This is a genomic window from Brevibacillus dissolubilis (assembly GCF_006170445.1).
Lineage (GTDB): Bacteria > Bacillota > Bacilli > Brevibacillales > Brevibacillaceae > Brevibacillus_B > Brevibacillus_B dissolubilis.
In genome coordinates this window covers 230,685-288,355 of record NZ_VCNA01000007.1, presented here as the reverse complement: position 1 = coordinate 288,355, position 57,671 = coordinate 230,685, and the positions used below count along the sequence as shown (strand labels likewise).

General features: G+C 50.1%; 47 protein-coding genes (2 of these 47 cut by a window edge). 11 read left to right on the top strand and 36 right to left on the bottom strand.

The window, feature by feature from the left end; all coding sequences use genetic code 11:
• Nucleotides 1-879, bottom strand: the beginning of a protein-coding gene (gene uvrB, locus FGI41_RS15315) for an excinuclease ABC subunit UvrB (RefSeq protein WP_139491225.1). Its footprint begins 1,101 nt before the window's first position; 879 of the gene's 1,980 nt are visible here — the first part of the coding sequence; the start codon lies at nt 877-879; the stop codon falls past the left edge of the window.
• A 166-nt stretch (nt 880-1,045) separates the two neighbouring features.
• Between uvrB and FGI41_RS15310 the strand changes: the two genes are divergently transcribed.
• A complete protein-coding gene (locus tag FGI41_RS15310) occupies nt 1,046-1,990 on the top strand; it encodes a flagellar hook assembly protein FlgD (protein WP_139491224.1) in 945 nt (314 codons plus the stop codon).
• 378 nt (nt 1,991-2,368) lie between these two features.
• Here FGI41_RS15310 and FGI41_RS15305 read toward each other — a convergent pair whose 3' ends face one another.
• The 9 genes from FGI41_RS15305 to ftsE all read right to left on the bottom strand — a co-directional run bounded on the left by FGI41_RS15305 (nt 2,369) and on the right by ftsE (nt 12,029).
• Nucleotides 2,369-3,505, bottom strand: coding sequence for a zinc-dependent alcohol dehydrogenase (locus tag FGI41_RS15305; RefSeq protein WP_139491223.1), 1,137 nt, complete (start codon nt 3,503-3,505; stop codon nt 2,369-2,371).
• Between the two features lie 123 nt (nt 3,506-3,628).
• Entirely contained in the window at nt 3,629-4,300 is a 672-nt protein-coding gene (locus FGI41_RS15300) for a GNAT family N-acetyltransferase (protein ID WP_139491222.1), read from the bottom strand.
• A 17-nt stretch (nt 4,301-4,317) separates the two neighbouring features.
• On the bottom strand, nt 4,318-5,001 hold the full coding sequence (locus FGI41_RS15295; protein WP_438358025.1) for a GNAT family N-acetyltransferase: 684 nt from the start codon (nt 4,999-5,001) through the stop codon (nt 4,318-4,320).
• 28 nt (nt 5,002-5,029) lie between these two features.
• Nucleotides 5,030-5,887, bottom strand: a complete 858-nt coding sequence (locus FGI41_RS15290) for a carbon-nitrogen hydrolase family protein (protein WP_139491220.1) — start codon at nt 5,885-5,887, stop codon at nt 5,030-5,032.
• A 368-nt stretch (nt 5,888-6,255) separates the two neighbouring features.
• The gene (locus FGI41_RS15285; RefSeq protein ID WP_139491219.1) at nt 6,256-7,536 is read right to left on the bottom strand and encodes a PDZ domain-containing protein; all 1,281 of its coding nucleotides are present in this window, start codon (nt 7,534-7,536) and stop codon (nt 6,256-6,258) included.
• Between the two features lie 118 nt (nt 7,537-7,654).
• Nucleotides 7,655-9,124 (bottom strand): S41 family peptidase, encoded by a 1,470-nt coding sequence (locus FGI41_RS15280; protein WP_139491218.1) that lies wholly within the window; start codon nt 9,122-9,124, stop codon nt 7,655-7,657.
• A gap of 93 nt (nt 9,125-9,217) precedes the next feature.
• Entirely contained in the window at nt 9,218-10,408 is a 1,191-nt protein-coding gene (locus tag FGI41_RS15275) for a murein hydrolase activator EnvC family protein (protein WP_139491217.1), read from the bottom strand.
• A gap of 51 nt (nt 10,409-10,459) precedes the next feature.
• A complete protein-coding gene (gene ftsX, locus FGI41_RS15270; protein ID WP_139491216.1) occupies nt 10,460-11,353 on the bottom strand; it encodes a permease-like cell division protein FtsX in 894 nt (297 codons plus the stop codon).
• Complete coding sequence (gene ftsE / locus FGI41_RS15265; RefSeq protein WP_139491215.1) at nt 11,343-12,029, bottom strand: cell division ATP-binding protein FtsE; 687 nt, start codon at nt 12,027-12,029, stop codon at nt 11,343-11,345. The genes ftsX and ftsE overlap by 11 nt, the downstream gene beginning before the upstream one ends.
• A gap of 243 nt (nt 12,030-12,272) precedes the next feature.
• Here ftsE and FGI41_RS15260 point away from each other — a divergent pair, with 243 nt between their 5' ends.
• Nucleotides 12,273-12,773: a PepSY-associated TM helix domain-containing protein gene (locus FGI41_RS15260; protein ID WP_139491214.1), complete on the top strand. Its 501-nt coding sequence runs from the start codon at nt 12,273-12,275 to the stop codon at nt 12,771-12,773.
• Between the two features lie 157 nt (nt 12,774-12,930).
• Nucleotides 12,931-14,088 (top strand): iron-containing alcohol dehydrogenase, encoded by a 1,158-nt coding sequence (locus tag FGI41_RS15255; RefSeq protein ID WP_139491213.1) that lies wholly within the window; start codon nt 12,931-12,933, stop codon nt 14,086-14,088.
• A gap of 95 nt (nt 14,089-14,183) precedes the next feature.
• Here FGI41_RS15255 and FGI41_RS15250 read toward each other — a convergent pair whose 3' ends face one another.
• Entirely contained in the window at nt 14,184-14,825 is a 642-nt protein-coding gene (locus FGI41_RS15250) for a DUF5701 family protein (RefSeq protein WP_139491212.1), read from the bottom strand.
• 155 nt (nt 14,826-14,980) lie between these two features.
• Between FGI41_RS15250 and FGI41_RS15245 the strand changes: the two genes are divergently transcribed.
• Entirely contained in the window at nt 14,981-15,694 is a 714-nt protein-coding gene (locus FGI41_RS15245) for a MerR family DNA-binding transcriptional regulator (RefSeq protein WP_139491211.1), read from the top strand.
• Nucleotides 15,695-15,778: 84 nt separating this feature from the next.
• Here FGI41_RS15245 and argH read toward each other — a convergent pair whose 3' ends face one another.
• Nucleotides 15,779-17,239 carry an argininosuccinate lyase gene (gene argH, locus FGI41_RS15240; RefSeq protein ID WP_139491210.1) on the bottom strand — a complete coding sequence of 487 codons (1,461 nt, stop codon included), beginning with the start codon at nt 17,237-17,239 and terminating at the stop codon, nt 15,779-15,781.
• Nucleotides 17,236-18,495, bottom strand: coding sequence for an argininosuccinate synthase (locus FGI41_RS15235; RefSeq protein ID WP_139491209.1), 1,260 nt, complete (start codon nt 18,493-18,495; stop codon nt 17,236-17,238). Before FGI41_RS15235 ends, argH begins: the two co-directional genes overlap by 4 nt.
• A 613-nt stretch (nt 18,496-19,108) precedes the next feature.
• Between FGI41_RS15235 and FGI41_RS15230 the strand changes: the two genes are divergently transcribed.
• Nucleotides 19,109-19,660, top strand: a complete 552-nt coding sequence (locus FGI41_RS15230; RefSeq protein ID WP_139491208.1) for a histidine phosphatase family protein — start codon at nt 19,109-19,111, stop codon at nt 19,658-19,660.
• 56 nt (nt 19,661-19,716) lie between these two features.
• Here the strand turns inward: FGI41_RS15230 and FGI41_RS15225 are convergent, their stop codons facing one another.
• The 10 genes from FGI41_RS15225 to FGI41_RS15180 all read right to left on the bottom strand — a co-directional run bounded on the left by FGI41_RS15225 (nt 19,717) and on the right by FGI41_RS15180 (nt 31,295).
• Nucleotides 19,717-21,042 carry an HD-GYP domain-containing protein gene (locus tag FGI41_RS15225; protein WP_139491207.1) on the bottom strand — a complete coding sequence of 442 codons (1,326 nt, stop codon included), beginning with the start codon at nt 21,040-21,042 and terminating at the stop codon, nt 19,717-19,719.
• Nucleotides 21,026-21,490: a DUF5317 domain-containing protein gene (locus FGI41_RS15220; protein WP_255298483.1), complete on the bottom strand. Its 465-nt coding sequence runs from the start codon at nt 21,488-21,490 to the stop codon at nt 21,026-21,028. Before FGI41_RS15220 ends, FGI41_RS15225 begins: the two co-directional genes overlap by 17 nt.
• 428 nt (nt 21,491-21,918) lie before the next feature.
• A complete protein-coding gene (argF, locus tag FGI41_RS15215; protein WP_139491205.1) occupies nt 21,919-22,890 on the bottom strand; it encodes an ornithine carbamoyltransferase in 972 nt (323 codons plus the stop codon).
• A complete protein-coding gene (gene carB, locus FGI41_RS15210; RefSeq protein WP_139491204.1) occupies nt 22,835-26,074 on the bottom strand; it encodes a carbamoyl-phosphate synthase (glutamine-hydrolyzing) large subunit in 3,240 nt (1,079 codons plus the stop codon). The genes argF and carB overlap by 56 nt, the downstream gene beginning before the upstream one ends.
• Nucleotides 26,067-27,173: a carbamoyl phosphate synthase small subunit gene (locus FGI41_RS15205; protein WP_139491203.1), complete on the bottom strand. Its 1,107-nt coding sequence runs from the start codon at nt 27,171-27,173 to the stop codon at nt 26,067-26,069. Before FGI41_RS15205 ends, carB begins: the two co-directional genes overlap by 8 nt.
• Before the next feature lie 165 nt (nt 27,174-27,338).
• Nucleotides 27,339-28,526: an acetylornithine transaminase gene (gene argD / locus FGI41_RS15200; RefSeq protein WP_139491202.1), complete on the bottom strand. Its 1,188-nt coding sequence runs from the start codon at nt 28,524-28,526 to the stop codon at nt 27,339-27,341.
• Entirely contained in the window at nt 28,523-29,326 is an 804-nt protein-coding gene (gene argB / locus FGI41_RS15195; RefSeq protein WP_139491201.1) for an acetylglutamate kinase, read from the bottom strand. The genes argD and argB overlap by 4 nt, the downstream gene beginning before the upstream one ends.
• Before the next feature lie 24 nt (nt 29,327-29,350).
• On the bottom strand, nt 29,351-30,391 hold the full coding sequence (argC, locus tag FGI41_RS15190; protein WP_139491200.1) for an N-acetyl-gamma-glutamyl-phosphate reductase: 1,041 nt from the start codon (nt 30,389-30,391) through the stop codon (nt 29,351-29,353).
• Nucleotides 30,392-30,527: 136 nt separating this feature from the next.
• Complete coding sequence (locus FGI41_RS15185) at nt 30,528-30,953, bottom strand: c-type cytochrome (protein WP_139491199.1); 426 nt, start codon at nt 30,951-30,953, stop codon at nt 30,528-30,530.
• Between the two features lie 72 nt (nt 30,954-31,025).
• The gene (locus tag FGI41_RS15180) at nt 31,026-31,295 is read right to left on the bottom strand and encodes a YciI family protein (protein WP_139491198.1); all 270 of its coding nucleotides are present in this window, start codon (nt 31,293-31,295) and stop codon (nt 31,026-31,028) included.
• A gap of 144 nt (nt 31,296-31,439) precedes the next feature.
• Between FGI41_RS15180 and FGI41_RS15175 the strand changes: the two genes are divergently transcribed.
• The 4 genes from FGI41_RS15175 to FGI41_RS15160 all read left to right on the top strand — a co-directional run bounded on the left by FGI41_RS15175 (nt 31,440) and on the right by FGI41_RS15160 (nt 37,319).
• On the top strand, nt 31,440-31,949 hold the full coding sequence (locus FGI41_RS15175) for a CBO0543 family protein (RefSeq protein WP_139491197.1): 510 nt from the start codon (nt 31,440-31,442) through the stop codon (nt 31,947-31,949).
• A 1,462-nt stretch (nt 31,950-33,411) separates the two neighbouring features.
• Nucleotides 33,412-34,521 (top strand): HesA/MoeB/ThiF family protein, encoded by a 1,110-nt coding sequence (locus tag FGI41_RS15170; RefSeq protein ID WP_255298477.1) that lies wholly within the window; start codon nt 33,412-33,414, stop codon nt 34,519-34,521.
• 330 nt (nt 34,522-34,851) lie between these two features.
• Nucleotides 34,852-36,027, top strand: coding sequence for a HesA/MoeB/ThiF family protein (locus FGI41_RS15165; RefSeq protein ID WP_139491195.1), 1,176 nt, complete (start codon nt 34,852-34,854; stop codon nt 36,025-36,027).
• Between the two features lie 41 nt (nt 36,028-36,068).
• Nucleotides 36,069-37,319 carry a PqqD family protein gene (locus FGI41_RS15160; RefSeq protein ID WP_139491194.1) on the top strand — a complete coding sequence of 417 codons (1,251 nt, stop codon included), beginning with the start codon at nt 36,069-36,071 and terminating at the stop codon, nt 37,317-37,319.
• A 76-nt stretch (nt 37,320-37,395) separates the two neighbouring features.
• On the opposite strand, the gene prfB is transcribed toward FGI41_RS15160, so the two are convergent.
• A protein-coding gene (gene prfB / locus FGI41_RS15155) for a peptide chain release factor 2 (protein WP_139491193.1) occupies nt 37,396-38,518 on the bottom strand; the annotation gives its coding sequence in 2 pieces (ribosomal slippage) (nt 37,396-38,436 and nt 38,438-38,518; 1,122 coding nt in all).
• 177 nt (nt 38,519-38,695) lie between these two features.
• On the opposite strand from prfB, the gene FGI41_RS15150 reads away from it, so the two are divergent.
• Both FGI41_RS15150 and FGI41_RS15145 read left to right on the top strand, forming a co-directional pair.
• Nucleotides 38,696-39,415 carry a response regulator transcription factor gene (locus FGI41_RS15150; protein WP_139491192.1) on the top strand — a complete coding sequence of 240 codons (720 nt, stop codon included), beginning with the start codon at nt 38,696-38,698 and terminating at the stop codon, nt 39,413-39,415.
• Nucleotides 39,405-40,835 (top strand): sensor histidine kinase, encoded by a 1,431-nt coding sequence (locus FGI41_RS15145; protein ID WP_139491191.1) that lies wholly within the window; start codon nt 39,405-39,407, stop codon nt 40,833-40,835. Before FGI41_RS15150 ends, FGI41_RS15145 begins: the two co-directional genes overlap by 11 nt.
• Nucleotides 40,836-41,510: 675 nt before the next feature.
• Here the strand turns inward: FGI41_RS15145 and FGI41_RS15140 are convergent.
• The 12 genes from FGI41_RS15140 to secA all read right to left on the bottom strand — a co-directional run.
• On the bottom strand, nt 41,511-42,713 hold the full coding sequence (locus FGI41_RS15140; protein WP_139491190.1) for a hypothetical protein: 1,203 nt from the start codon (nt 42,711-42,713) through the stop codon (nt 41,511-41,513).
• A gap of 12 nt (nt 42,714-42,725) precedes the next feature.
• A complete protein-coding gene (locus FGI41_RS15135) occupies nt 42,726-43,157 on the bottom strand; it encodes a site-specific integrase (RefSeq protein WP_139491189.1) in 432 nt (143 codons plus the stop codon).
• A 390-nt stretch (nt 43,158-43,547) separates the two neighbouring features.
• Nucleotides 43,548-44,153, bottom strand: coding sequence for a HEPN domain-containing protein (locus FGI41_RS15130; RefSeq protein ID WP_255298481.1), 606 nt, complete (start codon nt 44,151-44,153; stop codon nt 43,548-43,550).
• A 752-nt stretch (nt 44,154-44,905) separates the two neighbouring features.
• A complete protein-coding gene (locus FGI41_RS15125) occupies nt 44,906-46,183 on the bottom strand; it encodes an SH3 domain-containing protein (RefSeq protein WP_139491187.1) in 1,278 nt (425 codons plus the stop codon).
• Between the two features lie 55 nt (nt 46,184-46,238).
• Nucleotides 46,239-46,976: a tyrosine-type recombinase/integrase gene (locus FGI41_RS15120; RefSeq protein WP_255298476.1), complete on the bottom strand. Its 738-nt coding sequence runs from the start codon at nt 46,974-46,976 to the stop codon at nt 46,239-46,241.
• 704 nt (nt 46,977-47,680) lie between these two features.
• Nucleotides 47,681-48,850: a sugar ABC transporter permease gene (locus FGI41_RS15115; RefSeq protein ID WP_139491185.1), complete on the bottom strand. Its 1,170-nt coding sequence runs from the start codon at nt 48,848-48,850 to the stop codon at nt 47,681-47,683.
• A 3-nt stretch (nt 48,851-48,853) separates the two neighbouring features.
• Nucleotides 48,854-50,371 (bottom strand): xylose ABC transporter ATP-binding protein, encoded by a 1,518-nt coding sequence (locus tag FGI41_RS15110; RefSeq protein WP_139491184.1) that lies wholly within the window; start codon nt 50,369-50,371, stop codon nt 48,854-48,856.
• A gap of 141 nt (nt 50,372-50,512) precedes the next feature.
• Entirely contained in the window at nt 50,513-51,613 is a 1,101-nt protein-coding gene (gene xylF, locus FGI41_RS15105; RefSeq protein ID WP_139491183.1) for a D-xylose ABC transporter substrate-binding protein, read from the bottom strand.
• A gap of 165 nt (nt 51,614-51,778) precedes the next feature.
• Nucleotides 51,779-53,359, bottom strand: a complete 1,581-nt coding sequence (locus FGI41_RS15100; protein WP_139491182.1) for a helix-turn-helix domain-containing protein — start codon at nt 53,357-53,359, stop codon at nt 51,779-51,781.
• Nucleotides 53,331-55,013: a sensor histidine kinase gene (locus tag FGI41_RS15095; RefSeq protein ID WP_139491181.1), complete on the bottom strand. Its 1,683-nt coding sequence runs from the start codon at nt 55,011-55,013 to the stop codon at nt 53,331-53,333. Before FGI41_RS15095 ends, FGI41_RS15100 begins: the two co-directional genes overlap by 29 nt.
• Nucleotides 55,014-55,019: 6 nt before the next feature.
• Entirely contained in the window at nt 55,020-56,006 is a 987-nt protein-coding gene (locus tag FGI41_RS15090; RefSeq protein ID WP_176560284.1) for a sugar-binding protein, read from the bottom strand.
• Between the two features lie 80 nt (nt 56,007-56,086).
• A protein-coding gene (gene secA / locus FGI41_RS15085) for a preprotein translocase subunit SecA (RefSeq protein ID WP_139491179.1) crosses the window boundary here: on the bottom strand, nt 56,087-57,671 show its 3' portion. It continues 908 nt past the right edge of the window; only the last 1,585 of its 2,493 coding nucleotides appear in the window; its start codon lies off the right edge, out of view; it ends in the stop codon at nt 56,087-56,089.

The following is a 57,671-nucleotide window of genomic DNA, read 5'->3' as shown; positions in this document are numbered from 1 at the left end:
ATCATAGCGGGTGCGCTGTTCCAAGCGCTGTGCCTCGAGCAGCTTGCCTTGGGCTTTCAGTTCTTCTAAGCGCACCTCCAGCTCGGCTTGGATGCTTTCGATGGCCAGCTTTAATTTTTCATCGCGGGTAACGAAGTGAGAGGCTGGAAAAATGGCGACGTGGTCGCGCACACCCAAGATTTCTCCGGTCAGGGTGTCGATCTCGACAATCCGTTCGATCTCATCACCGAAAAATTCCACCCGAATCGCCTGTTCACTGCGCGACGCCGGGAAAATCTCCACCACGTCTCCCCGCACACGGAAGGTCCCGCGTGTGAAGTTGATGTCATTGCGGTTGTATTGGATATCGACGAGTCGGTGCAGTACCTCATCGCGGCTGCGCTCTTGGCCGGTACGCAGGGAGAGCACCAGCTCACGGTACTCGATTGGCGAACCCAAACCATAGATGCAAGACACCGAAGCCACGATAATCACATCACGGCGCTCAAACAGAGAACTGGTCGCAGAGTGTCGCAGCTTGTCAATCTCGTCGTTGACGCTTGAATCTTTTTCGATATAGGTGTCCGATTGAGGGATATAGGCTTCTGGTTGGTAGTAATCGTAATAACTGACGAAGTATTCGACCGCATTATGCGGGAAAAACTCACGGAACTCAGCGGCAAGCTGGGCCGCCAGCGTCTTGTTATGTGCCATCACCAAGGTAGGCTTGTTCACCTGAGCGATCACCTGCGCGGCGGTAAACGTCTTCCCCGTCCCCGTCGCCCCGAGCAGGGTCTGATGACGCTTGCCAGCGAGAACGCCCTCTACCAGCTCGGCAATCGCGGTCGGCTGGTCACCGGACGGTTGGAATTCCGAAACCAATTGGAACTTCTGCTCCATGCGCCTCTCCTCCTCCATTTCTATAAACATGCTATATTCCATTATAGCACAAACCCTCCAGAAATAAGCCTATGATTCGAACGTTTGTTTGTCTAACAATTTGCCCGCAATTCTCCGATAATAAATAGAGAGATAGGCCCGAACCGAACTTTATGGGAGGTACCCAATGGCGACCAATGTAAACACAAGCACAACCAATCCAACAACCCAAGCGGTCTATACCGCACCTGAATATAGCTATAAAAACAAAAAAGAATTCACCGGTGAGCTTGATTCCAATGCTTTCATGAAACTCATGCTCGAACAGCTCAAGTATCAAGACCCGCTCTCCCCGATGGATAACCAGCAGTTCATCCAGCAAACCTCGATGATGACGATGGTGGAGCGCCTGACCAGCATGGAACAGATCATGAAAGAGCAGAACTCCAGCCTGCTCAATATCCGTGAATACGAAAGCCTGATCGGCAAGACAGCCACCTACGATAAGACCACAGAAAACGAGATCACCGGCGAGCGAACTACCGTAACCAAAACCGGCGAGATCAGTTCCGTCAAGTTGGTGGATGGAAAGATTGTCTTCACCATTGGCGATGATGTCGTGTTGAAGGATGACGTCCATGGCATCGAATCCAAAGGCTTGACCAACGGCAGCATCTTGGAAACTACGCTGAAATATTCCCAAATGATCGGCAATGTCGTGAGATACATGGAAGAGACCGTGATCGACGCCGACGGCAAGCCTGAGACGAAGGATGACCAAATCACCAAAGAAGTCGAAAAAAGCGGTGCCATCAAAACCTTCAGCATGAAAAACGGCTCCGTCGAGTTCGTCCTCGACAACGGCAAAAAGCTGAATGCCGACGAAATCATCGGTATGGACAGCAAAGAAACCAACGCACCGGTTGACAACACACTCAAATATGCGCAAATGATCGGCTACAAAGCCACCTACACTGAGTCCACAACCAACACCGACGGTACCACCACCAAGGTGGAAAAGAACGCCATCATCACGGCGCTCAGCATGAAAAACGGTCTGATGGAGTTCGTACTCGATAACGGCAAAAAGCTGAAAACCACTGAGATTATTGGATTAGAAATAAACAAATAGGCGGAAATGAAAAAGGAGAACCGGATATGATCTGGCTCTCTTTTTTTCTGGGTGCTTACCGTAGCTTTCTGATGAAGCCGCTGAAGTACCCGCGATACGAACTACGGTTTTTGACCTTTACAATCTGGTCGTTTCGAAGCTGACCATACCATCCTCTTTTCCCATACCAAATGCTTTTGGGGACTCTGCTTTTTTTCAGATATCCCCGGTCAATCCGGATCCACTTTTTTCTCTTGAACACATGTATCTCTCCTTTACAGGTTTGATACAAGATATTCGGATGGGACGTACTTTGTATAGGTGCTTGTATGCATGAAAAAATGTAAAAAAGCCAGAAGTATTTGCTTCTGGCTCTTTGGCATACACGTATGGATGTTATTATGGCTTCAAAACAACCTTGATGCATCCATCCGTCTTTTCATCAAAGATATCGTACGCATGCTGAGCCTGTGCCAATGGCAGGCGGTGGGTGATGATATCGGTCGGGTCAAACTTCTCTTCCTTGATCATCTGGTACAGCTCAGGGATATAGTGAATGACCGGAGCTTGGCCCATCTTCACCGTAATATTGCGGGCGAACAGGTCTCCAAGCGGGAAGGCATTGTAGCGCGCACCGTAGACTCCGACCAGCTGGATGGTACCGCCTTTGCGGACGGCTTGGCTGGCGATCACGATCGCTCCCATCGCTCCACCCTGCAGCTTGAGTGCGGATTCCATCATCTCGACCACGGTCATTTTTCCGTCCATACCTACGCAATCGATCACGACGTCTGCACCGCCGCCTGTGATTTCTTTGAGGTAGCGCCCCACATTGTCTATCTTGGTGAAATCGATGATCTCGACGTTATTCATCTTTTTCGCATGGTCGAGGCGGTATTGGATGTAGTCGACGGCGATGACGCGTTTGGCCCCTTTGAGCCAGGCGAATTTTTGCGCGAGCAGGCCGACGGGACCGCATCCGAGGACGATGACGGTATCTCCAGGCTTCACACCGGCGTTATCCACACCCCAATAGGCGGTAGGGAGAATGTCGGAGAGAAACAGGATTTTTTCATCCTCCATCTCACAGTCTTCCGGAACCTTGAACGGAGTAAAATTGCCGAACGGAACACGCAGGAACTCGGCTTGACCTCCTGCATGGTTGCCATACGTGCCACTATAGCCGAAGTACCCGCCTGCCTCGCCATGTGGATTGGAGTTGTCACATTGGCTCTCTAAGTGGTGCTCGCAATAATAGCAACGGCCACAGGCTACCGTGAACGGAACGATGACCCGATCACCCTTTTTCAGCTTGGTGACGTCTGGGCCTACTTCTTCCACAATGCCCATCGGTTCATGGCCGATGACATAGCCTTCGTACATATTCGGGATAAATCCGTGGACGAGATGCAGGTCAGACCCACAGATGCCGGTGCTGGTGATCCGGACGATGACATCTTCGCGGTCTTGTATCGTGGGATCGGGTACTTCTTTCACCTGTACGTCTTTGATTCCTTGATAGGTGACTGCTTTCATAAGAAAACCCTCCTTATTTTCGGCTCAACTATCTTACTAGTTTGCCTCAAACAAGGAGGGCTAAGACCCCAAACGTCTATTATTTTAGCGCAGAAGCTTCCTGCATACAGCGGTAACAGACGATTACAGCGGCAATAATTCTACCTTTTTCCGCTGTTCGAGCCCTGCCACCATGGATTCCCATGCGCCTGGTTTGTTCGGCAGGACAGCATAATAACGTCTCAAGAAATTGACCACCAGCTCGGCTGGCAATTCGTCTACATTGTCGTCCATTGGCATGAAGCAGAGGTCGAGACCCTCTACAGCCTCACCGTCGTTGTTCCAGGACGGGTGGACATATGGGAAATTGATTTTTTTATAGCCCATGTGAGCCAGAACCTCACGGCGGACATAAGGGTTCATCGGCTTCACGCCACCAAACTCAAGGTCCTGCACCCGATACGGATCATAGATCTCAGCGAACATCCCGAATAGTTCCTTTTGATTGGCAGCAGCGAGAGCAAGCAGATCTTTTTCGCGGTTTTTCATCAGAAAGCGGCCAATGCCAAGACCTGGCTTTCCGATAATGGTGAAATCAGTCATCGCTACATTGAAGTCTTCGTAATAACGGTACTCGGTGGCCCCTACGGCATCACCCTCGTGCACAGCGACAAACACACGGATGCCTGGGTCCTCCAGCGGTTCTTTCCACAGAGAGTATTCGAGCACTTCCTCGGCAGGGAATACCTCCTGCATCAGATTGTGCATGCTCAGAAACAACGGGTCTTCAATACTTGTTATACGGTGATATTCCACGTCCATTCCTCATCCTTTCACATATCATGCGATGGCAAAAACGGATTTCTCCACTCCATCAGTGTTCCATAATTCCGCGATTGTTCATCCTCCAGATAGTCTGCCACTACCTTCACCGGTGTACGACCACATCGCAATAAAAAAGTGATGACAGGATCCTTCAAGTCCCCCTGTACCACTGCATCAATGTATTGTTCGGCTGTCATCTCGTCTGCTTTGGCATCATACCCCGGCATTCTTCCTCCGCCTAACAACCGCTCCAAACCCTTTTGCACGACTACCTCATACATGGAGAACATCAACCATTTGCCCAGTCCCAATTTTCGTGAGGTGGGACGTACCCCAATATCGACGACATACAGGGTGTTTCCGTTCGGGTTATGATTGCGGATATAGCCATTGTCCGTGATCTCTTCCCAAGTATGGACCGGGTGCTCGGGATCGAAGTTCACGATGAGACCTGTCATGGAACCGACCACTTCTCCGTCGACCTCGGCACACAGAGCACCGTCTGGGAACAGCGTGATATGATTGCGTAATTGTCGCGTGTTCCACCATAGCTCAGGTGGGAAGGGAGGAGGAAAACTCTCTTGTTGAATCCGGATTAAGTCATCAATATCCCGTTCCTGATAATTTCGGATCACGACAGGCACAGGGCGATCCTGATCAAAAACAAAGAACTTCTTGTGATACACCGACATTCCCCCTATACAGACCAACCTATCTTCGTTATTTCCAATCCGTATACAAGTCGGTTCGACGGTCGCGCCATGTCGTGACAGAACCGCGCTCACGAACCTGGTAAAGCAGTTCTAGGTCAAGGTCAGCGGTGACGATCATATCATCGTTAATCTCGCCTTCCACCATGATGCCACGTGGCGGGAATGGAATATCGTTCGGTGTGATCACTGCTGCCTGACCAAAGTTGGCTCGCATAAAATCAACGGTCGGTAATGAGCCTACTGTCCCTGTGGTTACCACATAGACCTGATTCTCCACCGCACGGGCATGGCTGGTATAGCGCACCCGGTGGAAGCCATGACGGTCATCGGTACAGGATGGACAGAAGATGACGTCCGCGCCTTTTGCCTTAGCCATCCGCACAATCTCAGGGAATTCGATATCGTAGCAGGTCAGCATCGCAATCGTACCCTTTTCGGTCTCAAAAACCTGCAGCCCGTCGCCTGGCTTCATGCTCCACTCATGCACCTCTGTCGGCGTGATGTGCAGCTTAGGCTGTTCGGCAATTCTGCCGTCTGGATAGAATAGATGGGCCACATTGTATAAAGAATCGCCCTTGCGAATGACATGGGTTCCCCCAATAATATGCATCTTGGTCTGCTTCGCCAAAGACGAGAGTAACTCACGGTATTGTTCGGTGAAATCAGGCAGGTCGTTGATGGTTAAGGCTTCGCCTTGTGCGTTCCCGATCGACATCAGTTGTGTGGTAAAAAATTCGGGGAACAGCAAAAATTCTGTACCGAACTCTTCGGCCGTTTTGACATAGTGCTCGACTTGTTTGGCGAACTCGTCAAAAGTACGGATCGTGTGAAGGTGATATTGGACAGCTGAGACTCTTAGTTTCATAAGCCCCTCCTTTTTCATTTCATCATCTGGCAACGCAGACAATTGACGTACTGTCATTATGAGATCAACTGATTATCATTCGCAAGTACAGACTTTTTCGTTACCTAGTTACGTAAAAGTTACTTATAGATGCAGCAAGGGTTTTCCCGTGATAGATACTTGCCCAAATTTTTACATAATGGTATCCGTGTCCTGTTCAAGAATATTCTACTCGTATATTTCCTTGCTCATACGCTTTTCCTTTCCTTGAAACTGCTGGTGTGCCTATGCGTTGCCCACTCCAGCGGGAATTTCCCCGGAAATGGTTTTTCCATAAAAAAACAGCAGGGCATCATGTAATCCCCCACTGTCTGTTCTATACGTTCGGTCTACGCTCCCATATTCATCTTTTGCATGCGCTGCTTCAATAGCTTCAGAATGCTGTTGTTGCGGATGTCGACGTATTCAACCGTATCGGCATCCGGTACGACGATGATCCCCAGCTGATGATGGCGGCCCGCGTAGACAGCCGTCTGGGTGAACTTGATCTCATTGTCGTAGGTGAGCACTTCCATTTTGCAAAAAGCGGAGTTAGCTTGCAAGGCGGGATAAAGCTGGGACTTTTCCCGGATCGGATGTCCGTTCACCTTCACAATGATCTCTCCAGGGAGGATGCCCATCTCCTCAGCCGGTGAATGCGGGATGACGGCCATCACCTTGAGTCCGCGTGAGGATGGGACAAAATACGGCTGGGACTGATCCTCCCGATATTGGCTGAGATATGCCAAGCCCTCATGGCCCAGTATGCCAAACAGAGCGGTCAGCCAGAGAAGCTGTGGAACCCATACAGTCGCATAGGCCAAAGCAAACAGAATCACGGAATACCAGACCAGTTGAGCAGAAAGGTGCTCCGCCTTGCGCTCCGGTGTCATCGACTGTGTCATCGCAGAGAAGCCTGTAATCGCAGGGATGAGCAAAAATCCGAAGTTCAACGGCAGATCTCCAGATGCGAACACCGGCCAGCCTTGGAACAATGCCCCAAGCCCGAATTCACCTGTCTGAGATGGCACTAGGATGATCAGTGGTGTCAGCCAAAACGAGTGCAGCTGATACGCTCCAACGATACGCCCCCGTCTGCCTGAGATAAACATCGGGGATGCATCCTGCCCAGCGTTCCAGCGGACGAATGCCGCCTCAACCACGTGCAGCAATGCGACCAACGCCAAAAGCGGCAGAGGCTTGGCTGCAAGCAGCAGACTCCATAGACTGCCGATTCCAGGTGCTTCAGCAAGCGCAGGTATTAACAGCGCGACCCCGTGTAAGAACGTAAGCAGCCCTGACGCATACGCCAGACAAAGATAACGCAGGCGGAAAAAGGCCAGAACCAATGCCAGTACCCAGACCAGCCAGACGTCAGCCACCTGCACATACAGACCCAATAAGCCTGACGCGATGGAGACGAACAGACCGCCCATCAAGCCCGCTACCACCGAGCGAAGCGTCTGCGGCAACGGTGATTGAATCCGCACGGCAAACAACTGACGCTCCAGCGCCATCTGCTTACGATAGTGCAGGTAGATGAACAGAATAAAGACATATAGCAACGGATTGATCAAAAATTGTCCGAGCGCGTACATATATTGCTGCAAAAAACTGATTCCAGCTGTCATTCGTTTCCCTCCAAGCTGTGTCAAAAAAACGAAAGAACCACGGAAGAATTCTCCGTGGTTCTTAATTTCTACAGCTGGTAATGGATTCCCTGCTTATGGGAACAGGGACTATTGTCCCTTACTTTTGCGTAGAGATGACTTCCAATGCTTTTTGCAGCTGGGCATCATTTGCCGGTTCGCGCAGCACGGTAATCAGTTGATCCTGCAATGCTTTGGCTGTTGCAGCATCTACTTTACCTGTAACAGGCAGCTTCTTAGCGGTCTGGAAGCGTTTGACCGCATCCACTGTCTTCGCATCGAAGTAGCCGTCAGTACGGACTGGTGTGTATTTGAGACCAGTCAGAATCAGCTGCAGGTTTTTCACGTCGGTGCTGTTCATGTCGAAGCTCAGCACTTTGTCAGCCGGCAGTTGTGCGGCTTTGAAGTACTCTGGCTGTTCGACCTTGATATCAGGCTGGATGCCCTTTTCGTGAATCCATTCGCCTTTTGGAGTGAGCCATTTGGCGATGGTCAGCTTGATCTGGCTCTTGTCGTCCATCTCAACAGTGTCTTGAACGGTGCCTTTCCCGAAGGTTTTTTCACCGATGATCTTATAGCCTGCACTGTCGCGGAGTGCGCCTGCGAGGATCTCAGAGGCACTTGCACTGCCGTTGTCAGCAAGCAGGATGATTGGGTATGGTTTTTTCTTAACGGCAGTGGAGCGGATTTCGTCTTGCTTATCTGCTTTGTCACCGTAGGCGATCTTGACGATGACGCCTTTGTTTGGAACAAGCATCTCACCGATATGCTTGACGGCAGTGAGATAGCCGCCCGGGTTGCCGCGCACGTCGATAATCAAGCCTTGGATGCCTTCCTTCTCCAGCTTGGCAAGCTCGGTTCCGAAGTCCTTGGCTGTTTCGCTGGCGAATTGAGAGATTTCGATTCGGCCGATTTTCTTGTTGTTCTTGGTGAAGCTGGTTACATGTACGGTCTCAATCGGAATATCGTCACGGGTCACGACGAGCGTAAGCGGCTCGGAGACACCAGGACGGGCGATTTTGAGGGTAGCTTTGGAGCCTTTAGGGCCACGGATTTTGAGGACGGCCTTCTGCAGGTCAAGACCATCGAGTGATTCACCGTTGACACTGATGATCACGTCATTAGGACGAATCCCTGCCAGTTCAGCCGGTGAGCCTTTGATCGGGCTGACGACGGTGACTCGGCCATTCTGCATGGAGACTTCCGCACCGATCCCTTGGAAAGAAGAGTGCAGAGAAGAGTTAAACTCCTCGGCTGCCTTCGCGTCCATATAATCTGAGTACGGATCATCAAGCGAACTGATCATGCCTTGGATGGCTCCTTGAACAAGCTGATCACTCTCTACATTGTGGACATATCGTCCTTTAATGATCTCGTAAGCGTCTTTTAGCTTGGCAAATTCTTTCGGGTATTCTTGTCCATTCCCTATAGCGAACAGGCCGTTGCTGCTTGCCATGGCGGTTTGGCCGACCGCTGCGGCATTGGAATTGACCACGGCGAGGGTCAGCAGGCTGCTGGCCATCATGCTGACAAGTACGAGTGCAAACAGCGTACGTCCATTCCATCTCATTCGTCTTCACACCTTCCTTACGTCACTTTGGCGGAACAGGTATAAAACTAGTATATGCAAGACCTGGCAACAATATTTGTATTTGGTATGAGATTAACGGATATAAGGAGCCGGGTCAACTGCCCGATTGTTTTTGTACACGGTAAAGTGCAGGTGATTGCCTGTCGAGCGACCGGTCGAGCCTACCTCAGCGATCTTCTGGCCGCGCTTGACCGCCTGACCGACACTTACCTTGATCCCGCCCTCACGGATATGACCATACAGGGTGCGGATCTCTTGGTTATGCTGGATGACGACGGTGTTGCCGAAGCCGCGCATGTAGGAGGCGAACACCACGATACCGTCTTCTGCGGCATAGATCGTCGTACCTCGTGGCGCAGCCATGTCAAGACCATTATGCCCCGCACTTCTGCCGGTAAACGGGTCAGAACGCATACCGAAGCCTGAGGTGAAGCGGAAGCTGCCGGAAGCAATCGGCAGGCCGAGACGGCCGCCTTTATACTTGGAGACGCTTTCGAGGCGTTTTCGCTCTGCTACTTTGGATGCCTCCATCTGGACAAGCTCAATCAGTCGTTGTTCTTCCTCTTCTTCGATCTCATGCAGATGCTCCTCTTGCTTCTCCAGCTCTGCTTTGATCACTTTGCTCTTTTCGAACTGGTGGTCAAGCTCTGCCTTGAGATCTTCACTCTCCGCGAACATCTGCTTGTAGTTAGCCAGGAGTCCTTCTACCTCTTGCTGGTGCTTCTCCACTGCCTGCTTGTCTTGGATGTTGTCTTCGAGGATACGCGTATCGTTCTCGACAATCATCCGCAGACCTTGCATGCGGGTGAGGAAGTCACCGAAGTCAGACGAGCCGAGCAGGACTTCCAGATAGGAGACGTTCCCACGTTTGTACATCGTTTTGATGCGGGTCTTGAGCAGGATTTCACGTTGGGCAACGCGCTCAATCGATTCATCCAGCTTTTCTTGCGCTTCTATCGCTTTTTTCGTGGTTGCTTCGATATCTTGGTCTAATTTGTCGATTTTGCGTTGGATATCGTTACGCTTGGTGTCGATGACGACCAGCTCTTGTTCCAGCACACCGCGTTCTTTTTTGATGGTGGCGATTTGGCTTTCGATCGCCTTTACGTTGTTTTGCTGTGCTTTCTTTTGGGCGCGGATTTCAGCGATTTCTTTGTTGATTTTGGACAGGGATGTCTTGCTCGCGTATCCGGCTGGTGCTGGGATCACTCCCCATGCCAGCATGCTGGCCATGACGACAGCTAGTGTGACTTTGTTCCTCATACGGCTCCTCCCCAACAAGAAATACTGCGCCTTCCTTACTGTATGTCGGCATTAGACGCGTAAGAATCTTCGGACGGATATCATACTTCCCCATATTCCGATAAACGCCCCGATAGAAATCAGGATGAGTGCCACCTGATAGGAGAGCGGGTTCATCGGCAACAGGCTGAAGAAGACAACGGTCATACTTGTATTCACCTTATCCACCAGATAATAATAGCCGCCTGTCAAAATGACAATCGGGATTAATGCCCCAATCGAGCCCATCAACAGACCCTCGACAAAAAACGGCCAGCGGATAAACCAGTTCGTCGCGCCGACCAGCTTCATGATCTCAATCTCACGACGGCGGGCCATGATGGTCAGGCGAATCGTATTGGCAATCAAAAACATCGCCGTAAAAGCAAGACCGACGATAAAAATAATCCCGACATTGCGGATGGCGGCAGTGGCGGTGAAGAGCTTTTCAACCGTGCCTTCGCCGTATGAGACATCCTCTACATGCTCCAGCCCCTTCACCTCTTTGGCGATCGATGCGGTCTCACTTGGCACCTTCGCCTTGACGACAAGGGTATCTGGGAGCGGATTGTCATCCTCTAAGCCTTCGAGCAGCTTCGCATTTTGGCCGAAGCGTTTTTTCAGCTGTTCGAGGCCCTCCTCTTTGGAGATGAAGGTGACGGTGTCCACCTTGGGATTCGCTTCGATCTGATCCTGCACCTGTGTGGCGATAGTCTTATCAGCCAGCACGTCGAGGAAGACGCGGATTTCTACCTGCTTTTCAACGGTCTGGGCAATATGGTTGACATTGAGTGCGAGAATCAAAAAAACACCCAAAATCAGCAGGGTAATCGATACGGCAGAGACCGAAGCAAAGGTCATCCAGCCGTTGCGCCCGAGATTCTTGGCGCCTTCGCGGACATGACGGCCCAATGTTCTAATCTTCATAGCCGTATTCCCCCCTCAGCTCATCACGAACGATCTCGCCGCCTTCAATCGCGATGACGCGACGGCGCATCGAGTTGACGATTTCGCGGTTGTGGGTAGCCATCACGACGGTTGTCCCATTGTTGTTAATCTCATCGAACAGCTTCATGATCTCCCACGAGGTGTCCGGGTCGAGGTTCCCTGTCGGCTCATCGGCAATGATGATGCCCGGATTATTGACCAGCGCCCGTGCCAGTGCGACACGCTGCTGTTCACCGCCGGACAGTTCATTCGGCAGCATCTTGGCTTTGTGCTTGAGCTTGACTAAGCCGAGTACATCCATCACGCGCGGCTTGATCAGCTTCGTCGGAGTCTCAATGACCTCCATAGCAAATGCGACATTTTCATACACGGTCAATGTCGGCAACAATTTAAAATCTTGAAACACCACACCGATGCTTCGACGCACAATCGGAATTTGTCGTTCTTTGATTTTGCTGATATTAAATCCACCAAGGAAAATCTGTCCTTTGGTTGGTTTTTCTTCCCTGTACATCAGTTTGATAAACGTCGATTTACCTGCACCGCTCGGGCCGACCACATAGACGAATTCGCCTTTGTCGATCTTGACGCTGACTCCTTTGAGAGCGTTGGTCCCGTTGGCGTAGGTCTTCCAGACATCAAACATCTCTATCAAAACGATCACATCCTACTCTACGTCTCTGATTCTCGTAATCTCGAAAAACGAGACTTTTTCTATTATAACATCGAAAAACGTCAATGTTATCCTCTAAATGGCGCAATTATTGTCGATCAGCCGATTTTTGCTGGAAAGGGAGGGGAATGCAGGTTCATGAAAATAGCCCTTTTGAGTCTTTTTCTAGCAATGGGGGTTCATGGTAGAGTGTTAGAGATTGTTGCTATCGAGAGGAGACCCTGTATGTTTAGACAAAACCGAACCTTTCACCGTTATGCCGGACTGATCGTCAGCCTTTTTTTGCTGATGTGGGCGGTCACGGGCTTTTTGCTGTTGAATGTCCCGTGGTATCAGGAGGAAGCGACCGACCTCAAGGTGACGTCCATTCCGCTTCCTGACAAGGCTGAGGCATATACGATTTCCTATATAGGCGAGCAGTTGACCGCGACCGGCGAGTACAGCTGGGATGAAATCCGTTCGATCGCAAAGTCGGGCGAAGCGTTTAAGGTATACATCGCACGCGACCCGATCCTGCGCCTGACCATCGATGAAAAGGGGCATATCCACGCACTCAAGCAGGATCCGATTCTCGATCTGTTCTATGGCTTGCACGTAGGTGAATGGGAGGATTTGAATTACGTAACCGTGCTGGAGGTTGTCTCGATCCTCACCATTCTGCTGGTCATCTCAGGTCTGATTTATTTTCTGCCCAGACGCAAAAAACCTAGCAAGCTGCAACCCTGATTACACATACTCACACACAAGAACCGATCTTTTCCGATGAAAAAGGTCGGTTTCTATTTTCTCTAAGTGCAGCACAAGCATACTACTTACTAGAAGTAAGCAGACTACTGAGGTAAAATAGGATGGATTGCTACTAAGGAAGGGAGTTTTTTGTAAGATGAACAATTTCGTCTTTCACAATCCGACGCAATTAATCTTTGGGAAGGGACAGCTGTCCCACCTCTCAGCAAAAGTAGAGCAATACGGTAAAAACATCTTGTTGGTGTACGGCGGTGGCAGCATCAAGAAGTTTGGCTTATATGATAACGTAATGAATATCTTGGGCGAACAAGGCTGTAACGTAACCGAGCTGGCCGGTGTCGAGCCGAACCCGCACCTCAGCACGGTGCGCAAAGGGATCGACCTCTGCCGTAGCGAAGGCATCGACTGGGTACTTGCGGTAGGCGGCGGCAGCGTGATCGACGCAGCTAAGGCTGTTGCAGTCGGTGCTGTCTACGAAGGCGATGTGTGGGACTTCTATTCCCGCAAAGCACGCCCGACCAAAGCGCTCCCACTCGGTACCGTCCTGACCTTGGCAGCGACTGGCTCTGAGATGAACTCCGGGAGCGTCGTGACCAACTGGGAAACCAAAGAAAAACACGGCGGGCCAACCACCTTCCCTGCCTTCTCCATCTTAGACCCTGAGAATACCTTCAGCGTACCGCGCGACCAGACGATCTATGGGATCGCCGATATGATGTCGCACGTCTTTGAACAATATTTCAGCCACACTCCTGAGATTCTGCTTCAGTCCCGCTGGATGGAATCCGTCCTGCAGACCGTGATCGAAAATGCAGAACGCGCGATCGAAAATCCACATGATTACGATGCCCGTGCCAACCTGCTCTTTGCAGGCACCATGGCGCTCAACGGCTTCCTCCCAATGGGTGTAGTGACCGACTGGGCGAGTCACTCCATCGAGCATGCGGTCAGTGCGATCTACGATATCCCGCATGGCGGCGGTCTGGCGATCATCTTCCCGCAATGGATGCGCTATGTGTATAAAGAAAACGTCGGGCGCTTCGTCCAGTTCGCTACCCGCGTCTGGAACGTCGATCCAACCGGCAAAACCGATGAAGAAGTGGCGCTTGAGGGGATTGCTCAAGTCGAAGCATTCTTCAAGAAGATCGGTGCTCCTACCCGTCTCGCGGATTACAAGATCGGCGATGAGAACCTCGATGTGATGGCCGAGAAAGCTACGCCATTCGGTCCAATCGGCAACTTCAAGAAGCTCGAAGCGGCTGATGTAAAAGAAATTCTGCGTATGAGCTTGTAAGTCGAGCGCTGCGCTGTGACGCTGTGAAAAAAGACTCCTGGTATGGCTAAAAGCTGCTTAACGCTTTATTGCCATACCAGGAGTCTATTGCTTTTCTAAGAGGATATGAATTCAATACCCTGCCTGCTGCCGCAAGAGGCTGAACCCAACCATGTATGTGGATTTCCTGCCCAACACCAGCCAAGCTTAGGCTTTCCACCACTGATCCACAAAGCGGTAACCCTGCGGTCGCCACATCTGGAACCGAGTAAAGAAAACCCGTTATTTTTCTTCAATACTTCCGGGTAATGGGTGATAACAGCAATACCTTCTTCAATCGTAAGCGGAAATCTGTTTTCGTGCATAATCGTCTTGATTGCTTCATTCGGCGTGACGTTGAGAGTTTCATGGCCTGTATCGACATCCATCAGCAGATAGGCCATACGATCGGGAAGTTCTACACCTTCAATCGGCTTGAAACGTTGGATATCCTCTGATTCCATGACGGTAAATCCGGTTTTGCCATTACGCTCAACGAGCTGCATTGCTTTATCTCCTGTTACCCATTCGCTTTTGATTACGATTACAAACGGGATTCGTCCTTGCTCGGGTTCACGCTCAAGCGGAGCAACTGATGTGATTATTTCTCTCAGAGGTTCGAGGTGTTTCCTGAATTCATCTTTCGTCATCCCAGCAATGCTATGGTATTCTTTTTCGATTAAATTCTCGACTTGGCGAGCAAATTCATTTACTAACATGCCCATCCCCTCCTCCATAACCTATAAGGTAATCCTACAACATTCATGCAAATGATAAGGTTTTTCTCATTTCACCTTTATTTCATAGGCTTTAGTTGAAAAAACATTGTAAAGCATTTAATCTTTTGGATATGATCTCTTCTGAGGTGATCCCGATGACACGAAAACCGATTGATATCGCAAGAATACTTCAGATAAGCACAAGTGCCCTACGACATTACGAAGCCAAGGGTATTGTCCCGCCCAGTGAGCGCTCCACGAACGGATATCGAGTATACACCGAGGAACACATGGCTTATTTTGCATGCATCAAAGCGATGTCCCCCGGATTTGGCATGGACATCACCTCAGAAGTTCTCCGCAACATTCAAAAGAACCAGATAGATGCTGCACTCTGGCTGGTGAATGAAGCCCAAGCCTCCCTTCAACGCGATAAAATGATGGCAGAAAAAACCGTGCAAATCCTAGAGACTCAGGAGTATGACACTCTACCTTCAATTGAAGTAAAGGAGTGGATGACAATCGGGGAGGTCTCCGCCAAAACCGATATTCCAAGCTCGGCCATCCGCCACTGGGAAAAGGTTGGTCTTATTACGCCTTCACGCGATGCAAGCAATGGATATCGAAGGTTTAGTCATTCTGATTTCATTAAAATATTGCTGATTCGTACCTTGCAAACAGCCGTATACTCTCAAGAAATCGTTACCCTCAAGCAAGCCATCAAAGAATTGGATCATCATAATGCAGAACAGACGAAAAAGATTGCCCATGATATACGCAATTATTTGAACAAAGTAAATCGCGAACAACTACGCGGCTTACACTACTTGTACCGTTTATGCAGTGTGTTAGGTGTACTAAAGGCATGATAAACAGCAAAAAAGACGATTTCCCCATCGTTAAGGGAAAATCGTCTTTTTTTCTATGAAAATGAATTTGTTCGGTGGTTACAACTAGAGGCTGGCACGCTTCACACCGGAACCGATATCGACCAGTGATTCCACCATGACCTTCTGGCTGTTTTGTTTAATCCACTCTTGGCTTGGCACCTGACGCTCACGGTACGCCGCGATTTGTTTTTCCACTTGCACGCGTGCTGTACCGCCGAGGACGTTACGGGCATTGACCACGGTGTCGATGTCGAGCGCGTGGTAGACATCTTCCTCGATCAGCGGGGAGAATTCTTTGAACTCTTCCATGGAGAGGTCGAGCAGATACTTCTGCTGTTCGATGCAGTAGAGTACCGCTTTACCGACGATCTCATGCGCCTGACGGAACGGGATGTTCTTGGTGACCAGATAGTCGGCCAGGTCTGTCGCATTGGAGAAGTCCTTGGTGACCGCTTCACGCATACGATCGGACTTCACCTGCATCGTCTGGATCATCGGAGTGAGCAGGGCAAGCGCACCATGCAGGGTTGCTACGGTGTCAAACATGCCTTCCTTGTCTTCTTGCATGTCTTTGTTGTAGGCGAGCGGAAGACCTTTCAATACGGTCAAAAGTCCAACCAGATTGCCGTACACACGGCCGGTTTTCCCGCGCACCAGTTCGGCTACGTCCGGATTTTTCTTTTGCGGCATGATGCTGGAGCCGGTGCAGAACGCATCGTCAAGTTCAATAAAGCTGAATTCTTGGCTACTCCAGATCACCATTTCTTCACAAATACGGGACAAGTGGGTCATCAAGAGAGAGGCGTCAGCGAGGAACTCTACGATAAAGTCACGGTCGCTTACTGCGTCCATGCTGTTGAGGTAGATATCGTCAAACTGAAGCATCGACGCCACGAACTCACGGTCAATCGGGAAAGTCGTACCAGCCAACGCACCTGCTCCGAGCGGCAGGATGTTGACACGGTGCCAGCATTGCTGCAGGCGCTCGATATCACGGCCAAGCATCGACACATACGCCATCAGGTGATAGCCGAACAGTACAGGCTGCGCCCGTTGCAGATGGGTATAGCCAGGCATGACGGTATCGAGATGCTTTTCTGCCTGTTCGAGCAGAGCGTCTTGGAGGTAGTACGCCAGTTGGATGATCTCCATCAGTTTTTCACGCAGATAGAGGTGCATATCCAAGGCGACTTGGTCATTCCGGCTGCGGCCTGTGTGCAGCTTACCGCCGACAGGGCCGATCTCCTCGATGAGCATCTTTTCGATGTTCATGTGGATATCTTCATGAGATACCAGGAATGTCACTTGACCGTGCTCGATTTTATCCTTCACCTTTTTCAGCCCGTTGAGGATCAGGCTTACCTCATCCATCGGGAGGATACCGCATTTGCCCAGCATCGCCACGTGGGCAGAACTGCCCACGATATCCTGACGCCACAGCTTCTGGTCAAACGAGATGGAAGCCGTGTATTCTTCTACGAGTTGATTGGTTGGCTTGGTGAAACGCCCGCCCCACAATTTCATGATGTGATGCCTTCCTTTCCTGCCGCGCTGATGTTGATGTCGAGCTTGCCTTCTGTTGTCTGGCTGCCGTTGACTTGGCTGTAGACTTTGGTTGGGAGGCCCCACAGCTTGATGAAGCCAAGCGCTGCTTTGTGATCGAACTGATCCCCTGCGTTATACGTAGCCAATTCGTGGCTGTAGAGGGATACATCGGATTTACGGCCTACGACAATCGCATGGCCTTTATGCAATTTCACACGGACAACGCCGGTTACGTTTTGTTGAGTTTCTTCGATAAATGCTTGAACCGCTTTGCGGATCGGGGAATACCACAGACCCTCGTAGATCACCTGAGCCATTTTTTGCTCCATGATCGGTTTGAACTGAGCTACCTCACGCGGCTGGGTCAAGAACTCCAGCTCACGGTGTGCCAGGATCAGAGTGGTCGCAGCAGGTGTTTCATATACTTCACGGGATTTGATACCCACGAGACGGTTCTCTACGTGGTCGATACGGCCTACACCGTGCTCACCCGCGATTTTGTTGAGCTTGAGGATGAGTTCGGACAGTGGAAGCTGTTCACCGTTGAGTGCGGTTGGTACACCTTTCACAAAAGTGATTTCGATCTCTTCCGGTTGATCTGGAGCATCCGCGATGGATTTGGTCAGATCATAAGCGCCTTCTGGTGGAGCAGCCCAAGGATCTTCGAGCACACCGCATTCGCAGCTGCGGCCCCAGAGGTTTTGGTCGATGCTGTATGGGTTGTCGAGGTTGATCGGAATCGGGATGTTATTCTTTTTCGCGTATTCGATCTCCTCATCACGGGTCCAGCCCCATTCACGTACAGGCGCCACGATTTGGATATCTGGGTTAAGAGCAGTGAACGATACGTCAAAACGTACTTGGTCGTTCCCTTTCCCTGTGCAACCGTGTGCTACTGCAACCGCGCCTTCTTGCTCCGCGATCTCGATCAGAATACGAGAGATGAGGTAACGGGAAAGTGCAGAAACCAATGGGTATTTGCCTTCATACATGGCATTAGCTTGCAGAGCAGGTAATACATATTCATTGGCGAACGCTTCTTTTGCATCCACAACCAGTGATTTATAAGCACCTACTTGCAGGGCTTTTTTCTGTACGAAATCGAGGTCCTTGCCTTCGCCTACATCGAGTGCGACTGCAATTACATCGTAGTTATAAGTTTCTTGAAGCCATTTAATAGCAACGGAGGTGTCCAGACCGCCGGAATAAGCCAAAACGATTTTTTCTTTACTCATTTGTGTGTTTCTCCCCAATCGTTCGAGTTGTTATGTGAGTAATTATACATACACATTTATAAAAATACAACAGGTGATTTATAAAAAATACATGTCTATGGGGTGGTTTTTTGTTGGTATATTCTGGGGCGTGGAGAGGAGGAGCCGTTCGAGCTGCTTGCCTTTCTTGAAAACCCGCAAGGGGATGAGACTGTCCGCTGCGGGAAAAGAAATGGCTGGTCGGGGAAAAAGGTTCGCTGAAGCTTAATCAAGCGATGGGGTTTCCCCTGGGGGAACTCACAGAAGTAACTACGCCATTTCTTTTCCCTTCGCTAAGCTGGTTTTCAAAGAGGCTCTCATCTCGAACGGCTCCCCCTCTCCTACCGGGTTATGAGCATATACAAAACAAAAAGCCGTCTAAATCCGACGACTTTTCAATACCTATCGTTATGAACCCAGATCAGTTCTATCCTTTTCTCTCAACGAGCAAACATCACATACAATTTTATATAGAAAGGATACAAAATGAATACGCATACACTTTTCCCATCGATTGACAGATCATTCTCTATCGTCTAAAATGTTGAATCACAAAATTTTCTAATACATCACAGAAAAACGAGGTGAAGTGTAGATGAAACAAGTATATATCATCCGCCATTGTAAGGCTGCGGGGCAGCTGGCTCATGAGCCTTTGACGGAGTTGGGGGTAGAGCAGGCGCAGTTGCTGGCGGATTTTTTGGAGGAGCGTGGGATTGAGCGGATCGTGAGCAGTCCGTTTGTACGGGCGTGCGATTCGGTCAGACCTTTGGCGGAGCGGCTTGGTCTGCCGATTGAGACAGATGAGCGGCTGGCTGAGCGGATTTTGAGCACGGATGGTGATTTGCCGGATTGGATGGAGCAGCTTCGCCTTACGTTCGAGGATCTCGATCTGTCGCTGCAAGGCGGAGAGACAAGTCGGGCTGTGATGCAACGGGCGGCAACCTTATTGGCTGAGATCATCGCATACGAGGGGGCCGGCAGGACAGCGATTGCTTCACACGGGAACCTGATCACACTGCTCTTGAAGCATTTTGACGATCGCTTCGGGTTTGAAGAATGGAAACAGCTCTCGAATCCCGATGTCTTCCTACTGACATTTGAGACAGAACAGCCGACGATTGAGCGGATCTGGGTCTCTTCCTAACCTACATAAAAAAAGACAAAAGCCCCTACCTTCCGAGTGAGTGATAGGGGCTCTTGCTATTCTTCTTTCATAATCGATTCATGTCCGGTTGTATGAATAATCCGCTGTAATTCATCTTCAGGGATTTCTCTTACCAGCTTGATGAACTGACTGGCCAGCTCTGTGTCAAACTGGGTGCCCAGTGCTTTTTCGATACGTTCCAAGGCGACTTCGACCGGCATCCCTTTGCGGTACGGACGGTCTGATACCATCGCGTCGAACGCATCTGAGATCGCCAGAATGCGCGCCATCAGTGGAATTTGTTCGCCGGTCAGCCCGTCTGGATAGCCGAGTCCGTCCATCCGTTCGTGATGCCAGCGGATCGCAGGCAGCAATTCAGGGAATACACCCGCCTGCAGCAGGATTTGATAACCGATGACTGGGTGTTGCTTGATTTTGGCGTACTCTTCTTCTGTCAGCTTGCCGTTTTTGTTGAGGATGCCGTCCTCAATCCCGATCTTACCGATGTCATGCAGAATCCCGCCAAAATAGACCTCGTCGACCTGTTGCTTCGGCAGACCGATGGCTTTGGCGATCTCACGGCCAAAATAGGCAACGCGGTACGAGTGACCGTGTGTGTAAGGGTCACGTGCGTCGATTGATGCGGCCATCGCGATCAGGAAGGAGTTGTTGAGCTGCTTGACCTCTTCTACCTTGCCTTCGATCTCACCAAGACTCTGATGATACTGACGGAAGACGGTACGGATCAAGAAGAAGGTAACGACCAGCGGAATGATCGCCCAGAATCCAGCGTACTGGATCAGACGCGCCCCGATATCCCCAATCGCCATCAGAAGCAGATAGAGGAAGGCGCTGCTCTTGAGCATCCCGACCAGAACCTCTAAGAATGGATACTTCATAAAATGATGAATCCCAACCGCAGCCAAGGTCGGATTGGCCAGCAGATAAATACCGATCAGCAGCATGTCTGAAACCATCCATGGCACACCTAGCGTCATGAACAGCTGATTGACCCCAGACACCAGCCAGACCGTCAGCAGAATCTGTCCCACATTGAACAGGACCCGCTCCAGAGCCGAGCGGAACAGCACAGCCAAAATCATCGTCTCAATAAAGGCTGACCAGACCCCCAACCATGTCCCATACAACAGGATACCGGAGAGGATCACGGCATTGTTGAGCGTCAGCTTGGTATTGAACGTGATCACCGGAGCAAACGAGCAGACAACCGTCAGACCCGCATAGATAAACAGAATAATCCAGTGTTCACGGACTTCCCACTGCGGCAGAACCGAAAACAGGATCGCCAGACCCGCGAGCGGGAAAATGAATTGAACGAGTATACGAACGAAAATGTCCTTTACATCAATTTTTGGTCGCATAGTTTTTTCCTTCGCGCAAATGTACTAGTGATATAGGCTTGTTCATAATGCGTTGGATCAACAGAAACGCTCCTATCATAATAAATACGTCACCCAGGCTAATCACCCGTGGAATGGGATAGGGCATATAAATGATATCGGCGAAAAAAGGCACTCTTGTTACTTCTGTTAAGACACTATGTTTAAAGTCTGTCCCATTTATCACCGCATCCAACGAATACGGCAATTTTTTTGCCTGTTCCAGGTCGATCGGCATTTTTCCCCCGTTCAACCAGATCGCAAGCGCATTCATAAACCAGCCTACCATAAAAATACGGATGTCCTCATGTTCCCGATTAAACATGAAAAACAGCAACGTCCCCACATACGCCAAGGATACCAACACCCCTGACCAACCGGGTAAGAACGCAGAACAAAGCTGTAAGACGATACTGCTCCCCAAGAACACCACCTTATGGAAAACGGGTATCTCGCGTAATCTTCCACCTCGCAGTAAAGCTACTATAAACGAGAATATTATAACATCTAACAACATAAAAAAACCCCCAGAATTGCGGAAAAACACCACTTCAATCAGCGGTGTTTTTCCATTGGTTTAGGTTTAGAGTACGTTAAAATTTGCAGAAGTCGCTGCTACGATCCCTGCTACCAGAAGAATGGTTACAAATGCCTTTTTCATATTGCATTCCTCCTAGAATAAAAAGTACGGAGAGTAACTAGTTATGGTAAACCTCAGCCTTACTTACATGATACACACAGAAGTAAATTTTGTGCAATAGTAGTTTATTAGTGTAATTATGTTTTTAGAACTAGTTCGACATTCCTAACATTTATTCATCGTAGCAGAATTTTTTGTTTTTGTCACCCATTTCTTCCTTAAAGTACCGTGGTTAGAATAGCCTTCTGGGCATGTAAACGGTTCTCAGCCTGATCGAAAACGATAGAATGTTTGCTATCAATCACGTCAGCCGCCACTTCTTCCCCACGGTGGGCAGGTAAACAGTGCATAAACAGGTAGTTCGGATCAGCATTTTTCATGAGGTCTTGGTTCACCTGATAAGCGGCAAAATCCTTCAAACGCTTCTCATTCTCCGCTTCAAAGCCCATACTCGTCCAGACGTCTGTATAGATCACCTCGGTCTGATGTACTGCTTCCAACGGATCATGAGTGGTCAACAGCTTCGCTCCCGATTGGTTCGCGTATGCTTGTGCCTGTTGCAAGATTTGCGGGTCCATTTCATAGCCTTCCGGAGTAGCGACACGGATGTCGAGTCCGAGGAGAGCCGCTCCGAGCACGAGAGAGTTGGCTACGTTATTTCCGTCACCGATATAGGTGAGCTTAACGCCTTCCAAGCTGCCTTTGTGCTCAAGAATGGTCAGCAGGTCAGCCAGCGCTTGGCATGGGTGGAACTGATCGGTCAGACCGTTGATGATCGGGATATCTGCGTAGCGGGCCAGCTCTTCCACATCTTCGTGTGCATGGGTGCGGATCATGATGCAGTCCAGATAGCGGGACATGACCTGGGCGGTATCTGAGATCGGCTCACCACGACCGATCTGCAGGTCACGGTCACTTAAAAACAGGCTCATCCCGCCGAGCTGATACATGCCCACTTCAAAAGAAACACGTGTCCGCGTCGACGATTTGGTGAAGATCATCCCCAAGGTTTTGCCTTTCAGCGGTTGATAGGGAGTCCCTGCTTTTTGCATCTTTTTGATATCCAGAGCAAGCTGGACGAGCTGGTGTAATTCCTGCTGGTTGAACTCATCGATCCGCAGGACATCACGTCCCTTAAAGTGCTGAAGATTGAGGTTGGGATAAAGATTGAAGGTCTTCGCAGACAACATGTGTGCCACTCTCCTTTTGTTGGTTGGCTTGCAGATAAAGCCCGAATGTTTCCACGGCGGTGATCAACGGGATGCCCTTCTGTAAGGCAAGGGAACGAAGCGCAAATCCGGTACGGTCGGAACGGTTTCCTTTGGTCGGTGTGATCAGTGCCAGATGGATTTTTTGTTTATGGATAAACGATTGTAGCTCGGTTTCGTTGGAAATTACGCTCGGAACAGTAAGTCCCTGGGATACTAGATATTGTGTTGTACCTGGTGTAGCGGCTAACTGAATTCCCTGTTGCTGTAAAAGGGACAGCTGCGCCACCAAGGTGGATTTATCGCCATCCTGCAAGGAGACGAACAGCCAGTCACCCTGTTTTAAGGCAGGAAGTGCTCCTTCTTTGTAGCCGAATGCTTTGGACGCGGCTTCGGTCAGGCTGCGGCCGAGGCCGAGGACTTCGCCTGTTGATTTCATGTCAGGGCCAAGTGCCGGGTCTACACCGTTGAGCTTGATGGTGGAGAATACAGGTGCTTTGACGACGATATACGGGATCTCTGGCAGCAGACCGGTTCCGAATCCAAGCTTGCCGAGGGACTCCCCGAGGCTAGCGCGCACAGCCAGCTCAACAAGTGGGACGCCTGTTACTTTGCTGGTGATCGGCACGGTACGGGAAGCACGCGGATTCACTTCAAGCACGTAGATGGTGTCTTGATCGATGACGAACTGAATATTGATCAAGCCGACCGCACCCATCGCTACAGCGATCTGCTTGGTGTAGGTCAGGATGGTGTTTTTGTGTTGCTCACTCAGATCAGGAGCCGGGAAAATCGCAGTACTGTCACCGGAGTGGATCCCCGCTTTTTCCACGTGCTGATAAATCCCTGGGATCAATACATCGGTTCCGTCGCATACGGCATCGATCTCGACTTCGAGACCCGGGATGAACTTGTCAACGAGCAGCGGGAAGAAGCTCTGTGCCCCCTCCGCTGTGAGCCAGCCACTGACCGCTTGAATCACTTCGGACTCGTCATAGGCGATGGTCATGCCTTGACCGCCGATTACGTAAGACGGACGGAGCAAGACCGGATAGCCGATGGTTGTAGCAGCAGCGACAGCCTCCTCCATAGAGGTGACACCCTGACCTGGGATATGCGGGATGGACAGTCCGCGCAGCAGCTCATAAAACTGTTCACGGTCTTCCACACTGTCAATCGCTGCAAGCGTCGTGCCCATGATGTTTAGACCTGCCTGTGCAAGCGGTGCCGCGAGATTGATCGCGGTCTGCCCGCCGAATTGAACCAGTACGTCTGTGACCTGCTCACGCTGTGCGATATGCAGCACGTCTTCTACGGTCAATGGTTCAAAATACAGATGGTCCGCTGTCTGATAATCGGTACTGACCGTCTCAGGGTTGTTGTTGACTACGACCGCTTTGATCTCTTGTCCTTGCAATGCTTTGGCTGCATGGACGGAGCAATAGTCGAACTCGACACCCTGACCGATGCGGATTGGGCCGGAACCGAGAACCAGCACTTTTTTACCGGAGAGTGGAGCTACTTCATCTTGGCCTTGCCAGGTGGAGTAGTAGTATGGGGTCTTCGCCTCGAATTCACCTGCGCAGGTATCTACCATGTTGAAGCTAGGATACAGGTTCAGGCTTGCGCGTAGCTCGCGGACGGCTGTCTCCTCTGTGCCGGTCAGCCAAGCAATCGTGCTGTCTGCGAAGCCGCGTTGTTTGGCCTCTTTGAGCAGGTCTTGCGGGAGCTGATCCAGCGTATGTTGTGCCAATTCCTGTTCGAGTGCGATGATTTGCCCGATTTTGTCGAGGAAAAATGGATCGATACCAGTCGCCTCATGCAGTTCTTCGAGAGTGAAGCCTTCACGTACTGCCTGTGCCAAGGCAAACAGACGGATATCGGTCGCTTCGGTAGCCGCTTGCCACAGCTCTTCGCGTGAGAGGGCAGCCATGTCGGCACGGTAGAGGTGATGATAACCAAGCTCCAGAGAACGAACCGCTTTTAACAGACCGGACTCCAGGTTGCGGGCAATCGCCATCACTTCACCCGTCGCTTTCATCTGTGTGCCGAGAGTGCGGTCGGCATGTGAGAATTTATCAAAAGGCCAGCGTGGGATCTTGACCACGACATAGTCAAGCGTCGGCTCAAAGCTTGCGTAGGTATAGCCTGTGATTGGGTTGATCAGCTCATCGAGGTTGTAGCCGAGTGCCAGCTTGGCGGCCATGCGTGCGATTGGATAGCCGGTCGCTTTGGAGGCAAGTGCACTGGAGCGGCTGACGCGCGGGTTGACCTCGATTAGATAATATTGGTCAGACACAGGGTCGAGGGCGAACTGGATATTACATCCGCCGACCACGCCGAGTGCGCGGATTACCTTGGTAGAGACGCTTCTGAGCATCTGGTATTGCTGGTCGGTCAGCGTCTGGGACGGGGCTACAACGATACTGTCCCCTGTATGCACACCAACCGGATCGAAGTTTTCCATGTTACATACGATGATGCAAGTATCGTTGGCATCGCGCATGACCTCGTATTCGATCTCTTTCCAGCCTTTTACGCTGCGCTCTACGAGGATTTGTTGGATCGGGCTGGCAGCAAGACCACGGGTGGCCACAGCCTGGAGTGATTCCACATCATTGGCGATACCGCCGCCTGCACCACCGAGTGTATAGGCTGGGCGGACGATCACTGGATAGCCGATTTTATCAGCAAAAGCAAGAGCCGCTTCCACCGTTTCCACTGTCTCACTCTCTGGCACAGGCTCACCGATGCGCTTCATCATTTGCTTGAAAAGCTCACGGTCTTCCCCGTTCTGGATCGCATCAAGTGGAGTACCGAGCAGGGCGACACCATACTTCTGGAGCACCCCTGCCTCAGAGAGGGAGACGGCCATGTTCAGACCCGTCTGACCTCCCAAGGTAGGTAACAACCCGTCCGGGCGTTCTTTTTCGATGATGCGGGTGATCGATTCCACAGTCAGCGGTTCCATATAGACTTTGTCTGCAATATGCTCATCTGTCATGATGGTAGCTGGGTTATTGTTGACGAGGATGACCTCTACGCCTTCCTCTTTGAGTGCCAGGCAAGCCTGCGTGCCGGAGTAGTCAAACTCCGCTGCCTGCCCAATCACGATCGGTCCAGAACCGACCACCAGTACCTTGTGTATGTGTTGTGCCTTAGGCATAATGCTTCGCTCCCATCGACTGTAAAGACTGAATAAATGATGTGAAAATATGTGAAGTGTCACTTGGACCCGGATGTGCTTCTGGATGGAACTGTACGCTCATCATCGGCAGGTAGTGGTGGCGGATGCCTTCCACGGTGCCGTCATTGACATTGCGGTAGGTGATTGCAAGGTTGTTTTTATCAAGAGAATCCTCTTTGACCACATACCCGTGGTTTTGCGAGGTCAGATAGACTTTTCCGGTGGCAAGCTCCTTGACCGGGTGGTTACTGCCGCGGTGACCGTATGGCAGACGCTCTGTTTTGGCCCCGTACATGAGAGCCAGCACCTGATGTCCGAGGCAGATCCCCAGTGTCGGGTATTGCTCCACTGCCTTTTTCCACTCAGCGAGGTATGGCAGCATCTCCATCGGGTCTCCAGGGCCGTTAGAGAGTACTAGACCATCAGGCTGCAGGGCTTTGATCTCTGCATAGGTGGTGTTGTACGGCACAGCGGTCACTCGGCAACCCATCGCAAGCAGTTCGGTGATGATCGACTGCTTCGCGCCCAGATCGATTAGTACGATATGCTCCCGTTTGCCCGGGAAATGCACAGGCTGCTCGCAGGAGACGGATGCAACCACAGGCTCTGCCTTGCGCTTCGCACGGAACGCCTGCACTTCCTCTACGCTCAAGGGGCGGTCAGAGATGACACCGTAGATATTGCCCAGATCGCGCACCAGCTTGGTGATCGTCCGTGTATCAATCCCCGCGAGGATCGGGAAGCTATGCTTTTCTGCCACCTCTGCAAGTGAATAGCGTGAGCGGAAGTGACTCGGCTTCTCGCACAAATCCCCCACGATCATCCCGGCCAATGCAGGTTTATGCGCCTCATTGTCCAGTTCATTCACTCCGTAGTTGCCGATCAGCGGATAGGTGAAGGTAACGATCTGCCCTGCAAACGATGGGTCTGTCATCACTTCCTGGTATCCTGTCATCCCTGTATGAAACACCACTTCCCCACTCGTCAAAAGCGGTGCGCCGTAAATCGTCCCTTCGAACACATCCCCGGTCGTCAGCGTAACGTATCCCGTTCCATGCGAATGTGCATTCTTATTCATCTAACGTTTCATCTCCCGTCCAAACCAGTCTGTTATCTATTTGGCTGTTTTGATTTTATGTTTATTCGTAATAATGCATTATTATACAAATGAAGTTATAAAGATGCAATCCTTTTTCACGTAAAAAAAAGAACCAGAGAAAAATCCCTAGTTCTTCGCTTGTATTTAGCCTTGTAAAAGGGCTTCTGTCAGTACGTTGATCACGGTATCGATCTCTTGCTCTGTCGTCACAAAGGATGGCAGCAGGCGGATTACATTGGGCCCTGCGCTGTGGAGAAGCACACCTTTTTCCCGTGCATAGGTGATGATATCTGCGGCAGGCTGGGTCAGCTCGACACCGATCAGCAGGCCGCGTCCGCGGATATGGGTGACTTTATCCCCGCTGGTCTGTTGCAGTTTCTGAAGCTGGGCTACGAGGTATTCGTTCAGCTGATTGACGCGTGCCAGCAGGTTCTCTTGCTCAATCGTGGCCAATGTTGCCACACCCGCTGTAGTTGCGAGTGGGTTGCCCCCGAAGGTAGTCCCATGGGTGCCCGGCGAAAACGCTTCTGCTACCTTGTCGACAGCCAACACAGCGCCGATCGGGAAGCCGCTGCCCAGTCCTTTGGCCACGGAGACGACATCTGGTGTAATCCCGTATTGCTGGAACGCAAACCATGTACCGGTACGTCCGATCCCTGTCTGTACCTCGTCAACCATAAATAGGATGCCTTGCTCGTCGCACAGCTCCCGCACGGCCTTGACCCATGCTGGATCGGCTGCATGGACGCCGCCTTCGCCTTGTACCAGCTCCATCAGGATGCCGCAGGTACGCTCGGTGATCACTGCCTTGAGTGCCTCCAGATCATTGTAGGGTACGCTGATGAAGCCCTCCGGCAGAGGCAGGAAGCCGTCTTTTACCTTGTCTTGTCCTGTCGCCGTCAGTGTCGCCAGTGTGCGTCCGTGGAACGACTGATGGAACGTGATGACTTCGTAGCGCTCTTCCCCTTTGATTTTTTGCGCATAGCGGCGGGCGATCTTGATCGCACCTTCGTTGGCCTCAGCTCCGCTGTTGCAGAAGAATACTTTGTCGAGACCAGACACTTCAGCCAGCTTGGCCGCAAGCTCTTCCTGCACAGGGATGCGGAACAGATTGGAGCAGTGCCAGAGCGTCTCCAGCTGCTCCTGCAGCGCCTTGGTTACCTGTGGCGGGCAATGGCCCAGGGATGTGACCGCGATGCCTGAGGTGAAGTCCAGATAGGCTTTTCCTGTGTCGTCCCAGACGGTGTTGGCTTGCCCCTTGACCAAGGCGATCGGCCACCTTGCGTAATTATTCATTAGATTGCATGAAGTTGAAACTGCTGACTGACTCATTGTGCCACTCCCCCATATTCCGCTTGAATAGATGTACCTACAGGCTCTCCTGTACAGGCCGCCCGTACTGCTTCCGCTGTTCCCTGACAAATCACGACTTCGCGCACACCTTGGTGTAAGGCATCCAGTGCGGATTGCACCTTGGGAATCATACCACCGTAGATGATACCCGCCTCTGTCCATTCAGCGATGTCGGACGGGCTTACCTGAGACTCCACGGCCAGCTCTCCGTTCGCTTGGGGGCGCATGATCCCCGCAACATCGGTAATCATCAATAATTTTTCGGCAGAAAGCACGGCTGCTACTGCCCCTGCTGCTACATCGGCATTGATGTTGTACGCCTGTGTGCCATCTGCTGACACACCGAGCGGAGCGATGACCGGGATGCACCCCTGATCCAACACCGCATGGATTGCAGCCGGGTCGACACGCTCAATCTCCCCTACTAATCCGAGCGGCAGACTGGTCTGTTGCGCCGTGATCAGACCGCCGTCTACTCCACTCAGCCCCCATGCCCGACCACCTGCAGTCTGGATTCGTCTGACCAGCTGCTTATTGATCGAGCCACACAGCACCATCTCCACGACCTGTAGTGTCTGTTCATCCGTCACCCGCATACCATCGACGAACTGAGGCTGAATCTGCATCTGGGCCAGTGCCTGATTGATCGCCGGACCGCCTCCGTGGACGATGACGATCTGCTTTCCTGCCTGCTGCATCTGTGCCAGCGCCGTGAAAAAAGCAACGGGAAGCTGCTCCATCGTGCTTCCCCCGCATTTGATCACCAATATCGGTTCCATCTCTCTATCCACTCCTGTCTCTTTTTACGGAAATACTGGTCGATTCAAAAGGCCCATCGTCTCAGGCATTCCAAGCATCGTATTCATATTCTGAATCGCCTGCCCAGCCGCTCCCTTGACCACATTGTCAATGACGGACAGCAGGATCACCCGTCCGGTACGTTCGTCGAGGTGCACCGCGATGTCACAATAGTTGGAGCCATACACTTCTTTTGTCCGTGGATAGCTGCCCGGCTGGCGTACCCGCACGAACGGCTTGCCTGCATACGTCTCTTCATACAACGCCTGAATCTGATCAAGCTTTACATCTTGATTCAACTGCGCGTAGGCCGTGACAAAAATCCCTCTCGTCATCGGTACCAAATGCGGTGTAAACTGCACCAGCATCTCCGCCCCAATCTGTGCGGCCAATTCCTGCTCAATCTCTGGTGTATGCTGATGCTGCCCCACCTTATACGCGGCGAAGTTCTCATTCACTTCACTGTAATGGACCCCAAGTGATGCACCACGGCCCGCTCCTGATACACCCGACTTGGCATCCACAATCCAGCTGTTCGGTTGCACCCAGCCCGACAGACCAAGCGGCAAAAGCGCCAACAGTGTCGCGGTCGGATAACAGCCCGGATTCGCCACCAGCTTAGCTGCGGCTACCTCTTCTTGTCTCCATTCATGCAGTCCATATACAGCCTGTGCCAGATGCTTTGGCTCAGCGGGTTCTTTGCGGTACCACTGACGGTAAGCGTCCCCCGAACGAAGACGGAAATCCCCGGACAGGTCAATGACTCTCGCGCCCGCACCGGTCAATGCAGGCGACAGCTTGGTACTCACCCCAGCCGGAGTTGCAAGAAAAATCACGTCGTTGGCTTCCGCCATCTTTTCCGCGTCAATCGATTCCAATGCAGGCAAAGGAAAGCTTTGCAGATGGGGAAAGCCCGCGGCCAATTCTGTTCCTTCCGACGAGCTTGAATACAATCGATGAATATGCACTTCTGGATGTCCCGAAAGCAGCCGAATCAGCTCTACACCGCTGTATCCGGTCGCTCCCACAATCCCTACACGAACCATTTCCGTCCCACCCTTACGAATATTTATACAGAAATAATAATTAAAATTCATCAAAAATACAACCAGCAGGCATAAAAAAAGTAGTTGCCGCTTGTCCTTGAATGAGACAATCGCAACTACTTCGTTTGAAACCATCTTACTTTTTCTCAGCCAACCATGCAGCAAGGTTTTCTGCGTCCGCGCCTTTTACGAGGCCGCCTGGCATTGCTCCACCTTTACCGTTGTTGATGATGCCAAGAACGTCATCTTTGGAGTATTTGGAACCGATGTTAGACAGCTTCGGACCTACTACGCCTTCAAGTTCTTTACCGTGGCAAGCCGCACAGTTCGCTTGGTACGCTTGATCTGCTGCTGCTGCGTCTACTGCTGCTGTTTCGCCGCCGGTTGTACCACCTGCTTCTCCGCCAGTCGTGCCGCCAGCTTCGCCACCGGTCGTGCCACCTGCTGCTGGTTGTTGTTGGTTTTGGTTACCTTCTGGCTGGGCTTGGTTGTTACCGCCGCCACACGCGCTCAGTGCAAGCACCAACGCGCCAGCCAAGAATACTGATGCAAAACGTTTCATGTCTGTTCTTCCTCCTTTGGTGACATATAACTGTCCACCTTAGTGTTTCACAAAAATCTCTGGCGCAAACGATTAACCGAGAGGAAATTCCAATGGACTCCACTCGCGTACTTCAACGGTGCGGGCCCCTTCTGTCACGGCTGGATCCTTTTCTGCCAAAGCCTTTGCTTCTTCCATTGAATCTGCCTTATAAATCACCATTCCGCCGAGCTTGTCGGTGAACGGTCCCGCCATTACCACTTTTCCTTCTAAGAACAATTCATTTATGTATGCTAAATGGGCAGGACGGGTACGGGTATTCAACTCTTGGTCAATGATGGGCAACATCGCTACATACAACATAGACTGCACCTTCTTTCCAGTAAAAGTTAAGTCGTGGATTATTTTTACTCAAAAAAGTATATCATAACATCACCAACGAAATAGTGATGCCAGACACAGTTCATCATATTGTAATACCTTTTGGAACACGACTGGAGGATCACCATGCATTTCTTACTTAGCCTTTGGTGCATTTTTGCGGTCTGGAAGTGGGCAGATTGGAGGAACTGGGAAAAGTACCACACCGTTATGCTTTACATGGCGCTCGGTAATCTTACCTATAATTTTTTGACTTATAAGCATTGGCTCTGGAAGCTCAAACCAGATGTATTTCCCGATCACGTCGCTACTGAGATCGCCTACACGTTTATCATCTTCCCGGCGACAGCCTTGCTGTACTTATCCAAATACCCTGAAGGACAGTCCTTTTGGAAGCAAGTGCGGTTTATGCTCAGATGGGTAACGATCTATGTAGGGATGGAATTGATCGGTGCATGGACAGGCCGCATCATTTATCAATACGGCTGGAATCTGGCTTGGTCAGCGTTTTTTGACTGTATCATGTTCCCCATGCTTCGTCTGTATCAAGTGCGTCCACTGCTTGCCTATATCATCTCGGTAGGAATCGCGACCTTCTTCCTGATGATGTTCGATATCCCGTTGAAGATGTATTAAGAAATCCGTCTGCACTCTCCGTTCTTGTAAGCCGTGGTGCAGACTCTTTTTGTATCCAAAACTGACCTGATACACTATTTCTAATATCCTCAAAAATATTGTCTGATAGAATCAATTTACAAACATTAACATTCATCGTATTGTTAATATTAATAATTTTCAGTAAATTATTGCAAATCAAAAGGAAATTATGTAATATGAATATTGTAATTAACAAATAATTCATATTAAGGGAGGTGATAACATGAAAATCCAAGCGAAGAAAGTAGAAATGGTTCGCACTACTGCAGCAGCAGGCGGTACTTCTGTGTAATGCAACGATTTTCCAGTAAAAAACTGAATATACCAAACTGTAATAATTTTCAAAAAAGTACTTGCGTTACAAGTTTAACCAAGTTAAAATATGGGTAGTAACACAAAATATCACATAACCTGAGGGAGGATTGACTATGAAAATCCAAGCGAAAAAAGTAGAAACCATCCGCACTACTGTAGCGGCTCCAGGTGCAACTGTGTAATTCAACCATTTTTCTCTTTAAATAACTGAATATATCAAATCTTCTGAACATAAGGATTTGATATTTCAAAAAACTCACATAACTTGAGGAGGGAATTAACTATGAAAATCCAAGCGAAAAAAGTGGAAATGGTTCGCACTACTGCAGCAGCAGGCGGTACCTCTGTTTAATTGACCCTGCCTCATCCTACTACATGTCAGAAGGGAGGTCACCAATTATGAAAATTCAAGCGAAAAAAGTGGAAATGGTTCGCACTACTGCAACAGCAGGCACCGGTACCTCTGTTTAATTGACCCTGCCTCATCCTACTACATGTCAGAAGGGAGGTCACCGATTATGAAAATCCAAGCGAAAAAAGTAGAAATGGTTCGTACTACTGCCGCAGCAAGCAGTGCCGCTGTTTAATAAACCCTGCCTCATCCTACTATAGTCAGAGAGGAGGTCATCGATTATGAAACTCCAAGCGAAAAAAGTAGAAATGGTTCGTACTACTGCAGCAGCAGGCATCGCCGCTGTTTAATAATCCCTGCCTCATCCTACTATAGTCAGAGAGGAGGTCACCGATTATGAAAATCCAAGCGAAAAAAGTAGAAACCGTGCGCACAACTGCTAACGCTACTACTTCTGTATAATCTCTAACGCCGGCGTGGAGGTATATCCGTTGTCGATCATCCTCTACATAAGCGTTTGAAAACGCTTTTATCATCCTGACAATAGAGAGGAGGAACTTTTCATGAAAATCCAAGCGAAAAAAGTGGAAACTGTCCGCACTACTGCTAACGCAACTACTTCTGTTTAATCAGTGATTGTCTCTAACTGCGAAGGATAGTCATATGGCTATCCTTCGCTTACTTTCTAAAACCGGACGGTGATCATTAATGGAATGCAGACCTTTTTTCAAATCCATTCATCCTTGCTATGAAATAACTCCAGGACTGGTGCGTATGGGAGAACTTGCGGGAGTCGCTGTCGAACTGGAAGATCCGGACGGTTCCATTCGCAAGCTGGTTTCCCTGATGGATGGCAGCCGTACGATCCCTGAGCTTCATCAAGCGATGCTGGCTCACTATCCGAACCTGACCCTCGAAGAAATCACAGAAGCTGTTCAAACAATAGATGAACTCGGGTTTCTCTACGACTACACGAAGGACCAATCCATTCCGCTTGACGAGACACAACGTGAACGCTACAAAGCTAATATGCGTTATTATGCATTGGAATCCAATCTTGCCAATCCACCAAGTGTTGCTCAACAAAAAGTGTGCAACTCCCGTGTAACCATTCTCGGTATGGGGGCATTTGGCTCCTGCATCCTGGCCTGCTTGGCTGGTCTTGGTGTTGAACATATCCGTATTGTGGACTTTGACCGAATCGACCTGAGCAATCTGAACCGTCAGATTCTCTTTGCTGAAGAAAACATCGGTGAGCTTAAAGTCGACGTGGCAAAAAGCTTCGTCAACCGCTTTAACTCTACAGTTCATATAGAAACAATCGTATTGGAGCTGGACTCCGTAGAATCCATTGAAGAAGTAATCGTGGGCAGCGATATGGTGATTCTGGCTGCTGACCAGCCATTCCACCTGATGCAGCGCTGGGCCAACATAGCTTGTGTCAATCAGAACATCCCCTACATTGGCGGTGGGGTTCTGCTTACGACCGGAACCCTCTTTACCATTATTCCAGGTGTTACGAACTGTGCGGACTGCACACACCTGCACCGGATCAACTTAACTCCTGACTATGTAGATATTCTCGAAGCAGGGGTTATCAATAATCATATCCCTCCTACGGCCACTCCTGCACCTAACCTGATGATGGTTGCGGGTATGATCGCGTCCGAGGCCATGCGCTTCCTGAGCGGCACAGGTGAATTACAGTCAGCCGGCAAAGTCATCTACTATAACATGGAGACGTTCGAAAAATTCTATGTAGAAGAAATCGAGCGTGATGTAGAAAACTGCCCTACCTGCGGAAATGGCGATCCGGATCAACGAATCTTCCGTCTTTTGGAGAAAGACGCCTTCCATGAGCGCAGGGTAGTAAAGCGGGCGTAGCTCTGTGCTCCTGCAAGCCACGCAGTGGGAGTCAATAATCGAAAACAGGAATATACATTTAATTTCGAAAAAAATATTTTTTAAAAATTTTTAGAATACACTTGTTAAATCCTGTAATAATATGGTACTATTATTACAGTAATACTAAAAAATACATATAAAGAAGGGAGGATTTCACTATGAAAATCCAAGCGAAAAAAGTAGACGATATCCGTACAACTGCTACACCGCCATCCCTCTATTAATTTGATACCGTACATCCGTGGGATAGTCACCTGACTATCCCATAGATATTTACCCCCAATTTTATGGTATAGAAGGTGCTGCCTGATGGAATGCAAACCGTTATTTAAACCCATACATCCCTGCTATGAAATCCAACCCGGACTCCTCCGTCTCGGAGAATTGGCAAGAGTCGCTGTTGAATTGGAGGACGCGGACGGTTCCATCCGCCACATGATCTCCCTGATGGATGGCAGCCGCTCCATTGATGAATTGCATCAGGAACTCTTACCTACTTATCCCTATCTGACCTTAGATGAAGTGACAGAAGCTGTCCAGACACTGGATGAGCTTGGCTTCCTGTATGACCATACTATCGATCATTTCGTACCGCTGGATGAAACACAGCGGGAACGATATAGAGCAAATATCCGTTATTTTATGCTGCAATCAAGGCTTTCTCATCCACCCAGCCTCTCTCAGCACAAGATCTGTAATGCCAAGGTAACCATCCTTGGGTCGGGTGGTTTCGGTTCATCGGTTCTGGCTAATTTGGTCGGGCTTGGGGTACAGTCGGTGCGACTCGTTGATTTTGACAGAGTGGACCTGAGCAATCTCAACCGCCAGTTTCTCTTTACCGAAGAGAATATTGGTGAACTGAAGGTGGAAGTGGCCAAACGCTTCGTCAACCGCTTCAACTCATCGGTAGAGGTAGAGACTCTCGTGATGGAGATCGACTCAGTAGAAGTCGTGGAAAAGGCGATTGCCGGAAGTGATTTGGTCGTCCTTGCCGCCGATCAGCCGTTTCATATCATCCAGCGCTGGGTGAACAAGGCTTGTGTCAAAATGGGAATTCCCTTTATCGGCGGTGGAATGAATCTGTCGATCGGCTCCCTCTTCTCCGTCATCCCAGGTGAAACCAACTGTGTGGACTGTAACCACCTCTACCGCATCCGTATGATTCCTGATTACGAGGATCTGATGGAGGCGGGCATGATTCGCAACTTTATCAGCCCTACAGCCACTACCGCTGCGAATATGTCGATGATGACCGGAATGATCAGTTCGGAAATTACGCGGCTTTTAACCGGGCAAGGCGACATGCAGACCAGAAATAAAGTCATCTACTTCAATATGGATACGTTCGAGAAGCACCTTGTGGAAGAAATCGACCGCGACATCGAGAATTGCCCTACCTGTGGTCATGGAGATTCCAGCCAACGAATCTTCCGCATATTAGATACCGAGGTATTCCAAAAACGCGGGGTTGTTCCAAGAGGATAATTCTTGATAGATGGAAAGCAAAACAGAAAGGAAGATCCGACATGGAGCTGACTAATGACAGTCTAGTAAAAATGCTTCCCCTCAGGCACCGTCAAGAGAACGATGAGGAGACACTGATCGGTCGTCCCGATATCAGCAACTTCATCGTACTCCCGACATTTGCCGTGGAAATCATCGAAATGCTGGATGAAGGAAAGACCATTGGTGAAGTGGCTCAGATCATGGAGGAGCGTTTTGGTGAGCCTGTAGATGTGGCTGACTTCGTCCGTGATCTGATCACAGAATACCAATTCGTCCACTCTGTAGATGGTGTCGTATACAACACAGCCGAGGAGATCAAAGACCATTTCCCTTGGATCTCCGAGGGCCTGGGCAACTTTTTGTTCAACCGATATGCCTATATGCTGTATGGTGCGGTTGGGGTATCCGGGGCCGGGATCATCCTTGCGACCGGCAAGTACTTCCCGCTCTACTCTGATATCTTCGTCTCTTCCTCCCTCACCGTATCGGCGCTGGCTGCGATTTTTCTGGGATGGTTCTTCTTGTTCCTGCATGAGATGGCCCATCTGATGGCTGCCCGCTCTCTCGGGATCGGAAGCCGCATCGGACTGAGCCACCGCATGTTTTTCCCGGTGGCCGAGACGAATATGTCCAACATCGTTCTGGTCGATCCAGCCAGACGTTATCGGGCTTATTTTGCCGGGATGGCGTGGGATGCTTCCTTCATGAGTGTGGGGATCTGGGCCCTGTTTGCTCACGATCTGGGCTGGTGGAGCTTATCTGCAGACACGCTTGGCCTGATCAAAATCCTTAATCTTACCTTCTTCTACGGAATTGCGTTCCAATTCATGTTTTTCATGAAAACGGATATCTATTATGCGTTCACGACCAAATACAGCTGTAACAATCTGCTGGACAACACCACGCTCTACCTCCGCAAGTTCTACCGCAAATGGAGCGAGGCCGAAGCAGAAGAATGGGAAGGCATCTCCGAGAACGAAAAGAAAGTGGTCGGCTGGTACTGGTTGGTCTATCTCGTCGGTTTCGTCTGGGCCATCTACTATTTCATCGCCTTCAACGTGCGTCAGTTCATCGACTTCGCGGTGCTGATGTGGATGGGGACGCGGGGCCAGCCACTTCTGTCATGGGCGGTCTTTGACGGGGTATTACTGACCACACTGGCGCTTGTGCCGTTCGGTATCCTGTGCTGGTCATGGCTTCGGACGTGGAAAGAACGCCGTGCCAATCAGAACCGTGCCGACATGATGCAGAACGCTCCTGACGTACAATAACGATGACAAAACAAGAAGGTCATGCATTGCGCCTATATGGCAGAATGCATGACCTTTTTTTGGGTAAAGGGGTTGTTTATTTTTCGTCGAAGTTGAGTTGGGAACGCAGGTACGCATCGATGAACATGTCGATGTCGCCGTCCATGACCGCCTGCACGTTACCTACCTCGGTGTTGGTGCGGTGGTCTTTTACCATGCTGTATGGGTGGAAGACGTAGGAGCGGATCTGGCTGCCCCAGCCGATATCCTTTTGCTCCCCTTGGATAGCATCAAGCGTCTTTTGCTGCTCTTCGCGCATTCTTTCGAACAGTTTACCGGCGAGCATCTTCATCGCGCGCTCACGGTTTTTGATCTGGGAACGCTCGGTCTGGCAGGTCACGACGACACCGGTCGGCAAATGCGTGATCCGTACAGCCGAGTCAGTGGTATTGATATGCTGACCACCTGCTCCACTGGCGCGGTAGGTGTCGATCTTGAGATCCTCGGAGCGGATGTTCACTTCATTATCGTTCTCGATCTCAGGCAGGACGTTGCAGGAGACGAACGAGGTGTGACGGCGTCCGGATGAGTCGAATGGAGAGATTCGGACGAGACGGTGTACGCCTTTTTCCGCTTTGAGATAGCCGTAGGCATTGTGCCCTTTAATCAGAAGGGTGACGCTCTTGATGCCTGCCTCATCGCCCGGCAGGTAGTCAAGCGTCTCCACCTTGAAGCCTCTGTCTTCGGCCCAGCGCGTATACATCCGCAGAAGCATCGCGCCCCAGTCTTGGGACTCGGTACCGCCCGCGCCTGGGTGAAGCTCGAGGATCGCGTTGTTTTTATCGTATTCGTCGCTTAGGAGCAGTTCCAGCTCGAAGTTTTCGAATTCTTTTTTGAGCGCTTGGGTGCTGTCGTAGAGCTCTTGGATCATGGAGTCCTCTCCCTCTTCGATCACCAGCTCCAGCATCACCTGGAGGTCCTCGTAGGAGGAGTCCAGCTTGCTCATTTTTTCGACGAGACTCTTGAGTGCATTCATCTCGCTGATCGTCTTCTGTGCCGCATCGTTGTCATCCCAGAAGTCAGGGGCGAGCATCCGCTCCTCCAGCTCCCCGATGCGTTCTTGCTTCACTGGGAGGTCAAAGAGACCCCCTGATATCCGCTAATCGTTTAGCCATACTCGATAGCTCTTGCTTCACATCAGCAATGTCAATCAAAGCCATGCGTTCCAAACCACCTTATCAATGTGTCTTTAGGGTTATGTATTATTGTACTTACTTTCGGGGAGAGTGCAACCGACTGCGGGGGCAAAAAAATTTCAGATACTCTTAAGGTTGGATTAAGATAGAAGAAAGGTAATTGCGCTACTATGGATTCCAAATGGATATGGAGGTATTACATTGAGTCATACCATACTGATCGCAGACGATGAACAAGAGATCGTGGAGCTCTTGAAGCTCTATGTAGATAAAGAAGGCTTCTCCGTCGTCGAGGCTTATGACGGACAGGATGCCTACGAAAAATTGCAGCAGAACCAGATCGATCTGGCCGTGATCGACGTGATGATGCCCCGGATGGACGGCTTTCAGCTGCTCAAGACCCTGCGCCGCGACTATAACATCCCCGTCATCATCCTCAGTGCGCGCGGACAGGACAATGACAAAATCCTCGGGCTTGGTCTCGGCGCTGACGACTACATCAGCAAGCCGTTCAACCCGCTGGAAGTGGTGGCACGCATCCAGGCGCAGCTGCGCCGTTTTTACCAGCTGAATGCGACCCAGCAGCCGGATGTACCGCCAGATACGATCTCAGTGGGTGAGCTGACACTGGACAAGTCCAGCTGCGTGCTCTACCGCCAAGGCGAAGAGGTACCGCTCACCTCTATCGAGTACAAGATCATCGCCCTCCTGATGAACCAGCCCGGCCGCGTGTTTACCAAAAAGCAGATTTTTGAGAACGTCTGGGAGGACTTATTCGTCGGCGATGACAATACGATCATGGTGCATATGAGCAAAATCCGTGACAAAATCGAGCCAGACCCGAAAAAGCCGGTTTATCTGAAGACCGTGCGCGGACTCGGCTACAAGTTTGAAAAACAGGTGTTGTCCGATGAAACCTAAAAAAATTCACTCGACCCTCATGTGGAACTACACGTTCTTTATTATCCTGATCAGCCTGATCCTGACGGCGGCCCTCACCTATCTGTTCTCTGAGATCGATTCGCGGATGAAAGAGGGTGTCTCCCCCGTCTATCGTGCCAAAGACTTGGTCAACGAAAGCTACCGCGACATCAGCATCGAAGACATCAAGCCAAGCGGCGGCTGGGTGGAGATCCTCAACGAGCAGAAAAAAGTAATCCACGTCATCGGCGTCAAAAAAGATGATCTCTACACCTACAGCGAGCAGGAGCTGTACGAAAAGCTGGACAATCCTGAATCACAGGAATTCTACTATTCGATCGCGCCGTTTACGACCCCGCGCGGCCGTGAACTGCTCTGTCTGGTCAAAATCCCGCGTGATTCGATCACCATTCAGGTCCACCTGTTCAAGAATTACGAGCAGACGGTATCAGAGGTGACGACCACCATCCTCAAAGCTATCCCGATCCTGCTGATCCCCATCGCGCTGATGATCTTCCTGTTCAGCCATTGGACCGCCAAGCGGATCAGCCGTCCGCTGAAGACGATCACCGAGGGGCTGAAAAAGATGAGGGACGGAGAATACGACACCCGCCTCGTCCTCGATGTCAAGGCGGAGAGCGAATTTGCCAAGATCCGAGACGCCTTCAACTACATGGCCGACCGTCTGGAGAAGACGGAGCAGGAAAATCAAAAGCTGGAGGAAAGCAAGCAGCGGATGCTCGTCGACATCTCTCATGACCTCAAGACCCCGATCACCAGCATCCAAGGCTATGCCCGTGCCCTCAATGAAGGCATGGTCAATGACAAGGACAAAACCCAGCGCTACCTGAATCTGATCTATGACAAATCGGTCCGCGTCACCAGTCTGATCAACACCCTGTTTGAGTTTTTGATGATGGACGATTCCGATTACCACCTCTCCACGCAGGAAGCGGATCTCTGTGAATTCTTGCGCGAGATGGTGCTGGGGCATTTTGACGAGATGGAGGAAAAGAATTTTGACCTGCATGTCCATCTGCCGCAGACGGAAGTGCTGTACCCGATCGATCAGAAGCAGCTGTCCCGCGCGGTATCGAACATCTTGTCCAATGCAGTGAAATACAATCCGGAAGGCACCAAGCTGCGGATTGAGCTGATGGAGACGGAGGATTCGGTTCAGATTGAGATCGGCGATGACGGCGTGGGGATACCGGAGAATGTCCGGCAGAATATCTTTGACCCATTCACCCGTGGGGATACTGCGCGTAAAAGTGACGGTGGAACGGGGCTTGGGCTGTCGATTTCGAAAAAGATTGTGGAGAAGCATGGTGGAAGTCTGTGTCTGTTGGAGAGTTCGGTGGAGCGGACGATTTTTGCGATTCATCTGCCGAAGGGTGGGGAGATGCTGGTGGCATCGTGAGTTAATAGCTTTTACTGTAGATCAAATGACTCTGGAATTGTTCCAGAGTCATTTTTCGAAAGAGCATATTTATTAATAAATTACCAGACAAATCGCCTTTGTAAACGATCACGAAAAAGTTGGCCAGTTTACTTGTGATAAGATTACGAGCCTAGCTACTTGCAAACCCCTTACCATTTTTGTGATCACTTGTGGTTCGCAGAGGGAGTTGTGCCCCTTCCTTTTCCTTCATATTTAATACTGTCGTCATTTAAATGACTAGCCATATTTTCATCACTTACCGGGCATCTGCTTTCCTTTTAAAAATCCTCAACGTACCCCGCTGCTACTTCCTCTGGCGGATTTTTGTACCGCTGTATGTACCGTTCTGAGCGGTGACCCAATCGGCGCTGAAGTTCGTAGCTGTTGGCATCCGTCTCCTCGATGAGCTGGAAGGCACGGATAGGGAGGCCATGTGGTTGTTTACGGTCGCCAGTGCCAGATCCCGCTCAACCAGATCATCCTGCCACCCTACCACATCCCGCTTGATGACGGCGGATATTTTGTCGTGGCCATATGACGTCTGGAAGAAGTCTAGGAACCTCCCAAGATGAAGAGTTATTTACAAACGTTTGATACAACAGAAAAAGTCGATGATTCCTTAGCGAAGGAAAAATCGACTTGAGTCTGTTATAATTAGCGGATTTCAAATCTCACGTTACCGCAGTTACCCCCTGGGAGAGTGTATCCAAAATAGCTGTAACCATCACTATCAGCCGGTGGTAGCGCCATTGACCAATAGTTCCCCGCAGTTGTAATCTTGGTAGTCGTGAACCAACCGTTAGCTGGTGTCCAAAGTGCAATTCTTGCTCCTCCTCCGTAGCAACTTGAAGGGGAAGTTAGGTTTGGATATATTCTAAGGGTTCTACCATAGGCATTTTTCACACCCGTCCAATACTCTACTCCGTAATTACCGTCCAAATCAGTTGCACCCAGTACCGTGTTTCCGGAAGTGTTAGCTTGCTCGTATTCATAACTGTTACCCTGTTGATTGTAACTGGAAAAGTAGAATGTGTGGTTATTAGGATAATAGGTGTTTGCATCAATCCATGCGTAACGAGCACTATTATCAAAAGTAGCGCTCGTAAAATCATACCTTGAAATCGTAGCTTGAGGGAAATTGAAGATATTGGTATTCGAGGTATTTGGATGTGCAAAATAAATTCTCGCTTTTAAACCATTTGCATTCGCAGAAAATTTAATTTTCCCGTTACCAATATATCCGTTTGTAAGAGAGGTGCTCATCATGACTCTCGTTTCACCTGGATTGATCGTATACGATTCATAATTGGTGCTTTTCCCATAATTTGCTTCAACAGGTGCAGCCATATCAATTGTGTAGCCTGCACTACTGATAGCTTTTTCATTAATAAACAAGGTGACGGGAGAAGAACTGGTGTTTTTAACTGCAATTCCCAGTTTTACTCCACTAACACTTGAGTTGTTATGATGGTAAAAATCCGCCACATAAGTTGCAGAGGAACTGATAGTAGTTTCTGTCGTAAAGGAACCACCTTGGGAATTGGTAATATGTGATCCAAGAATTGGCTCTGGTGAATTAGAGTAGATATAACGCGCTCCCATCCGTTCAAAGGTAACGCCTAATGTATAATCAGGTGTGATCACGTTTTGTTCGGGGGAAATATTTTTCTTCCGCTTTTTAATGTACTCTTTGACGTATTCAGGAAGTTCACTTGGATTGTTTTGAATGTCATCAGATAAAGGCACTTCAACCCCTTCTGGAACCTCAATACTGTCAGAATTAAGTTCAGCAGCGTTTGTTTGACCAACTAATCCGGTCATTAATACTAAGGAAAGTAAGCCTGTTTTTTTGATCATGTAACACATCTCCTATTTTGTAAATAATGGTATATTTAGGATTATAGTTAATTTTACCTTAATTGTAAATAAATGATAGTTATTATTCTTCTTAAGTGTTACATCAGTGTAATACTTTACTAACGCGTTCTCAGATCCGGTATCAAAAAGAGATCGTGCCAAAATGCCCCCTCTGCTTTTAACCGGGGCTTTCTTCATGCGATCCAGATAAGCCTCAAATTCCTCCTCACTGAGCCACATAATATTTTCGCTCTCTTCATCCGCCGTCCGAACATCCTGGATGTCGGTCATAGGATTCATGCTGAATCGTTTCTCCCGTACTCCCCAGGAAAAAAAGCTGAGCAAGGCGTTCAGCTTCCGGTTAATCGAAATGACGGCCAACGGCTTCCCCTCTTTTGGATGCAGCAAGCCGCTGATCCACTTCCACACATCCGGCTCCGTCACTAACGCCCCCCAGTTTATTTTAGGTGTCCCGAAAAAAGAGTTCCAGGTTCCAGACCGCTTATGTATCCCCCAATGGTATTTTCCGCTTTTCCCTTCTCCCGAAGGAAGGTTTCAAACTCATTCAGCATGACAATCAAAACTCTTAATCTTATGTTGCGAGTTAACGTTTCATTTCCCGCCCCCGAAACACACCTGATTTTCACATTATGTTTCCAGTACAACACAAGACTCTGAAGTTTTATTCATCATAATCTATGTTATGTGGTGAGTTTATTTATCGAATATCCCACTCTGGAAAGGAATGTTGTCAGCGTCTTCAGATGATCGGCTAAAGCAAAAAGCATTACCTCAAGAGAGCAACTGACTCATGAGATAATGCTTTGGCATGGGTTACTTTTTCAACGTTTGCTTCACGTGTATTTGAACAGCACTTTCTGTCTTTTCGACAAGTGTTTCAATATGCTTCATATAACGTATGACGTGTTGTTTTTGAATATTGATGTCTAGATTTGGATCCTTTACTCGGTGAGCTATACCGCCTCTGATCGTAATCATGTCATTCAACTTTTTAACCGCTTGACTAGTGGACATTTTCTGCCAGTACCAGGCTCTAGTGATATCGCCAATTCCAAGATACTTTTTCAACAGCAGCTTCACGTTGTAAGAACGCGGTGTATGAAACTTTTCGTCAATCTCGTTGATAAATGCTTCCTTTACATGCTCTTCAATTACCTTTCTCCAACCATCCCCAGCAATTGACCAAACATCCCCTGATATTAATTTGGCCCCGACCTCCTCTCTAATCCCAACTGAAATTTGAGTGTAAGACTCACAATTGTAAAGCATGTACAAAAATGCCTCTTTACACAGATCCTCAATATAAGCTTCCCAACATGCAGTCAAGAGTACAACAGCACTTTTGTTTAGCACTTCGAGGTCACGTCTGCCCTTGTCAGTTCCACCTATCTGCTCGTGTAATGTCAATAGTTGTTCAATGTCTTCAAGATTTGTGTTAAAAACTTCTTTAGCTTTCGAGCTTGTCAGCGTTGGATGATTCCCCCTATTATTCAGCAGATTTATTGATTTAATACCTTCTCAGCCAAAATCCAATATTCAGAGGACTAAGCGAGTGCGTCTTTTGACTAATCCTAAAATCAACCATTTCGGGACATAGCATATTGTGTGAAATCAACTCCACTTTTATACATTAACACCTGTTCGTAAACTAATAGGTATTGTTTGGATTCCGAACTGTCAACATACTTTTTAACAAAATGTGCCCCCACCACCTTTTGTCAACCAGATAAAACGGAATCACGTTTTTTTTTGCGTGCTTGGTTGACGCCAAAAATATGACAACCAAAAAATATGTTGCAATCAAAATGGCACTTTTTCGCACTTTCGTCTGAGAAAACCCTTGACTTTCCTGAAAATAGGGTTGAATGCAACACTCTACACCTATGTGACATTTAAATTAGTAGACGTATAGCTCATTGGACACCATTAAAGGCCGACCAACATTACAAATGTTTACTATCAATCTCCTCTAGACTGTCCAAGAAGGTATACCTTTTACGGACGTAAATAAACAAGCCTGCTCGCAATGGAACCGGCTTGTAATAATTAGATCTTAATCTTGGGTACCGTCCCTTTTATCTAACTGAGCGGATTTCTCTGCTCGCTCATCTCATGGAACCAATCTGAGAATCCGTAATGACTTTCCTTGCAACTAAATTGATTGTTGATGTTTACTTAAACTTCGTGACATATCTTGTATAAACCCAACCGCTAATGCTAGCTTCATCCTCCTTCCATTCAACAAGGGTCCAGTCTTTTTTTCTTTCGATGATTTTAACAATGGTCCCCTGGGTCAATTCACCGATTGATCTTGATTTATGATGTGCACCTTGTCGTAAAACCAATGATTTAGAGGTGACAAAACCATACTGGAGATATTCCTTATTAACCACTGTAACTGATTCGTTCGTTGATATTTGATTTGGCTCAGTTATGGGGGATACCGGGAGGAGCAAAGTAATATAAAAAGAGAGAATATTCACAATAATACCCATAATAAAGTTAATTAATTGGGCCTTTTTCTGTTCTTTTACTAAATTGTCGACTCCTTCTTTGATGGTGGCTTGGTTAGATAAAAGCCCACTTTCCTCCAAAACGCTTTTAAATAACTCTTTCATTTGCTCAATATCATCGGCTGAGAATCTTTCAGTGCTCTCATTAGTCTCTTTAGCATGAGATTCTTTCTTTGTTACTTGATCTATATTCCTTATTATTCCAACATCTGTTTCCAATTGCGCTACTGGATTTTGTGCTTCAAGGAGCGCATCTCTTCCCCCAACAACCTTCATGTAATCAGCTGCCCTTTTAGCTACTTCAAAGAGCGCATCACTTCCTCCAACAGCCTTCATGTAATCAGCTGCTCTTTTAGCTGCTTCAAGGAGCGCATCTCTTCCCCCAACAACCTTCATGTAATCAGCTGCCCTTTTAGATGCTTCAAGGAGCGCATCTCTTCCCCCAACAACCTTCATATAATCAACAGTCCTTTGAGCTGCTTCAAGGAGCGCATCTCCGCCTCCTCCTATAGACCTTATGTAAGCAACATCTGCTCTTTTAGCTGCTTCAAGGAACGTATCTCTGTTCCCAACCATCTTCATGTAATCAGCTGTCCTTTGAGCTGCTTCAAGAAGCGCATCTCTGTTCCCAACCATCTTCATGTAATCAGCATTCCTTTGAGCTGCTTCAAGGAGCGCATCTCTTCCCCCAACCATCTTCATGTAATCAGCATTCCTTTGAGCTGCTTCAAGAAGCGCATCTCTGTTCCCAACCATCTTCATGTAATCAGCATTCCTTTGAGCTGCTTCAAGGAGCGCATCGCTACCTCCTCCTATAGCCTTCATGTGAGCATTTACTCTTTTTACTGCTTCGGGGAGCGCATTCATTTCTTTTATCGTATGTCTGTACGTATTAAATCCACTAGAAATAATATTGTAATTTATCCCTCGCTTCATTATAATCAAATCCTCCGAACATAATAGTTAGTAATCACCATCTACTTTTTACGGCTTATCCCCGCAATAGTTTCAATTTTTCCTTTATTTGCTCTCGACTCGGTTGTGTGTAGCGTGCCGTTGTCTGGATCGCCGGCGTTCCCTTTTTCGTGATGTGTCCCAAGTAATACGCCAGCTCCTCAAGTGTCCATCCTTCTTCACGGCAGCGGTGGGCAAAATCGTGGCGCAGATCGTGGTAGGTTACGTCCTGGATAATCTCCCACTCGTCCTTCTTCGCGTTGGCTTTGAGTGTTCTCATCCAGTGGTGGATACCAGGCTCGGTCAGGCGGTCAGCCCGTTGCGAGACGAACACGTATGGACTTTCGCGATCCCTCCGCGCCGGAGATTCTAGGTAGTCATACAGCGGACGCCGGACTTCATTCAGCAGATCAATCTCCCGCTCCTTGTCCCCTTTAAACCCTACTTTTAGCCAGCCTACTTTCGGTCCAACATAGCAGTTCGCCATCGTCAGCCTGGATACATCACTGACACGGCAGCCAGCCCAGTACCCCAGCGCAAAAATCGTCTCACTTCGCGGGTCTCCCTGCCGCTCAACCAAATTACGCAGCACGTAGCGCTGATCCGGGGACAGGTGACGAGGAGCGATGAGAGGCTGTGCCGGTATTTCCACTCCTCTTGCCGGATTTTTTGCCATCTCGCCCTTCTCTATCAGCCACTCAGAAAACTTGCTCACCGCAGACTTTAGCCGGTTCCTGTGGCTGATGCTGTACTCCTGCTCTGCGAGTTCCTTCATAATATATCTCCAGCGCGGTGCGCGTGATCTCCTCCGGTCGGAAGGTCCCGCCCGAACCGGGACGCTGCGTAAGCCAATCACCAAACTGCCGAATGGCCCGCTGGTAAGCATCCACCGTTCCCTCGCTGAAGCGCGGGTGGGCCAGAATAAAATCGGTTATGTAGTCATCGACGTAAGAACCCGGCTTTCGAAACGGAACTACACTCATGTCACATGCTCCTTTCACTCTAAAAATTTTCTGTTACGAGTTTTTGGCTCTCATTTTGAATGTGCCGTCTTGCCCGATGTTGATCTGACGCGGGGGATTTTCCTCAATAATACCAAAACCCGTAACAAAAACTAAGTTCTGTTACAACTCCAATATTCAAGTATTATTTATCCTTCCCTTACATCGCATCTGTAGATTCCGGCATGAACGGAGCTTTGGAATGTTGCCCATATCATACATGTCCAGAATACATTGAACAAATTTATACAATTCTTGTTCTAGAAAATGAAAGAAGCACTCGCTGCCATAAGACATCGAATGCTTACTCCATCAAACCAGCATACAAACAAAGATACAGAAAGGATGCCAGTTATATTAACGATACCGTAGGTTAGTTAACATAGTCACCATCAGTAGTTGTAATTTTCTCGTTTTACAGAGTAACTGACGAACCAACTAATATCTCGCTAACACTGTAACGATTTGTATTCGTTTCCTACGCCTTCTGACGGCGACTGCGAATATCCACCCACACCGCCAACACAAGAATCGAGCCTTTTACAATGTACTGCCAGAACGAATCCAGGTTGATCAAGCTCATCCCATTATCCAAGCTCGCCATAACCAATCCACCGATGATCGCACCGAAGATTTTACCGGAGCCGCCCATCAGACTTGTGCCCCCGATGACGCAGGCTGCGATCGCATCCAGCTCGTAGTTCTGCCCCGCACTGATCGTCGCGGAATCAAGACGCGAGGTCAGGACAATCGCCGCGATGGAAGACAACAGACCGCTCAGTACGAAGATAAACAGGGTATTACGCTTGATATTAATCCCCGACAGACGGGCCGCTTCTTTGTTGCCGCCGATCGCATAGATCGAGCGGCCAAACGGCGTATGATTGGCGAGGAAGGTAAAGAGCAGCGCAAAGCCCGCAACGATAACGAGCGGGAACGGAATCCCTTTGTACCAGTTCATCACAAACGCGAAGAGTCCGATCAGCACCGCGAGCAGGACAAGCTTGCCTACTTCTGCGGAGAATGGTGGTACATCAAAGCCATACTTGATACGGGACTGACGTTTGCGAAGAGTGGAGAATACTGTCCACACAATCGCGATGGCTGCCAAACCGTATCCTACAGCAAAAGGCAGGTAGGCGTTCCCGACCATCTTGAACATGCCTGTCAGCGGAGCAACTGTGGTACCATCCGTAATCCCCATCAGAATCCCACGAAACACCATCATCCCACCCAACGTGACGATGAAGGCGGGTACAGCCTGATAGGCGACGATCCACCCCTGCAAGAGGCCGATCAATGCACCCAAGACCAGTGTCGCGACGATCACAGTCCCAGTGTCCATCCCGAACCAGACCTGCAGAATCGCGGCCACCCCGCCGGTCAGACCGACAATCGAGCCTACGGAGAGGTCAATGTGTCCTGCTACGATAATCAGGACCATCCCAATCGCTAGAATAGAGGTAACAGACATCTGCATGAACAGGTTGGATAAGTTCCGAGCTGTCAAAAAAGTATCATTCAAAAACGTAAACAGCACCCAAATGGCAATCAGGGCAAAAATCATGGTATAGGTACGCATATCCGGTTTGCCGAACAGTTGGAGCTTTTTGTCCGTTCCCGGTGCTTTGGTCAGTTCTGCTTTCATCGTTTATCTCCCTCCTGTTGCGGCTTGCATGATATTCTCTTGTGTAGCGTCACGCCAATCGAACTCTGCTGTGACGGCTCCCTCGCTCATCACGTAGATGCGGTCGCTCATCCCAAGTACCTCGGGCAGCTCGGAGGAGATCATCAGGATCGCCATACCTTCTGCTACCAGACGGTTCATCAGGTTGTAGATTTCGTACTTGGCTCCTACGTCGATGCCGCGTGTCGGTTCATCGAGGATCAAGAGCTTCGGCTCAGTCAGCAGCCATTTGCCGAGAACGACCTTCTGCTGATTGCCCCCTGACAGAGTGCCGACCGCTGTCTCGATGGACGGTGTCTTGATCAGCAATTCCTTGACATAGTGGTTGCTCTGGCGGATTTCCTCATTGGCGTCGATCACAGAGGATGTGGACAGTCGGTTGAGGCTGGCTAAGCTGATATTGTTTTTGATCGACTGGTCGAGCACAAGACCGTAGCGCTTGCGGTCCTCTGACACGAGAGCGATGCCGTGCTTGATACCGTCCAGCGTGCTTTTCGCGTGGACAGATTGGCCGTCTACCAGCATCTCGCCTGTCTTCTTGCCTTCCCATGCGCCAAAAATCGCGGTAGCCAGCTCGGTACGTCCTGCCCCCATCAGTCCGGCAATCCCGACGATCTCACCTTTCCGAATATTCAAACTAATATCTCGAATTACAGCCTTACTCGGATTTTCAGGATCATAAGCGGTGAAATTCTTTAGCTCCAGCACGACCTCTCCCGGTGTATGCTCCACACGTGGGAACAGCTCGGTCAGATCGCGGCCTACCATCAGAGAGATGATTTTGTTTTCATCCAGCTCGCTTGCCGGACGGGTGGCGATACTTTTGCCATCGCGCAGGACGGTGATCGAGTCAGCGAGTGCGAACACTTCATTGAGCTTGTGAGAGATATAGATGCAGGTGACACCGCGTCGGCGCAGGTCACGCAGGATGCCCATGAGCGTCTCTACTTCGCTTTCCGTCAGGGCGGCAGTCGGCTCGTCGAGGATCAGGATTTTGGCATCCTTGGACAGGGCCTTGGCGATCTCGACAAGCTGCTGCTGTCCGATCCCGAGTGCACCTACCATGGTGTCCGGTGAAAAATGAAGCCCAACCTGCTCCAGCCATTTGCGTGCTTCATAATACAGCTGATCCCAGTCGATCCCAAATCCTCTGCGCGGTTCACGCCCGAGAAAAATGTTCTCTCCGATAGTCAGCTCCTTGGCTAATGCCAGCTCTTGGTAGATGATTGCGATCCCTGCCTGTTCCGCATCCTTGATTGCAGCAAAACGCTTCGGCTCGCCGTCGATCTTGATCGTCCCGTCATAGGTTCCAGCCGGGTAGAGACCACTTAACACCTTCATCAGTGTGGATTTGCCCGCACCATTTTCCCCGCAGAGGGCGTGAATCTCACCGGATTGGACTTGAAAGCTAACGGCATCTAATGCTTTGACGCCGGGGAATTCTTTGGTGATGTGCTCCATTTCGAGTGCGTAGGTCTTCATGAACCACCCCTCCTGTTACATGTTGTGACAGCTGGTGCTTTCCTTGGCACCGCCTTCTCTTTCGATACGCCTTGTTTCGTGCGGACAAAAAGACCGCCGTAGCTGACGGTCTTTTCTCGTCCATGTATGCTGGTCACGAATCTATTTTTTCGGCCATTGATCCTGTGGCACGTTTTTGAAGACGTCCTCAAGCTTGTGGAAGCCGTCTGCGACGACAGTGTCTGCCACGTTGTCTTTGTTGACCGCGACTGGCTCAAGCAGGAGAGATGGCACATCGATTTTGCCGTTGTTGACTTTGGCAGGTGCTTCTACCGCTTCGTTCTTCGCCAGCTTGACGGAGAGCTCGGCTACAGTGTCTGCCAGCTTCTTGATTGGTTTGTAGACGGTCATGGTCTGTTTGCCTTCGACGATGCGTTGCAGGGCAGCCAGCTCCGCGTCTTGACCGGATACCGGTACTTTGCCGACGAGACCTTGTGCGGTGAGCGCTTGGATGACACCGCCTGCTGTACCGTCGTTGGCTGCGACTACGGCCTGGATGTTGTTGCTGTTGGCGGTTAGAGCGTTCTCCATGTTTTTGAGTGCTTCTTCTGGCTTCCAGTCTTTGGAGTACTGATCGAAGACGATGTTGATTTTGCCTTCCTTGGCGAGTGGCTCGAGAATGTTCATCGCGCCTTTGCGGAACAGAACCGCGTTGTTGTCCGTATCAGCACCACCGATGTAGACATAGTTGCCGGTCGGTGCTTTTTCGATGATGGCCTTCGCTTGGATTTCGCCTACTTTTTCGTTATCGAAGGAAACGTAGAGGTCTACTTCGGAGTTCTTGATCAGGCGGTCATAGGAGACGACCTTGATGCCTGCTGCATGTGCTTTTTCTACGATGGCAGCTGTTGCCTCGGCGTTGTGCGGTACGACTACGAGCACGTCGACACCTTGGGAGATGAGGTTTTCTGCTTGGGCCAGCTGCTTGGCGTCATCGCCATTCGCTGCCTGGGTCAGTACCTCTGCACCGAGTTCTTTTACTTTTGCTTCAAAAAGTTCACGGTCTTTCTGCCAGCGCTCTTCTTTGAGCGTGTCCATGGAGAAGCCGATGACGAGCTTGCCGTCGTCTTTGCCGGTGGCACCGCCTGCGCCGCCTTGTTGGACATTTTCAGAGACAGCGCCTTGTCCGCATGCGGTAAGAGCCAGTGCGAGTACAGATGTGGCTGCAACGTTCCAGATCAGTTTATAGCTTTTCTTTTTCATGAAAACCCTCTCCCTTTTTACGTATCGTCTATTTCGATTTTGGTTGTCTTGAAGTCTCAGTCGATCTGTTTTGTAATCGTTTACATTGACTACTTTATCGTAAAAAGAGCGCTTTCATAGCAAGAATCTTCTATCCTTTTTTGCTATCTTCTGCACTATTTTGTGCTAGTCCCGTCTGTACTCGCTGGGGGCTTGTCCTGTTACCTTTTTGAACACCCGGCTAAAATAGTTCGGGTTGGCGTATCCGACCTCGATGGCGATTTCTTTTAATCCTTTTTCCGAGTGGGCGAGGTAGCGCTTGGCCTGCTCGATCCGCAGCTGGGTGAGGTAGTCGATGAAGGTGATGCCGCACTGCTGGCTGAACATCTTGCTGAGATAGTAGGGGCTGAGGTGGAACTGCTCGGCCACTTCTTCGAGCTTGATATCTTTGGAGTAGTTGCGCTGGAGGTAGTCTTTTACCTGTTCGAGCACATTGCCCATTTTACGCGAGCGCTCCTCGTTGATCTGGCCGCTGATCTGGCGAATCCAGTACTCTCCCGTCTGTCTCGCCTCCGCTACCGTCGTGATCGTGTCAAAGGAATACTGCGAGAATTGCGTCAGTGACAGCTGATAGTCCAGTGCCACGCGGGAGATGACGGTCAGGCACTCGATCAGAAATCGGCGAACATAGCGGATCTCGCCCTGTGAGGCTTGGCTTGCCGCCTCCAGCATGCGGTGGAACAAAAGCAGGCTCTCTTCGGTCCGTCCCAGTCTGATCTTCTCCAGCAGCACCCGCTCCTGCTCGAAGGAATAGTCATAGCTCTTCACGGTCAGCGGCAAGTCGGCATAGTGATGCACCACGGCAGGCACGGACGGGTCCTTAACCGCCATGACAGCCTCCTGATACGATTTCTGCAAACCGTCAAAGCCGTCATAGCGGTTTCCGATACCAAACCGCACGCGGACAGGCCCTTGGGCAAACAGATTGGCCAGACGCCGCGCCAACTTGATCGCTTCCACCCGTGCAGAGTACTCAGCCTGTCTGCCCTCATCTGTCAGCACGAACAGAGTGGTCTGCTGCCACAGCATCGGGCTGACCAGACAGTCCGCCCACTCCTTGGCTTTTTCGCGCAGCTTGTCATAGCAGGCTTGCTTCTCTAGATGAAAAAGAGCCGGGTCTGCCTCCTTCATCCACTCCTCTACCGGGTGAAAGGCCGCGACGATCGCGAAGCCTTTTACCTCAGAGAGCTGGAGCACATCGGCATAGGTATGGTACGAGTCGAGCTGGTTATCGAGCATCAACAGGGTGGTCAGCTCGTTCTCCACCAGCGGGAGCATCTGTGCCAGCCGTTCCCGAAGCTGCTGTTCCTCCTCATGGCGGGAGCGCTCCTGCTCGATCTCTTGGATGATACGCTGGATGGTTTCGACCACCTTTTGATTGCTGGCAGGCTTGAGCACGTACTCTTTGACCCCCAGACTGACCGCTTCTTGGGCATAGTCGAAGTAATCGTAGGCAGAGACGAGGATGAATTTGGTCATAGGCAACTCTTCACGCAGCTCACGGATCGCCGTCAGCCCGTCCATCCCCGGCATTTTGATATCCATCATCATGATGTCAGGTCGATGCTCACGTCCCAGTTCGACGGCTTGTCTGCCGTTCTTGGCTTCAGCCACAATCGTCACCTCTGGCAACGCCCGCGAAATAATCATCTTCAGAACCTCGCGCTCGATCTGTTCGTCATCCGCGAGAATCAGCTTCAAGCTCATAGACTGCCCCCTCCTTCATCTCTGTCACCATCGGTGGATCGAGCGGCAAAAACAGGCGGATCGTCGTCCCCATCCCGGCCTTACTCTCGATCTGGATCACTTGCTCGACTTGTTCTTTTTTACAGAAAAACATCAATCGCTTCACCACATTACGCAGCCCAATCCCAGTCGAATGCCCCTGCGCACGCTTAGGCTCGCCTGTCTGCTGGTTCTGCTCCATCCGCATCAGGCGCTTCAGCGTGTCTTCGCTCATGCCGAGGCCGTTGTCTGAGATTTCGACGACGGCTGTAGGACTTGTCCGGATGGCCGGTGTCTCAGTCGATGTTGTCTCGGCGGATGCTGTCGCCTCAGTCTCATACCTGCCGTCCATTGTGCCAACTCCGCTATGCGCTCCTGCTAATCCACTCCATCCACTCTCCCGATACACCCTGACCGTGATCGTCCCGCCTTCCTCATACTCCTCAATCCCGTGGATAAATGCATTCTCCACCAGCGGCTGTATCGTCAGGCACGGAATCTCCACATCGAGCAGGGCCGGGTCAGCCTCACAGACGAAGCGTACCCGCTCCCCGAACCGCGTCTCCTGAATCCGGATATATTCCTTCACATGATTCAGCTCTTCTGAGACCGTCACCGGAGCATCGATGCGGCGCAGATTGTATCGCAGCAGGTTGGACAATGAGATCATCAGCTCACTTGACCGCTCCGCCCCTTCGATATAGGCCAGCTTGGAGATGACATTCAGCGTATTAAATAAAAAATGCGGGTGAATCTGATTCTGCAGTGCCTTCAGCTCCATCTCCTTGAGCAGATGGTTGACCTCCAGATTCTCCACCTCTTGCTTTTGCAGCTGAATCACCAGCTCAGCCTTGTTGTTCATCTCGCTGACCATGTGCTGAATGTTCTGCCCCATCGTGTTGAACGACTGAGCCAGAATCTCCACCTCATCCCCGCTGTTCACTTCGACCGGCTGAAAATGAAACACCCCGTTGCGCAGATACGACCGCTTCGCCGCATTCGCCAGTCTGGTAATCGGCCTGCTGATCCCCGTCGAGAACCAAAAGACGAACAAAATACTAAATCCCGCCGTACAGATGATCATCAGCGTGCTCAGTTCGCGCAGAGACTCGTTTTCCTTCACCGTGTCGGCATAAAAGCGATGGTAGTTGGTCAATTCGATATCGTAGAGGCTCTGTGCGTACTCTTGCAAATACCGCTTAAGGTTCTCCAGCTCCTGATACTCCTTTGCATAACGCTCCGTGTCCTCCAGCTGCTTATGGCTGATCACCATATCCGCCAGTTCGATGTAACTCGTAATGATATTTTTATAGTTATTTACAGCCAATTGATTATTCGGATCGGTAAAAAACGTCCCAATCTTCCCCTGATCGGTCAGCAGCGTCTGCTTAAGCGCGGCATATTCACTCAGATAGCGCGGGCCCGGGTTCTGCAGCTGCATGGCGACGGTCTTACTCATATCACGTGAGGTCTGCGTGATTTCATTGAGCAGCAGAAACCGGCGCAGAATCTCGTCATAATCGTTGATATAGATTTGATTAGAATGATACAAAAAGTATGATACCTGGATCAGCGTAATAATGATCACCAAAAACGCCGCCAACAGCTTCGTTCGAATGGTTCGAATCACCCGCATCGTTTCTCACCACTTTTCCATCTGATTCAATCCTGGGCCTGTCCACAAGCGTACCTCTGTGTAGACCTCGGATGGGACCTGCTTGCCCTGCTTGACATCTTGCATGAGCTGAAATGACTTCTCCCCCATCGTCCTCGGGTCTTCCGCTACAATCGCATCGACGGCACCTTCTCCGACATAGAGCCGCGTCTCCGGCAATGGGTTAAAAGCGACGACATACACCTCGTCACTCTTCTGTAAGCGCTTTACCGCTTGTCCGATCCCCGGCCCGTCCCATGCAGACAATCCGACGATAGCATCCAGCTCGGGATACTCAGTGAGCAATCGCGTCGTCAGGCTGGCTGCGAGGAACTGATCAGCCTGTGAGTCCTGCACGATCCGCAGGTGCATGTCCGGGTACTTGGCTAACACCTTCTGCAAGCCTTTTAGCCTCTGACGCTGGTTCGTCGCATGAAAATTCCCCAGAATCACGGCCAACTCTCCGCGCCCCCTCATCACCTCCGCCAGATGTTCCCCGACCATCACCCCGGCCTGATCATTATCCGAGCCGATATAGGCGATACGCTCACTCGCCGGTGCGTCACTGTCGATGGTGATTACCGGAATGCCCCGTTTCATCGCTTGGTTGATCACAGGCGTGAAGGCTTCTTCATTCATCCCCTGCACGATGATCCCATCCACTCTGCTCGCAATCGCCCGGTTCAACAGATCAAGCTGTTCCACCATATCCGACGTCTCCGGCCCCAGATACTCAAACGAGATGGTCTGATTTCCGATAGCGCTTGTCATTCCCTTTTTCACCTGATCCCAGTACGGATTCTTCTCCTCTGGATAGACCAAGGCAAAATGATACTTGCTTGGAGGCAACGGTTCCTGTACGGTCGACCGTTCTGTCTTCATCCCGCTCAGTTTACTGTAGATGAACACAGACACGACCGCGAGCATCAGCATATTCAGCAAAATCAAGTATTCCGTCGCGGACAGCTTACGCACATGACCCCTCCTTTTGTAAAATGCCACCCTCCTTCCCCGGAAAAGGAAAGTGGGTGGCATCGTATAACGGTGCTTCGCTCTTATTTATTTTTCTTTTTGGCGCGGCGTTGGGCACGGTTGCCTGGATCGGCATCCCCGGAGGTTTCTGGATCTGGACGGTCGGACGGGCCGGTCGTCACCAGATTATCACCTACTGTGCCTCGGATCACGTCTTGACGCTCAAGGTTTTGGCTTACCTCAGACTTCATGACGTACATCGCCACTTCTTCTTCGATGTTGGCAATCATGGATTGGAACATCTCATAGCCCTCGAACTGGTATTCGCGGAGCGGATCGTTCTGCGCATAAGCACGCAGATGGATACCTTGACGAAGCTGTTCCATGGAATCGATGTGATCCATCCATTTGCTGTCGACCGCACGGAGTACGATAACTTTCTCGAACTCACGCATGTTGTGGCCGATTTCTTTTTCGCGCTGCTCGTATTGACGCATCGCTTCTGTTTCGAAGAGCTCCAGGATTTCTTCTGCTTCTTTTCCTTTGAGGTCTTTGAGAGTGATCCTCTCATCTCGCAGGAAGGCATTGTTGGCAGATTCCAGCAGGCTCTTGATGTCCCACTCTTCCGGTACCTCTTCTCTTGGACAATAAGCGGTGACGAGACGCTCGATCACGCTCTTGATCATCTTGACGACGATATCGCGCAGATCCTCTTTTTCAAGGATATCACGGCGCTGTTTATAGATAACCTCACGCTGTTGGTTCATGACGTCGTCGTACTGGAGAACCCCTTTACGAGCGTCAAAGTTGCTGCCCTCTACGCGTTTTTGTGCAGACTCAACCGCTTTGGATACGAGACGGCTCTCGATTGGCACATCTTCCTCCATACCGAGGCGGTCCATCATCGCCATGATGTTCTCTGCACCGAAACGGCGCATCAGCTCGTCTTCAAGCGACAGGAAGAAGGAGGAGGAACCAGGGTCACCCTGACGTCCGGCACGACCACGCAGCTGGTTGTCGATCCGGCGGCTCTCGTGGCGCTCCGTACCTAGGATGTGCAGACCGCCTACTTCTGGTACGCCTGAGCCCAGCTTGATGTCCGTACCACGACCCGCCATGTTGGTGGCGATGGTTACCGCACCATATTGGCCGGCGCGCGCGACGATATCAGCCTCGCGGGCATGCTGCTTCGCATTGAGTACGTTGTGCGGTACACCTTTTTGACGAAGCAGATGGGACAGACGCTCAGAGTTCTCGATGGAGATCGTACCCACGAGCACAGGTTGTCCTTTTTTATGACGGTCGACGATCTCATTGACGACCGCACGGTATTTCGCTGCTTCGGTCTTGTAGATGACGTCAGGCAGGTCAATACGGGCAATCGGACGGTTGGTCGGGATGGCCACAACGTCGAGACCGTAGATTTTTTTGAACTCTTCTTCTTCCGTCTTCGCCGTACCGGTCATACCGGACAGCTTCTTATACATACGGAAGTAGTTTTGCAGGGTGATGGTCGCAAGCGTCATGCTCTCGCTCTGTACCTTGAGACCTTCTTTTGCCTCAATCGCCTGGTGCAGACCATCGCCATAGCGGCGGCCCACCATCAGACGGCCGGTGAATTCGTCAACGATCACGACTTCGCCTTCCTGCACGACATAGTCTACGTCG

What these genes read in the sequence shown, in the direction of transcription:
- FGI41_RS15310 (WP_139491224.1), top strand. Translation starts at nt 1,046, where the DNA reads ATGGCGACCAATGTAAACACAAGCACAACCAATCCAACAACCCAAGCG.
- FGI41_RS15305 (WP_139491223.1), bottom strand. Translation starts at nt 3,505, where the DNA reads ATGAAAGCAGTCACCTATCAAGGAATCAAAGACGTACAGGTGAAAGAA.
- FGI41_RS15295 (WP_438358025.1), bottom strand. Translation starts at nt 5,001, where the DNA reads ATGTCGGTGTATCACAAGAAGTTCTTTGTTTTTGATCAGGATCGCCCT.
- FGI41_RS15290 (WP_139491220.1), bottom strand. Translation starts at nt 5,887, where the DNA reads ATGAAACTAAGAGTCTCAGCTGTCCAATATCACCTTCACACGATCCGT.
- FGI41_RS15285 (WP_139491219.1), bottom strand. Translation starts at nt 7,536, where the DNA reads ATGACAGCTGGAATCAGTTTTTTGCAGCAATATATGTACGCGCTCGGA.
- FGI41_RS15280 (WP_139491218.1), bottom strand. Translation starts at nt 9,124, where the DNA reads ATGAGATGGAATGGACGTACGCTGTTTGCACTCGTACTTGTCAGCATG.
- FGI41_RS15275 (WP_139491217.1), bottom strand. Translation starts at nt 10,408, where the DNA reads ATGAGGAACAAAGTCACACTAGCTGTCGTCATGGCCAGCATGCTGGCA.
- ftsX (WP_139491216.1), bottom strand. Translation starts at nt 11,353, where the DNA reads ATGAAGATTAGAACATTGGGCCGTCATGTCCGCGAAGGCGCCAAGAAT.
- FGI41_RS15260 (WP_139491214.1), top strand. Translation starts at nt 12,273, where the DNA reads ATGTTTAGACAAAACCGAACCTTTCACCGTTATGCCGGACTGATCGTC.
- FGI41_RS15255 (WP_139491213.1), top strand. Translation starts at nt 12,931, where the DNA reads ATGAACAATTTCGTCTTTCACAATCCGACGCAATTAATCTTTGGGAAG.
- FGI41_RS15250 (WP_139491212.1), bottom strand. Translation starts at nt 14,825, where the DNA reads ATGTTAGTAAATGAATTTGCTCGCCAAGTCGAGAATTTAATCGAAAAA.
- FGI41_RS15245 (WP_139491211.1), top strand. Translation starts at nt 14,981, where the DNA reads ATGACACGAAAACCGATTGATATCGCAAGAATACTTCAGATAAGCACA.
- argH (WP_139491210.1), bottom strand. Translation starts at nt 17,239, where the DNA reads ATGAAATTGTGGGGCGGGCGTTTCACCAAGCCAACCAATCAACTCGTA.
- FGI41_RS15235 (WP_139491209.1), bottom strand. Translation starts at nt 18,495, where the DNA reads ATGAGTAAAGAAAAAATCGTTTTGGCTTATTCCGGCGGTCTGGACACC.
- FGI41_RS15230 (WP_139491208.1), top strand. Translation starts at nt 19,109, where the DNA reads ATGAAACAAGTATATATCATCCGCCATTGTAAGGCTGCGGGGCAGCTG.
- FGI41_RS15225 (WP_139491207.1), bottom strand. Translation starts at nt 21,042, where the DNA reads ATGCGACCAAAAATTGATGTAAAGGACATTTTCGTTCGTATACTCGTT.
- argF (WP_139491205.1), bottom strand. Translation starts at nt 22,890, where the DNA reads ATGTTGTCTGCGAAGACCTTCAATCTTTATCCCAACCTCAATCTTCAG.
- carB (WP_139491204.1), bottom strand. Translation starts at nt 26,074, where the DNA reads ATGCCTAAGGCACAACACATACACAAGGTACTGGTGGTCGGTTCTGGA.
- FGI41_RS15205 (WP_139491203.1), bottom strand. Translation starts at nt 27,173, where the DNA reads ATGAATAAGAATGCACATTCGCATGGAACGGGATACGTTACGCTGACG.
- argD (WP_139491202.1), bottom strand. Translation starts at nt 28,526, where the DNA reads ATGAGTCAGTCAGCAGTTTCAACTTCATGCAATCTAATGAATAATTAC.
- argB (WP_139491201.1), bottom strand. Translation starts at nt 29,326, where the DNA reads ATGGAACCGATATTGGTGATCAAATGCGGGGGAAGCACGATGGAGCAG.
- argC (WP_139491200.1), bottom strand. Translation starts at nt 30,391, where the DNA reads ATGGTTCGTGTAGGGATTGTGGGAGCGACCGGATACAGCGGTGTAGAG.
- FGI41_RS15185 (WP_139491199.1), bottom strand. Translation starts at nt 30,953, where the DNA reads ATGAAACGTTTTGCATCAGTATTCTTGGCTGGCGCGTTGGTGCTTGCA.
- FGI41_RS15180 (WP_139491198.1), bottom strand. Translation starts at nt 31,295, where the DNA reads ATGTTGTATGTAGCGATGTTGCCCATCATTGACCAAGAGTTGAATACC.
- FGI41_RS15175 (WP_139491197.1), top strand. Translation starts at nt 31,440, where the DNA reads ATGCATTTCTTACTTAGCCTTTGGTGCATTTTTGCGGTCTGGAAGTGG.
- FGI41_RS15170 (WP_255298477.1), top strand. Translation starts at nt 33,412, where the DNA reads ATGGGAGAACTTGCGGGAGTCGCTGTCGAACTGGAAGATCCGGACGGT.
- FGI41_RS15165 (WP_139491195.1), top strand. Translation starts at nt 34,852, where the DNA reads ATGGAATGCAAACCGTTATTTAAACCCATACATCCCTGCTATGAAATC.
- FGI41_RS15160 (WP_139491194.1), top strand. Translation starts at nt 36,069, where the DNA reads ATGGAGCTGACTAATGACAGTCTAGTAAAAATGCTTCCCCTCAGGCAC.
- FGI41_RS15145 (WP_139491191.1), top strand. Translation starts at nt 39,405, where the DNA reads ATGAAACCTAAAAAAATTCACTCGACCCTCATGTGGAACTACACGTTC.
- FGI41_RS15140 (WP_139491190.1), bottom strand. Translation starts at nt 42,713, where the DNA reads ATGATCAAAAAAACAGGCTTACTTTCCTTAGTATTAATGACCGGATTA.
- FGI41_RS15125 (WP_139491187.1), bottom strand. Translation starts at nt 46,183, where the DNA reads ATGAAGCGAGGGATAAATTACAATATTATTTCTAGTGGATTTAATACG.
- FGI41_RS15120 (WP_255298476.1), bottom strand. Translation starts at nt 46,976, where the DNA reads ATGAAGGAACTCGCAGAGCAGGAGTACAGCATCAGCCACAGGAACCGG.
- FGI41_RS15115 (WP_139491185.1), bottom strand. Translation starts at nt 48,850, where the DNA reads ATGAAAGCAGAACTGACCAAAGCACCGGGAACGGACAAAAAGCTCCAA.
- FGI41_RS15110 (WP_139491184.1), bottom strand. Translation starts at nt 50,371, where the DNA reads ATGAAGACCTACGCACTCGAAATGGAGCACATCACCAAAGAATTCCCC.
- xylF (WP_139491183.1), bottom strand. Translation starts at nt 51,613, where the DNA reads ATGAAAAAGAAAAGCTATAAACTGATCTGGAACGTTGCAGCCACATCT.
- FGI41_RS15100 (WP_139491182.1), bottom strand. Translation starts at nt 53,359, where the DNA reads ATGAGCTTGAAGCTGATTCTCGCGGATGACGAACAGATCGAGCGCGAG.
- FGI41_RS15095 (WP_139491181.1), bottom strand. Translation starts at nt 55,013, where the DNA reads ATGCGGGTGATTCGAACCATTCGAACGAAGCTGTTGGCGGCGTTTTTG.